Origin of the sequence: Pseudomonas sp. DWP3-1-3b3 (assembly GCF_049896305.1) — a bacterium.
Lineage (GTDB): Bacteria > Pseudomonadota > Gammaproteobacteria > Pseudomonadales > Pseudomonadaceae > Aquipseudomonas > Aquipseudomonas azotoformans_A.
The window spans coordinates 287,749-345,419 of sequence record NZ_JAFCUA010000005.1 but is presented as its reverse complement, the minus strand read 5'-3'; the positions used below and the strand labels follow the sequence as shown (position 1 = coordinate 345,419).

At 58.3% G+C, this 57,671-nt stretch carries 46 protein-coding genes and 3 pseudogenes (2 of these 49 only partly in view); 22 read left to right on the top strand and 27 right to left on the bottom strand.

Annotation, left to right across the window (positions count from 1 at the left end; all coding sequences use genetic code 11):
* The 4 genes from ACP7BX_RS17770 to ACP7BX_RS17755 all read right to left on the bottom strand — a co-directional run.
* Positions 1-740 carry the 5' portion of a hypothetical protein gene (locus ACP7BX_RS17770; RefSeq protein WP_426129122.1) on the bottom strand. Its footprint begins 283 nt before the window's first position, so the window shows 740 of its 1,023 coding nt (coding positions 1-740); the start codon lies at positions 738-740; the stop codon falls past the left edge of the window.
* Between the two features lie 98 nt (positions 741-838).
* Positions 839-2,239, bottom strand: coding sequence for a DUF1254 domain-containing protein (locus ACP7BX_RS17765; protein WP_426128872.1), 1,401 nt, complete (start codon positions 2,237-2,239; stop codon positions 839-841).
* A 63-nt stretch (positions 2,240-2,302) separates the two neighbouring features.
* Positions 2,303-3,085, bottom strand: a complete 783-nt coding sequence (locus tag ACP7BX_RS17760; protein ID WP_426128874.1) for a hypothetical protein — start codon at positions 3,083-3,085, stop codon at positions 2,303-2,305.
* A 190-nt stretch (positions 3,086-3,275) separates the two neighbouring features.
* A complete protein-coding gene (locus tag ACP7BX_RS17755) occupies positions 3,276-3,641 on the bottom strand; it encodes a response regulator (protein ID WP_426128876.1) in 366 nt (121 codons plus the stop codon).
* Between the two features lie 239 nt (positions 3,642-3,880).
* Between ACP7BX_RS17755 and ACP7BX_RS17750 the strand changes: the two genes are divergently transcribed.
* From ACP7BX_RS17750 to ACP7BX_RS17730, 5 genes are all read left to right on the top strand, one after another.
* Entirely contained in the window at positions 3,881-7,378 is a 3,498-nt protein-coding gene (locus ACP7BX_RS17750; protein WP_426128878.1) for a response regulator, read from the top strand.
* Entirely contained in the window at positions 7,379-8,209 is an 831-nt protein-coding gene (locus ACP7BX_RS17745; protein WP_012724198.1) for a CheR family methyltransferase, read from the top strand. It begins immediately after the preceding gene.
* Positions 8,206-8,811: a chemotaxis protein CheB gene (locus tag ACP7BX_RS17740; RefSeq protein ID WP_426128880.1), complete on the top strand. Its 606-nt coding sequence runs from the start codon at positions 8,206-8,208 to the stop codon at positions 8,809-8,811. The genes ACP7BX_RS17745 and ACP7BX_RS17740 overlap by 4 nt, the downstream gene beginning before the upstream one ends.
* The gene (locus tag ACP7BX_RS17735; RefSeq protein ID WP_426128882.1) at positions 8,805-9,998 is read left to right on the top strand and encodes a hybrid sensor histidine kinase/response regulator; all 1,194 of its coding nucleotides are present in this window, start codon (positions 8,805-8,807) and stop codon (positions 9,996-9,998) included. Before ACP7BX_RS17740 ends, ACP7BX_RS17735 begins: the two co-directional genes overlap by 7 nt.
* Before the next feature lie 78 nt (positions 9,999-10,076).
* Positions 10,077-10,454, top strand: coding sequence for a response regulator (locus ACP7BX_RS17730; protein WP_003217591.1), 378 nt, complete (start codon positions 10,077-10,079; stop codon positions 10,452-10,454).
* Positions 10,455-10,490: 36 nt separating this feature from the next.
* Here the strand turns inward: ACP7BX_RS17730 and ACP7BX_RS17725 are convergent, their stop codons facing one another.
* The 5 genes from ACP7BX_RS17725 to ACP7BX_RS17705 form a co-directional block, all read right to left on the bottom strand.
* Positions 10,491-15,173 carry a hypothetical protein gene (locus tag ACP7BX_RS17725; protein ID WP_426128884.1) on the bottom strand — a complete coding sequence of 1,561 codons (4,683 nt, stop codon included), beginning with the start codon at positions 15,171-15,173 and terminating at the stop codon, positions 10,491-10,493.
* Positions 15,174-15,276: 103 nt separating this feature from the next.
* Positions 15,277-16,947, bottom strand: coding sequence for an ATP-binding protein (locus ACP7BX_RS17720; RefSeq protein ID WP_426128886.1), 1,671 nt, complete (start codon positions 16,945-16,947; stop codon positions 15,277-15,279).
* Positions 16,947-18,446, bottom strand: a complete 1,500-nt coding sequence (locus tag ACP7BX_RS17715; protein ID WP_314526637.1) for an ATPase domain-containing protein — start codon at positions 18,444-18,446, stop codon at positions 16,947-16,949. The genes ACP7BX_RS17720 and ACP7BX_RS17715 overlap by 1 nt, the downstream gene beginning before the upstream one ends.
* Positions 18,447-18,590: 144 nt before the next feature.
* Complete coding sequence (locus tag ACP7BX_RS17710) at positions 18,591-19,649, bottom strand: tetratricopeptide repeat protein (RefSeq protein ID WP_426128888.1); 1,059 nt, start codon at positions 19,647-19,649, stop codon at positions 18,591-18,593.
* A gap of 70 nt (positions 19,650-19,719) precedes the next feature.
* On the bottom strand, positions 19,720-20,613 hold the full coding sequence (locus tag ACP7BX_RS17705; RefSeq protein ID WP_426128890.1) for a bestrophin family protein: 894 nt from the start codon (positions 20,611-20,613) through the stop codon (positions 19,720-19,722).
* 200 nt (positions 20,614-20,813) lie between these two features.
* Between ACP7BX_RS17705 and ACP7BX_RS17700 the strand changes: the two genes are divergently transcribed.
* From ACP7BX_RS17700 to ACP7BX_RS17685, 4 genes are read left to right on the top strand one after another with little or no spacing between them, the layout of a single operon-like run.
* A complete protein-coding gene (locus ACP7BX_RS17700; protein WP_426128892.1) occupies positions 20,814-21,581 on the top strand; it encodes an SDR family NAD(P)-dependent oxidoreductase in 768 nt (255 codons plus the stop codon).
* A gap of 12 nt (positions 21,582-21,593) precedes the next feature.
* Positions 21,594-22,778 (top strand): acetyl-CoA C-acyltransferase, encoded by a 1,185-nt coding sequence (locus tag ACP7BX_RS17695; protein WP_426128894.1) that lies wholly within the window; start codon positions 21,594-21,596, stop codon positions 22,776-22,778.
* Positions 22,779-22,787: 9 nt separating this feature from the next.
* Positions 22,788-23,915 carry an acyl-CoA dehydrogenase gene (locus ACP7BX_RS17690; RefSeq protein ID WP_426128896.1) on the top strand — a complete coding sequence of 376 codons (1,128 nt, stop codon included), beginning with the start codon at positions 22,788-22,790 and terminating at the stop codon, positions 23,913-23,915.
* Between the two features lie 11 nt (positions 23,916-23,926).
* The gene (locus ACP7BX_RS17685) at positions 23,927-24,700 is read left to right on the top strand and encodes an enoyl-CoA hydratase (protein WP_269130618.1); all 774 of its coding nucleotides are present in this window, start codon (positions 23,927-23,929) and stop codon (positions 24,698-24,700) included.
* Positions 24,701-24,867: 167 nt separating this feature from the next.
* Here the strand turns inward: ACP7BX_RS17685 and ACP7BX_RS17680 are convergent, their stop codons facing one another.
* The 11 genes from ACP7BX_RS17680 to arnC form a co-directional block, all read right to left on the bottom strand.
* The gene (locus ACP7BX_RS17680; protein WP_028616177.1) at positions 24,868-26,019 is read right to left on the bottom strand and encodes an acyl-CoA dehydrogenase family protein; all 1,152 of its coding nucleotides are present in this window, start codon (positions 26,017-26,019) and stop codon (positions 24,868-24,870) included.
* A gap of 3 nt (positions 26,020-26,022) precedes the next feature.
* The gene (locus tag ACP7BX_RS17675) at positions 26,023-27,126 is read right to left on the bottom strand and encodes an enoyl-CoA hydratase/isomerase family protein (RefSeq protein ID WP_426128898.1); all 1,104 of its coding nucleotides are present in this window, start codon (positions 27,124-27,126) and stop codon (positions 26,023-26,025) included.
* 141 nt (positions 27,127-27,267) lie between these two features.
* Positions 27,268-27,978, bottom strand: a complete 711-nt coding sequence (locus ACP7BX_RS17670) for an HPP family protein (protein WP_426128900.1) — start codon at positions 27,976-27,978, stop codon at positions 27,268-27,270.
* A gap of 172 nt (positions 27,979-28,150) precedes the next feature.
* Positions 28,151-29,773 (bottom strand): ArnT family glycosyltransferase, encoded by a 1,623-nt coding sequence (locus ACP7BX_RS17665; protein ID WP_426128902.1) that lies wholly within the window; start codon positions 29,771-29,773, stop codon positions 28,151-28,153.
* Positions 29,774-29,776: 3 nt separating this feature from the next.
* Entirely contained in the window at positions 29,777-31,156 is a 1,380-nt protein-coding gene (locus ACP7BX_RS17660) for a UDP-glucose dehydrogenase family protein (RefSeq protein WP_016974732.1), read from the bottom strand.
* Entirely contained in the window at positions 31,153-31,554 is a 402-nt protein-coding gene (gene arnF, locus ACP7BX_RS17655; protein ID WP_033902883.1) for a 4-amino-4-deoxy-L-arabinose-phosphoundecaprenol flippase subunit ArnF, read from the bottom strand. The genes ACP7BX_RS17660 and arnF overlap by 4 nt, the downstream gene beginning before the upstream one ends.
* Positions 31,551-31,898 carry a 4-amino-4-deoxy-L-arabinose-phosphoundecaprenol flippase subunit ArnE gene (arnE, locus tag ACP7BX_RS17650; RefSeq protein WP_314526668.1) on the bottom strand — a complete coding sequence of 116 codons (348 nt, stop codon included), beginning with the start codon at positions 31,896-31,898 and terminating at the stop codon, positions 31,551-31,553. Before arnE ends, arnF begins: the two co-directional genes overlap by 4 nt.
* Positions 31,895-33,550, bottom strand: a complete 1,656-nt coding sequence (gene arnT, locus ACP7BX_RS17645) for a lipid IV(A) 4-amino-4-deoxy-L-arabinosyltransferase (RefSeq protein WP_426128905.1) — start codon at positions 33,548-33,550, stop codon at positions 31,895-31,897. The genes arnE and arnT overlap by 4 nt, the downstream gene beginning before the upstream one ends.
* Entirely contained in the window at positions 33,547-34,431 is an 885-nt protein-coding gene (gene arnD / locus ACP7BX_RS17640) for a 4-deoxy-4-formamido-L-arabinose-phosphoundecaprenol deformylase (RefSeq protein WP_426128907.1), read from the bottom strand. The genes arnT and arnD overlap by 4 nt, the downstream gene beginning before the upstream one ends.
* On the bottom strand, positions 34,431-36,422 hold the full coding sequence (arnA, locus tag ACP7BX_RS17635; protein ID WP_426128909.1) for a bifunctional UDP-4-amino-4-deoxy-L-arabinose formyltransferase/UDP-glucuronic acid oxidase ArnA: 1,992 nt from the start codon (positions 36,420-36,422) through the stop codon (positions 34,431-34,433). The genes arnD and arnA overlap by 1 nt, the downstream gene beginning before the upstream one ends.
* 2 nt (positions 36,423-36,424) lie before the next feature.
* Positions 36,425-37,450, bottom strand: coding sequence for an undecaprenyl-phosphate 4-deoxy-4-formamido-L-arabinose transferase (gene arnC / locus ACP7BX_RS17630; RefSeq protein ID WP_061436935.1), 1,026 nt, complete (start codon positions 37,448-37,450; stop codon positions 36,425-36,427).
* Positions 37,451-37,851: 401 nt separating this feature from the next.
* Between arnC and ACP7BX_RS17625 the strand changes: the two genes are divergently transcribed.
* From ACP7BX_RS17625 to ACP7BX_RS17615, 3 genes are all read left to right on the top strand, one after another.
* Positions 37,852-38,664: a M949_RS01915 family surface polysaccharide biosynthesis protein gene (locus tag ACP7BX_RS17625; protein WP_426128911.1), complete on the top strand. Its 813-nt coding sequence runs from the start codon at positions 37,852-37,854 to the stop codon at positions 38,662-38,664.
* Between the two features lie 108 nt (positions 38,665-38,772).
* Positions 38,773-39,687, top strand: a complete 915-nt coding sequence (locus ACP7BX_RS17620) for a site-specific integrase (RefSeq protein ID WP_314526679.1) — start codon at positions 38,773-38,775, stop codon at positions 39,685-39,687.
* Positions 39,688-39,727: 40 nt separating this feature from the next.
* A complete protein-coding gene (locus ACP7BX_RS17615) occupies positions 39,728-40,342 on the top strand; it encodes a hypothetical protein (protein WP_426128913.1) in 615 nt (204 codons plus the stop codon).
* 53 nt (positions 40,343-40,395) lie between these two features.
* Here ACP7BX_RS17615 and ACP7BX_RS17610 read toward each other — a convergent pair whose 3' ends face one another.
* Positions 40,396-41,604: a multidrug effflux MFS transporter gene (locus tag ACP7BX_RS17610; RefSeq protein WP_426128915.1), complete on the bottom strand. Its 1,209-nt coding sequence runs from the start codon at positions 41,602-41,604 to the stop codon at positions 40,396-40,398.
* A gap of 157 nt (positions 41,605-41,761) precedes the next feature.
* On the opposite strand from ACP7BX_RS17610, the pseudogene ACP7BX_RS17605 reads away from it, so the two are divergent.
* A pseudogene (locus ACP7BX_RS17605) lies at positions 41,762-42,517 on the top strand (MCP four helix bundle domain-containing protein); the annotation flags it as partial.
* Positions 42,512-43,375 (top strand): methyl-accepting chemotaxis protein, encoded by an 864-nt coding sequence (locus ACP7BX_RS17600; RefSeq protein ID WP_426161316.1) that lies wholly within the window; start codon positions 42,512-42,514, stop codon positions 43,373-43,375. The pseudogene ACP7BX_RS17605 and the gene ACP7BX_RS17600, both read left to right, overlap by 6 nt.
* 60 nt (positions 43,376-43,435) lie before the next feature.
* Here ACP7BX_RS17600 and ACP7BX_RS17595 read toward each other — a convergent pair whose 3' ends face one another.
* On the bottom strand, positions 43,436-43,795 hold the full coding sequence (locus ACP7BX_RS17595; protein ID WP_033902872.1) for a winged helix-turn-helix transcriptional regulator: 360 nt from the start codon (positions 43,793-43,795) through the stop codon (positions 43,436-43,438).
* 104 nt (positions 43,796-43,899) lie between these two features.
* On the opposite strand from ACP7BX_RS17595, the gene ACP7BX_RS17590 reads away from it, so the two are divergent.
* The 4 genes from ACP7BX_RS17590 (at position 43,900) to ACP7BX_RS17575 (ending at position 49,096) form a co-directional block, all read left to right on the top strand.
* Positions 43,900-44,649, top strand: coding sequence for an SDR family NAD(P)-dependent oxidoreductase (locus ACP7BX_RS17590; protein WP_122727041.1), 750 nt, complete (start codon positions 43,900-43,902; stop codon positions 44,647-44,649).
* Positions 44,650-45,167: 518 nt separating this feature from the next.
* Positions 45,168-46,373 carry a hypothetical protein gene (locus tag ACP7BX_RS17585; protein WP_426128917.1) on the top strand — a complete coding sequence of 402 codons (1,206 nt, stop codon included), beginning with the start codon at positions 45,168-45,170 and terminating at the stop codon, positions 46,371-46,373.
* Positions 46,374-46,696: 323 nt separating this feature from the next.
* Positions 46,697-47,116 carry a hypothetical protein gene (locus ACP7BX_RS17580; protein ID WP_426128919.1) on the top strand — a complete coding sequence of 140 codons (420 nt, stop codon included), beginning with the start codon at positions 46,697-46,699 and terminating at the stop codon, positions 47,114-47,116.
* A gap of 1,527 nt (positions 47,117-48,643) precedes the next feature.
* Positions 48,644-49,096, top strand: coding sequence for a Fis family transcriptional regulator (locus ACP7BX_RS17575; RefSeq protein ID WP_426128921.1), 453 nt, complete (start codon positions 48,644-48,646; stop codon positions 49,094-49,096).
* Positions 49,097-49,312: 216 nt separating this feature from the next.
* Here the strand turns inward: ACP7BX_RS17575 and yddG are convergent, their stop codons facing one another.
* The gene (yddG, locus tag ACP7BX_RS17570; RefSeq protein WP_426128923.1) at positions 49,313-50,209 is read right to left on the bottom strand and encodes an aromatic amino acid DMT transporter YddG; all 897 of its coding nucleotides are present in this window, start codon (positions 50,207-50,209) and stop codon (positions 49,313-49,315) included.
* A gap of 87 nt (positions 50,210-50,296) precedes the next feature.
* On the opposite strand from yddG, the gene ACP7BX_RS17565 reads away from it, so the two are divergent.
* Positions 50,297-51,763, top strand: coding sequence for an MFS transporter (locus ACP7BX_RS17565; RefSeq protein WP_426128925.1), 1,467 nt, complete (start codon positions 50,297-50,299; stop codon positions 51,761-51,763).
* 81 nt (positions 51,764-51,844) lie between these two features.
* On the opposite strand, the pseudogene ACP7BX_RS17560 reads toward ACP7BX_RS17565, so the two are convergent.
* Together ACP7BX_RS17560 and ACP7BX_RS17555 are read right to left on the bottom strand one after the other, a co-directional pair.
* Positions 51,845-53,307 (bottom strand): annotated as a pseudogene (locus tag ACP7BX_RS17560) (aldehyde dehydrogenase).
* Position 53,308: 1 nt separating this feature from the next.
* Positions 53,309-53,719, bottom strand: a pseudogene (locus ACP7BX_RS17555) (dihydrodipicolinate synthase family protein); the annotation flags it as partial.
* 15 nt (positions 53,720-53,734) lie between these two features.
* Here ACP7BX_RS17555 and ACP7BX_RS17550 point away from each other — a divergent pair.
* Positions 53,735-54,172, top strand: a complete 438-nt coding sequence (locus ACP7BX_RS17550) for a LysR family transcriptional regulator (RefSeq protein WP_426128926.1) — start codon at positions 53,735-53,737, stop codon at positions 54,170-54,172.
* A 5-nt stretch (positions 54,173-54,177) separates the two neighbouring features.
* A complete protein-coding gene (locus tag ACP7BX_RS17545; RefSeq protein ID WP_426128928.1) occupies positions 54,178-54,513 on the top strand; it encodes a LysR substrate-binding domain-containing protein in 336 nt (111 codons plus the stop codon).
* Positions 54,514-55,072: 559 nt separating this feature from the next.
* Here the strand turns inward: ACP7BX_RS17545 and ACP7BX_RS17540 are convergent.
* Positions 55,073-56,548, bottom strand: a complete 1,476-nt coding sequence (locus ACP7BX_RS17540; protein ID WP_426128930.1) for an aldehyde dehydrogenase family protein — start codon at positions 56,546-56,548, stop codon at positions 55,073-55,075.
* Positions 56,549-56,634: 86 nt separating this feature from the next.
* On the opposite strand from ACP7BX_RS17540, the gene ACP7BX_RS17535 reads away from it, so the two are divergent.
* Positions 56,635-57,555 (top strand): AraC family transcriptional regulator, encoded by a 921-nt coding sequence (locus tag ACP7BX_RS17535; RefSeq protein WP_426128932.1) that lies wholly within the window; start codon positions 56,635-56,637, stop codon positions 57,553-57,555.
* Here the strand turns inward: ACP7BX_RS17535 and ACP7BX_RS17530 are convergent.
* A protein-coding gene (locus tag ACP7BX_RS17530; RefSeq protein ID WP_426129126.1) for an SDR family NAD(P)-dependent oxidoreductase crosses the window boundary here: on the bottom strand, positions 57,552-57,671 show its 3' end. It continues 630 nt past the right edge of the window; only the last 120 of its 750 coding nucleotides appear in the window; its start codon lies beyond the right edge, outside the window; the stop codon is at positions 57,552-57,554. The two genes, ACP7BX_RS17535 and ACP7BX_RS17530, sit on opposite strands and share 4 nt — an antisense overlap.

The following is a 57,671-nucleotide window of genomic DNA, read 5'->3' as shown; positions in this document are numbered from 1 at the left end:
CTCACGTCCTTGCGCTGGGCGTCGCCGCCCACCGACCACCAGTGCTGGGGAAAGAGGCCGAGCGTCCAGTCTTCGCCCAAGTACGCCGCGACAAACGCCGGGCCGAGGGCGTATCTGCCGGTGCCCAGTACGTCTTTTTCGGCGGTTGGGAACATCGCCGTCGGGCCAAACCCCCAGACCATCTTGCCGCCGTTGGCAAAGCGCACCGGTTGCTTGGGCGAGAACACGCCCACATAGGCCAGGTCGCCAAAGCCTGAGGTGCGGTCGAATGGATCGTTGACCACCGACGGGAAGTCGCGGTCTGTCAGCACGCCGTAGGGACTCATGCCGATCAGGTTGCCCGCCTTGGCGTTGACCGGCGCACTCACATAACTCACCGGCAGGCGGTTGATCAGGTTCCAGTCCTCGCCCAGGGCAATCGGGAAGGTCGGCATGAAGCTGTATTTGCCCAGGTAACGCGTGCCGTTACTGTGCGGGCCTTTGAGGGCGCTGTAGTCGAACTGGTTGAACAACAGCACCAAGTTGCCCACCGGGTTGTCCATCAGCTTGGCGATTTGTTCGGTCGAAGGGGCGCAACCGGCCTTGACCACTTGCTTGAGGTCAATGTCGAAGTCCTGTTGCAGGCGATGGCAGGTTTCGGGATCGGTTTTGGTCGCGTTCGACGTGCTGCCTAGCTCCGGCAACCCGGCGGCTGATACGCCGCAGCTGGCAAGAATGCCCACGGCGCAAAACCCATGCATACGTGCACGTGAAATCATGGCGTCATCCATCCTTGTATCGGCCTGATATCAGGGGGTTACGTGCCCGGCCTAACCCTGTTGCGGCCGGGCACGTGGTGTTACTTGAGCGGGGTCAAGGGTGGCAGTTTCCATTGACCATTACCGACCTCAGGCTTGGGCAGGTAAATGCGCAATACCGCGTAGAACGGGCCCGGTGGGGCCGGCAACCAGTTGCTCTGTTCGGCTTTCGGTGGCTCGTGGTGCTGCAGCGCCAAGGTCAGGCCGCCGTCGGCATCACGCTTGAGGTTAGGCAGCATCCGCGAGTTGATCAGGTAGCGTTTCTTGTGATTGGGCACCAGCAGCTTGGTTTTGGCGTCGTACATGGTCAGCGACCAGAACGCGTCGGCCGGCGGCAGTTGGTCCTTGGCAAAGTGCACGGTGTAGCTGTGGCGTGCGCCATTGGCCGGCTTGCCTTCGCTGTCGACGAAGTAGCTGAGGTACGCGGCCTCATCGGTGGAGTTGCCGAAAATACCCATGTCGGCACCGGCGTAGCGGTACAAGTAGTTGTTTTTCAGGCGATCCCGGCTGCCGAACAGGTCACCGCTGCTGACTTGGTGGGTGTCGACCTTATCCTTCTTGAACGCCGCAAACTCAGCGCGCGCATCGGAGATGCCGTCTTCCAGGGCTTTGCGTTGTTCGGCGGTCAAGTCCTTGAGCTTGAACGGCGCACCGGGGGCGATACCGATCTTGGCGAAACGCGCCAGCAGGTCTTTTTCGCTGTCCTGGGGCGCGGCGAAGGCCAGCATGAAGTTCAGGTAGCGGAACAGCTGCGGGCCTTCGGTCATGGTTGCCATCGGTTTGGGCCATTCGATCTTTGGCGCCTTGGCCGGCGCGGCCTGCTTCACATAACTGCTCAGCGCCTGGACTTTGTAGCCGCTCTGGATCTGCTTGACCTTGCCCAAGTCTTTGTCGTCGAACAACTGCGTGCGGTACAGGGCGTAGGCGATATTGCTTTCACTGTAGACCACGCGATCCACGTCCACGGGCTGCTGACCCTTCCAGTCCGGGCCGGCGATCATGTAGTGGCCGCCGTTGTTGCCGGTACTGCGGGTGCCCAGGTAAGCGAAGTTCTGCGTGTACAGGTCGATCAATTGCACCGAGTAGTAGCGGTTATCCTCGATCTTGGGCAGGGTCAGCACCAGGGGTTCGCGGCGTAGGTCCATCCAGACGAAAGAGTAGGGCGTGTCGGAGTTGGGGGTGACGAACGCCGTGTCCTTGGGGGTGAACACTTGCGCGGTGTTGCCGATCTGGTTGAACGGCGCCTTGAAGTTGGCACCGCCCTTGTCAACGGCCTGGGTGTAGAGCGTCTTGTACATCTCCACCACCGGAAAGCCATACAGATAGGCTTCCTTGGCAATCGCCCGGGCCTCGCTCGGAGTGGCCGTGAAGTCGGCCCAGGCGCCGGTACTCATGAGTATCGAGAGGCTCGCCAACAGCAGGCGCGTCGGTTTTCCAATCATGTTGTTGCGTCCTTCCAGAGATCTTTTTTGAGGGCGTGGGATGAAACCGCCGAGTTAACCGGTTTATTTGCCGAACGTCACGTTAATCCCTGCGAACAAGGTGAACTGGGGCAAGCCGTCACCTTTGCGCGCTACCGTCCACTGTGGCTCGACAAAGGCATTGACGATGTTGCTCCCGGCTTTCCAGGCCTTGCCCGCGCCAAACCCGATGGGAATGTAGTGGGTGTCGTTCTTCAAATCGAAAGTCCAGGTGCCCGTGGAACGCAGGTACCAGCCTTTCGGCAGGTTATGAATGATAAACGGCTGGAAAGTTGCACTCTCGACGTGCGGGCGGTCGCGATCGCCGGCAAATGAGCTTTGGTATTGCACCAGCGCGCCCAATAGTCCCCTGGGCGAAGCGTCGATGGCGATTGCCGCCAGGCCGGCCTGCCATTTGCCGGTGCCCAGTTCGTCATGTTCGGCGGTGGGGGCGGTGATTTGCGGACCAATGCCCAATTGCACGCCGTCGGTCTTGAGCAGGAAGATATCGAACAGGTTCAGGTCGCCAATGCCCGTGCTGTAGCCGCCGTGGGGATCGGGGCGGGTGCTGAGGGGAAGTGTGGCGCGTAGTAACTGCGGCACGCCGATGAAATCCGACGGCGCAATCGGCAGGGTGCCGCGCAACAACAGGTCGTTGGTGTGGGCGTTGCTGTCGTACAGGCGTGGCGTGTAGTAGTCCTGCAGGTTGGCGCCTGGCGCGAGGTTCAGGGGGTTGTTGCTCTTGTTGGCCGTCTCGGCGTTATCCGCCAAGGCCGGCAGTGCGAAAACAGCCAGCATCAATGCCGACGCGTACGGTGACCCGAACATGTGCGCTCCCCCATACCTGGGTGACTATCCCTTCTGATTAATACCTGTAGGGCATGTCGGTTGAAGCTAGCAGCTAAATTCAGACGCGCTAGCCATCCAAACGAATTAGTTGCGGGGGGCGAGACGTTTCAGACGTGTGTAAAAGGCCGCAAATGGCCGTCCTGGCTGGGCGGCCACGCACGAAGAGGGGTTAGGCTGTGGGCAGCATCGATTTGACTTTGTCGCGTAATTGATCGATCGAGAACGGTTTGGCGATCACCTGCATGCCGGCAGGTACGTCGATATTCTCGGCATAACCGCTGGCGAATAGGATGGGCAGTGCAGGGCGCAACTCGCGCACTTTGGTCGCCAGTTGCTTGCCGTCCATGTCCGGCAGGCCGACGTCGGTCATCATCAGGTCGATCACCTGCGCGACGTTTTGCACCACTGCCAGCGCTTCTTCAGCATCGGCAGCCTCCAGGACACTGAATTCCAACTCCTCCAGGACATCGACGATCAGCATGCGCACGATGGCATCGTCTTCGACGACAAGGATGGTGGAGGTGACTGCGGACATAATATGGAATTCCCAAAAAAGGCGAGGTTTACACGCGGCCGTTCTGACAGGCCTCTTCCTTGAGTAAGCGCGCACTCATGACAAGTTCCCGCGGGCCGTAAAAACAATGCGATAGAAAAGACCAGGGAGAATAGCCTGTTCTTTTGTAGGAATCAGTACAAAACCGTTCCAGAAAAATGGTCTTGGATGCCACTTTGGGGCAAACTCCCGGTTTTTCCACACTTGGCCAAGGCATGCCCATGACCCCTGCGTCGTCCGTCGATGAAAAGAGCTTTCGTAACCTCCTGAGCCGAAACGTCGCACTGCCCTTGGGTGTAGGCGTACTCAGTGCGGTGTTTTTCGTCTGCCTGATCACCTACCTGTTGACGGTGATCCAGTGGGTCGAACACACCGACAGGGTGATCAATAACCTCAATGAGTCGTCCAAGCTGACGGTGGACCTTGAGACCGGCATGCGCGGTTTCCTGATCACCGGCGACGAGCATTTCCTCGACCCTTATGAGGTGGCGAAGCCGCGCATCATTGCCGATTTGCGTAATTTGCAGGAGCTGGTGTCGGATAACCCGCAGCAAGTGGATCGTCTAAAGCGCCTGGAAGCCCTGCAAGTCGAGTGGAACAAATACGCCCAGTCGATGATTGATATGCAGCGTGAGAGCGGTGACTACCGCAGCGCAGTCAAGGCGGGTCGTGGCAAGCGCCTGACGGACGAGATCCGCAAGGAATACGACGACGCGGTGGCGATGGAACAGCAGTTCCGCATCACCCGCAATGAAGAAGTCACCCGCACTACCGTGGTCAGCGTCACCCTGTACCTGGCATTTGTGCTCGGTCTGAGTGGTTTTCTGGCGTACATCGGTCGTAAGAATTTAATTTCATTATCAGAGAGTTACAGCGCAAACCTCGCGTCGCAACAGAAGATTGCACGGCGCTTGGAGCAACAGGCCTGGTTGCGTAACGGCCAGACTGAACTGGCTGAACAAGTGCTCGGCCAGCTCACCCTGAACATGCTCGGCCGCAACATCCTGCAATTCTTTGCCCAGTACATGGGCTCAGCCGTCGCCGCGCTGTACGTGCGTGAAGAGCACGGCGGGCTCAAACGTGTCGCCACTTATGGTTTCTCCCGCGAGCAGGAGCAGAAGGAACAGTCGATCTACAGCGACGAGGGCATCGTTGGGCAAGCAGCCCAGCTGGATCGCCTGATTCGCCTGGACGATGTGCCGGTGGACTACTTCAAGGTCAGCTCCGGCCTGGGCGAAGGTTCGACCCGCAGCGTGCTGGTGATGCCGACCAGTGACGATGACCGCGTCAACGGTGTGATCGAACTGGGCTTCCTGCGTCCTCTGGAAGAACGTGACGTCGAGCTGCTGGAGCTGATCGCCGGGAATATCGGCACCTCCATCGAAGCTGCCCGCTATCGCCAGCGCCTGCAGGAAGTGCTGGCCGAGACTCAGCAGCTCAACGAAGAGCTGCAAGTGCAGCAAGAAGAACTCAAGACCGCCAACGAAGAACTCGAAGAACAGTCGCGCATCCTCAAGGAATCCCAGGCCCACCTGGAAACCCAACAGGCCGAGCTGGAGCAGACCAACGAGCAGTTGGCCGAACAGACCGAAACCCTGGCCCAGCAACGCGACGCCATGGACCGCAAGAACGCTGAACTCAGCCAGGCGCAGCTCGAACTGGAAGACCGTGCCGACGAGTTGCAACGTTCCAGCAAGTACAAGTCCGAATTCCTCGCCAACATGTCCCACGAGCTGCGCACACCGCTGAACAGCTCGCTGATCCTGGCCAAATTGCTGGCGGAGAACCCCCAGGAAAACCTCAGCGCCGAACAGGTCAAGTTTGCCGAGTCGATCTATTCTGCCGGCAATGACCTGCTCAACCTGATCAACGACATCCTGGATATCTCCAAGGTCGAGGCCGGCAAGCTGGAAATGCGTCCGGAAAACTCCAGCGTGGCACGCCTGGTCGATGGCCTGCGCGGCATGTTCGAGCCGCTGGCGGCGGATCGCAAGCTGGGCTTCCAGGTGGAAGTGCAGGAAGGTGCGCCGGGCATGCTGTTCACCGATCGCCAGCGCCTGGAGCAGATCCTCAAGAACCTGCTGTCCAACGCCGTCAAGTTCACCGAACAGGGCGAAGTCAGCCTGTCGGTGTCCCGTGCACCGGGGGAGGGCATTGCCTTTACCGTGCGCGATTCCGGCATCGGTATTGCGCCGGACCAGCAGGAAAGCATCTTCGAAGCCTTCCGCCAGGCGGATGGCACCACCAACCGTCGCTACGGCGGCACGGGCCTCGGCCTGTCGATTTCCCGTGACCTGGCGACCCTGCTGGGAGGCTATATCAGCGTGACCAGCGAGCCAGGCAAAGGCAGTATTTTCACGCTGGTCCTGCCGGAACAGTATGTGGAGCGCGAAGAGGACGCTGCCCCCATCGAACAACCGCGCCAAGTCGTGGTGGCGCCTGCGCCGACGCCGGTGAAGGTGTCGCCATTGCCAGTGGCCGACACCCAGCAGATCCCGCGCTTTGCCGACGACCGCGACAAGGCACCCTTCACCACGCGCTGCATCCTGGTAGTGGAAGACGAGCCCAACTTCGCCCGCATCCTCTTCGACCTGGCCCACGAGCTGGGCTACAACTGCCTGGTGGCCCACGGCGCGGACGAAGGCTACAGCCTGGCCGAAGAATACGTCCCCGACGCGATCCTGCTGGACATGCGCCTGCCGGACCATTCCGGGCTGACGGTGCTGCAACGCCTGAAAGAGCACGCCAACACCCGGCATATCCCGGTGCACGTGATTTCCGTGGAAGATCGCGTCGAAGCTGCCATGCACATGGGCGCCATTGGTTATGCCGTCAAACCGACCACCCGCGAAGAACTCAAGGACGTGTTTGCGCGCTTGGAAGCCAAGCTGACCCAGAAGGTCAAGCGCGTGCTGCTGGTGGAAGACGATGACCTGCAGCGCGACAGCATTGCCCGCTTGATCGGCGACGATGACATCGAGATCACCGACGTCGGCTACGCCCAGGCCGCCTTGGACCTGCTGCGCACGAATATCTACGACTGCATGATCATCGACCTCAAGCTGCCGGACATGCTCGGCAACGAGCTGCTCAAGCGCATGGCGACTGAAGATATCTGCTCGTTCCCGCCGGTGATCGTCTACACCGGGCGCAACCTGACCCGCGATGAAGAGGCCGAGCTGCGCAAGTATTCGCGCTCGATCATCATCAAGGGCGCCCGCTCGCCAGAGCGCCTGCTGGATGAAGTCACACTCTTTCTGCACAAAGTCGAATCCCAGCTGTCCCATGACCGCCAGAAGATGCTCAAGACTGCGCGCAGCCGCGACAAGGTCTTCGAGGGGCGTAAAATTCTGCTGGTGGACGACGATGTACGCAACATCTTCGCCCTGACCAGCGCCCTGGAGCACAAAGGCGCCGTGGTGGTGATCGGGCGTAACGGCCGTGAAGCCATCGACAAACTCAATGAAGTCGAGGATATCGACCTGGTGCTGATGGACGTGATGATGCCGGAAATGGACGGTTACGAGGCGACCGCCTTGATCCGCCAGGATCCGCGCTGGAAGAAGCTGCCGATCATTGCGGTGACGGCCAAGGCCATGAAGGACGATCAGGAGCGCTGCCTGGCAGCGGGGTCCAATGATTACCTGGCCAAGCCGATCGATCTGGACCGTCTGTTCTCACTGATTCGCGTCTGGTTGCCAAAGATGGAACGCATTTAAGTGGAGCGAAGTTTTTTGGAAAAAAGCAGCGATATTGAGCTGCGCCTGTTGATCGAGGCGATTTACCTCAAGTACAGCTACGACTTCCGGGATTACTCCGGGGCGTCGGTGAAGCGGCGCGTGGCCCATGCCTTGCGCCAGTTTGATTGCGCGACCATCTCCGCCTTGCAGGAGCGCGTGCTGCATGACCCGGCGGCGTTCATGCAGCTGTTGCAGTTCCTGACGATTCCAGTGAGCGAGATGTTCCGCGACCCGTCGCACTTCCTGGCGATCCGCCAGGAAGTGGTGCCGTTGCTCAAGACTTATCCGTCGATCAAAATCTGGATCGCCGGCTGCAGCACGGGCGAGGAGGTGTACTCCATGGCGATCCTGCTGCGCGAGGAAGGGTTGCTGGAGCGTACGATCATCTACGCCACCGACATCAACCCGGCGTCCCTGGACAAAGCCAAGCAGGGCATCTTCTCCCTGGAGAACGTACGCGCCTACACCGCCAACTATCAGCAGGCCGGTGGGCAGCGTTCATTTGCCGACTACTACACCGCGGCATACGATTACGCGATCTTCGATAAGACGCTGCGCGAGAATGTCACCTTTGCCGATCACAGCTTGGCGACCGACAGTGTATTCTCAGAGACTCAATTAATTTCGTGCCGTAACGTACTGATTTATTTCAATAAAAAATTGCAGGATCGCGCATTTGGACTGTTCCATGAGTCGCTGTGTCATCGCGGCTTTCTGGTGCTGGGCAGCAAGGAGACCCTGGATTTCTCCGCGTACGGCAAACAGTTCGAACCCTTGGTCAAACAAGAACGGATCTACCGCAAACTATGAATCAAGCGGCTGCCAGCCCGGCTACGGTCCGGGGCATAGAAGCGATCGTCATCGGCGCCTCCGCCGGTGGCGTGGAGGCGTTGCTGACGATATTTGCCGAGCTGCCTGCCGATTTCGGCTTGCCGATCATCACCGTACTGCACTTGCCGGATGAGCGTCGCAGTCAATTGGCCGAAGTCTTCGACCGCCGCGTGGCCATGCCCGTGGTGGAAGCCCGTGACAAGGAAGTGATCAAGCCGGGCACCCTGTATTTTGCCGGCCCTGGCTATCACCTGTCGGTGGAACATGACCGCAGCCTGTCCTTGAGCCAGGAAGACCGTGTGCACCATTCGCGGCCAGCCATTGATTTCCTCTTCGAATCCGCCGCCGATGCCTATGGCGCGGGCCTGCTGGCCATTCTGTTGACCGGCGCCAACCATGACGGCGCCCGCGGCCTGGCCCACGTCAAGCAACACGGTGGAACCACTGTGGTGCAAGAGCCCACAGAAGCACGCGTTGCCGTCATGCCCCGGGCGGCCTTGGCGCTGCACACACCCGACCACATTCTGACGCTGAGCCACATTGGCTCATTGCTGGCTTCCCTGGAATATTCCCCATGTTAAGTACTGTCCAGGCCAAACTGCTGATCGTCGACGATCTGCCGGAAAACCTGCTGGCCCTTGAAGCGCTGATCAAGCGCGAGGACCGCCAGGTGTTCAAGGCGTTGAGCGCCGACGAGGCCTTGTCCCTGTTGCTGGAGCATGAGTTCGCCATGGCGATTCTCGATGTGCAAATGCCCGGTATGAATGGTTTCGAGCTGGCCGAATTGATGCGCGGTACCGAAAAGACCAAGAATATCCCGATTGTGTTCGTCAGCGCCGCCGGCCGCGAGCTCAATTACGCCTTCAAGGGCTATGAAAGCGGCGCCGTGGATTTCCTGCACAAGCCGTTGGATATCCATGCGGTGAAAAGCAAGGTCAACGTGTTCGTCGACCTGTTCCGCCAAAGCAAAGCCATGAAACAACAAGTCGAAGCCCTGGAGCGCAGCCGGCGCGAGCAGGAACTGCTGCTGACGCGCCTGCAGGCCACCCAGGCCGAGTTGGAGCAGGCGGTGCGCATGCGGGACGACTTCATGTCGATTGTTGCTCACGAAGTGCGTACGCCCCTCAACGGCCTGATCCTGGAAACCCAGCTGCGCAAGATGCACTTGGCCCGTGACAACGCTGCCGCGTTCACCCTGGACAAGATGCACGCCATGGTCGACCGCGATGAGCGCCAGATCCAGAGCCTGATCCGCCTGATCGAAGACATGCTTGATGTCTCGCGCATCCGCACCGGCAAACTGTCGATACGTCCGGCGCGCTTCGACCTGACGCAGTTGGTGAGCAACCTGGTGGAAAACTTTGCGCCTCAAGTGGCTGCAGCGGATTCGTCCATGACACTGGCCGCCGACGGCCCGGTGGAAGGCAACTGGGACGAGTTCCGTATCGAGCAAGTGGTGACCAACCTGCTGACCAACGCGCTGCGCTACGGGGCCAAGAGCCCGGTGGCGGTGCGCGTGTACAGCGAGCATGGCGAGGCGCGGGTGGAAGTGCGCGACCATGGGATCGGCATCAGCGAAGAGAACCAGAAGCGTATTTTCCAGCAATTCGAGCGCGTCTCCGCCAGCCAAGTGGCTGCAGGCCTGGGCCTCGGGCTGTTCATTTCCGAGCAGATCGTTGCGGCCCATGGTGGCACTATCGAAGTCGAGAGCCAGATAGGCGAGGGCGCCTTGTTCCGGGTATGCCTGCCGTTGCAGGCCTCGGCATGAATTCAATCGTCACCTCGACGCAACCTCTGCGTGACCCCATGGTCGTAATTGCAGCAATTGACCGGACTAAGGCTTCCCATGAGTGAAGATGCACAAGATGTCGTTCTGATCGTCGAGGACGACGAATCCATTATGTTTGTGCTGGGTGAATACCTGGCCGGCCTGGGCTATCGGGTGTTGAAGGCGATTGATGGGGAGCAGGCCTTCGAAATCCTCGCGACCAAGCCGCACCTGGACCTGATGGTCACCGATTACCGCCTGCCCGGCGGGATTTCCGGGGTGCAGATCGCCGAGCCGGCGATCAAATTGCGCCCTGAGCTGAAAGTGATCTTCATCAGCGGTTACCCGCAGGAAATCCTCGACTGCAACAGCCCGATCACGCGCAATGCACCGATCCTGGCCAAGCCGTTTGATCTGGATACGCTGCAAGAGCATATCCAGCGGTTGTTGGCTTGAAAGAGGCGGCGTCCTCCCGTTGCGACGCCGCTGTTTTCAAAGGGTTGATGGCTTTAGTTTGTTGACATTGGCATTGAGCACGCTGGCCGGGGTAAAGGCGAACTGCCAACCTGCATTTCCATTAAATCCGTCGATGAAGTTTTGCAAGCCTTTGTGTTTGCCATTGCCAAGGTTGTAAACCGTCATTGCGCCACTGAGTTGGGGCGGGTTGCCATTCCTCACCATTGCCGCATCCAGGTCCAGGTTGTTCGTATTGAACAGCATCAACTCATTGCTACTGGTTTTCTGGATGTAGACGGTATGACCGAACTGACCATTGGGTGTGGAGTGCTTGAAATTGAGAAACCCAGACTCGGTAATCTCGGCCGGGTTGAATTGATCTTTCAAGTTGCCTGGTTTGACCTCCATGAGCTCAAGGTAGCGGGTTGAATAATTGATGCCGTCACTGCCGTTCGTTGCGTCTGTAACGGCGTCGAATACTTTGGGAGAGAGTGTCTTTTCAGCCTGCCCGACACGCAGGGACGCTTGATAACAGTTCAACGCATGATTGTCCGGGTCTGCATGCAGTTTCTCCCAGTTCATCTTCAATTGTTGGTGACTGAGAGGATGCGGCGCGGCGGACGGAATAATTTGCGCCTCGTACAGTTTTTTGAACTCCGGACCGAACACGCTGTTTTTCTGCAGCCACTCATCGTCATGGTCAAATACCTTGAACTTCAGTGTGTTTGAATCGTTGGCGTGGGTTTTATACTGCACATTCATTTTTTTATCGTGAAATAGCTTTTTGAGGCCTCCTTCCATGTCCGCCGCGCTCGAAAACGTTGCGACACCGTGGTTGGGGTCATAAAAGTAAAAGCTTTTGACATCGCCATCGATTTTGACGCCGGCGGCCATTGCGTGGCCCGGAGAGTCAATCATCACCGACTTTGAAACCGCGGAATCGGCCAATCCCTTTACCATCTCTTGATAGGTCTCCAAGCGAGGGACTTTGCCGGCGTGGAAGGCCGTTTCGCCACCTACCTGGACCTGAAGCTTGCGCAGCGATTCCATGAACCGTCGGGAAGTGGGGTCTGTGGGAAAAGCCGCTGCGGTGTACATGTTCTTGATCAGCAGATGATCCTTGCCCTCGGCCATAGCGCTCGCGAATGTGCGCGCCAGTGCCGCGCATTGTCCTTCGGACAGTTGGGATGTCTGGCTGAAGTAAACCACTTGCGGCATGGGTGTCACGCTGCCGAAGCGCGGTTCTATATTGTCGATGAAACGGGCCACACCACGATGACCGAACGCGTAGGCGAGATCGTCGTATCTGCGCATCAAGACACCTGCCTGAAGGGCGGTCAGGTTTTGGTTACCGCCCAACTTGATCAGGTCCGCAATTTTTGAGGACTTTGATAGCCCTGGTACACTTGCCAGGGCTCCAGAGCTGTAGCCATTTTCAAATGCTTCCCTCTCGTCTCCTTCGCGATGCTTACGAACAGCCTTTTTCCAAGTGTTTACAACATTGTCATCGAGCTTGCTGACATCCCTCGTCGTCTCCCAGCCTCCCAAACGGTTGGTTTCCAGTCGTGCACTGGGCACGAAGTCATCCAGCGACTTGCCAAACGCCTGCCCGCTGGCGGTATCGAAAGCGTGCCATTTACCGCCGCTGAGCACGGCGGGCCCTTCAACAACGGCACCTTGCAGCTTGAATGTGCCGATGGCACTGGCGTCGAAGCGTTTGCTGGCCTTGAGCAGGTCATAGCTGTCGATACTGCCGCGTAGCCAACGGTAGGAATAGACGGAGCCGTTTGCTCCAGCCTTGGCTGATCGAACCGCCAGATTACCCAAACCGTCCAGAGGATTGAGCGTACTGATCGCAGCGCGCCCGACAATTTTTGTTCCTCGGGCGATTTTGCTGGCGACAGAGGCACCCAGCTGGAGGGCCTTGGCGCCTTTGGCTGCGGCGCCCAATCCAAGCATGAAGCCGAAGGCGTCCATGGTCAGATCGATAATGCCTTCACCGTAGTTACCCTCGCTGAAGTTTTTGATCGCGGACCTCAGCGGAATCAAATTCAGCATGAACTCAGTGGCGGTCTTGTAAAAGGGCACTTCAGTATCGAATGTGGTCAGCCCTTGGGCGGCTTTCTTGAGGCCATCGATATTCACCTCTTTCACCATCGCAGCAGCAATGTAGGAGGTGCGGTCACTGCTGAAGCTATTGGGTATGCCCGATGCACCTTTGGTCTCATCGGCTATGCCGCGGTCATAGGTGCCTGAGGGCACAACCTCCCGGTACGTCACAAATCCCTCTTGCTGCGAGACATCAAAGTCTCCCAAGTCATCGCGGTGGAGGATTTTGTTCTGCTTGATATCTATTTCGTAGATATTGACCTTACCCTCGCGTTCGGTCCTCACCAGCAGGCTATGGCCCTCAGACACGGTCGTCCTGCTTTTCACGACGTTGCGGCTGAAGGCCTCATGCTCGGTGATGACTTGTTTGGCCAATGTGATCTTGCCAAACTCGAAATTGCGCCGGTGTTCCAGGCTCTGTGTCGATACCAGCTGTTTGACTTGGGTCGCCACGCTCTTGTTGATGCCGTCGGCGTAAAGGGGGAAGGCGACCCTGAAGTCGTTTTTCAAATGCGGAAGATCGATCAGAACGGGCAGTATTGTGTCGAGATCGACATCGGTTGACGTCGAGATCCACTGGTTTGCGCTGTCGGACGTGTCCCGCGTAATCCCATCATAAAAACCCGGCGTCCCCTTTGCGCCGTCGCGCATATACAGATCAAGCAACGAGTAGGGGCCGGGGAAATCCAGGTGCTGACGTTTCAACTCGATGCATTTTTTCTCAAAGAGCCCGGGCGCCATATCAGGAAAGGCCTTGGCCAGTTCCTGCAATCCTTTTTGCTTCACATCGGGCATTACCCTCGAATGGGCGGCAGACGCCGCACTCAATTCGCTGATGTGTTGATCAAATGCCTGGCGCACCGTCAGCATGGCCTCATCGGACGCAGGAAACTCCATCCCGTTGACGACCGCCCAATCCTTCAGCGCCTGTTGTTGCGCCTGGTACTCGACCTGGCGCTGCTCAAGGCTGATCGGCGCGATGTCGGCGGCGAGCATTACTTGCGCATACGTCATAGCCGCCGTAGCCCCCGGCGCGCTTGCCTCGATGCGTGAAACTGCGGTAGCGAAACTGACCCAGCTATGGGTACCGAACTTCACCGCATCGGGGATCCCCTTGACCAGCAACTCCGGGGCCTGAGAGGACAACAGCAGGTGTGCCAAAAGCTGAGCTTTTTCGTAGGAAGAGGATCTGCCGGTGTCAAGCAAGTGATCAGTCAGTGTCAGCACAATCTCTGAGGCCGTGTACGCACCATTTCTGGCATCTGTAAGCAAAAAACCCGCGATATTGCGCTTATCGCCTTGCTGGGCGTGCTGTGGATCGGCGCTCATGGCCGCCAGCAACCAATCATTCGCACTGCCGCTGACGGATCTGTTGTTAAACCGGGCTTGAATCGCTTGACCCAGCGCACGGCCTTTTGGCGAGTTGATCAGGCGATCGAGCAACTGACGCGGATTGCCTAGCGCCTCAGGCGTGATGACTGCCTTATCCAGCAGGTATTCAAGCACGTTGGCGAATGGCGAAATGTCGATATCGCCAAAGGACCCCTGACGCAGGTCTGCCATGAGTTCCAGTCGTGTGAGGTTGTCTGCGGGCAGCGGCCAGTCGAGCGCACCCGCGTAGTTGTCATGCTCGGGACGTACGGGGGGGGGCGTTATCAATGCCTTTACAATATTTTCCAACCCGGCGTGATCGGTTGGAATATCCCAGCCATTACTTGCAAACAACTGTCTGAGACTGGGTGTAGTGCCCGCATATTCAGAATCACTGTCGGGATGGACCGATGCATGGTAGTCCGTCAGATAGGTCGAGATCTCAGCCGTGCCCGACTCCAGTCCCGCGAGCAATGTCTTCAATGTTTCAGCGACGTTGAAGCGGGTGTGCACGTTACCCAGCAAGGCTTTTTGCTGTGCCAAGGTGTCTTCGTCGCGCTGGGCGCGCAGCTCTGCGAACGCTGGATCGTTGATCACAGGAAAGCCTTTCCCGGCCGCAAAGTCCGCGACACGCTCCTGGGGTGTTGGGAGAGGCGAAACATTGCGTTCTCTGTAGAAATGGCCGATGAGTGCCATCGGTGCAATGTTGCTGGTCTTGGCCTGAGGCGGTTTGAACGTCGCAAAATATGAGCCGGCAGCAATAACGCGTGCGGCCATCATGAGGTGGCGGCTCGCGGCCGCCCACTGCGCATCGTCCTGTCCTACAGTATGTATGACTTGCCTCGGGTCCAGCAGGCGTTTGAGCTGGAACATGACTTGTCCGGTGCCTGGGTTGATTTCCACTGAGTCCGGGTCAATGCCGCGATCATTCATCCATTGCGTGATATCGGGCGCCTGGAACGCACGTCTCAACTGCGCCCACCATTGACCGAACGTCGAGTGGGCTGGAATGGGCGACACCTGACCGTCCAGAGCATGATCATCCAAGGACTTGGCCAGCGTTATTCCGTAGTGTTTTGACAGCTCCAGATCGCCTTGGCTGCGGGTGTTTCCTTGAGGCGGCGGAGACTCTATGGGTTGGCTACTGGCAGCAAGGGGCGCTTGCGTGAAGGGGCGCTGCTGAAATTGGGTCAATGGCAGGTGGAGGGGCGCTGTATGGATTGGGCCGGCAACGGTCATAGGTTCGCTCGTCGGGATGTATGAATACCAGAGTGTTTGTATTCATAACCACAACAACGATTCCAATCCTAATGTGTGTAGCTGTTGCCAGACATATCACGTTTTATTGCTGGATCATTTCCCGAACTTTCGCGGTCAACAAATCGAACGTGAACGGCTTGGTGATCAGTTGCATGCCTGGATCGAGAAACCCACCCCGCACCGCCGCATGCTCGGCATAACCGGTGATGAACAATACCTTGAGCTCTGGCCGGATCTGCCGACCGATTTCCGCCAGTTGGCGGCCGTTCATGCCGGGCAGGCCAACATCGCTGATCAGCAGGTCGATGCGCTGGGCCGACTCGATAATCGGCACCGCTGTATCAGCATCACCCGCTTCCACAAACCCATAGCCCAACTCTTTAAGCACTGCGCTGACGAGTACACGCACAGCAGGGTCGTCTTCGACGATCAGGACCGTTTCTCCGGCATTGGCGAAGGGTAGCAGCGCTGCATCGGTCGCCACATCGGCCACGACTTCCCCAATGAACCGAGGCAGAAACAGGCTGACTGTCGTGCCTTTGCCGACTTCACTGTGAATGGTGACGTGACCATGGGACTGGCGGGCGAACCCGTAGATCATCGACAACCCCAGGCCCGTGCCCTGGCCAATCGGCTTGGTGGTGAAGAACGGATCGAACACGCGCCCCATCACACTTTCCGGAATGCCGCAGCCGGTGTCACTGACGCTCAGTTCAACGTAGTCACCGGGTTTCAAGGTGCCATAGGCGGCCGTGAAGACGCTGTCGAGGTGGCGGTTGGTGGTTTCCACGGTGAGGCTGCCGCCGTTGGGCATTGCGTCGCGGGCATTGATTACCAGGTTGAGCAGGGCGCTTTCCAATTGGTTGGGATCGGCCTCGGCGGTCCACAGCTGGCCGGTGAGGCGCATGTCCAGGGCGATGCTCTCGTTGATGCTGCGTTGCAGCAATTCGCCCATCGAGGTCACCAGTTGGTTGATCTCCACGGGTTTGGAATCAAGGGACTGGCGACGCGAAAATGCCAGCAAACGGTGAGTCAGGCCCGCAGCACGGTTGGCCGAGGTCACGCCCAGGTCGATCAGGCTGTCGAGGTCGTCCAGTTTGCCTCGGGACACGCGCCTGCGCAGCAGCTCCAGGCTGCCGATGATGCCGGTGAGCATGTTGTTGAAGTCATGGGCGATACCGCCGGTCAACTGGCCGACCGCTTCCATCTTCTGGGATTGGCGCAGGGCGTCTTCGTTGTGGCGCAGTTGGGCAGTGCGTTCCTCGACCTGTTGTTCCAGGGTTTCCAGGGTGCGTTGCAGGCGCAGTTCGCTTTCACTCAAGTCGATCAGGCGGTCGCGGGCTTCGTATTGCCGACGACGCCCGCGCAGGGCGGTGCTGACCAGGCTGATCAGCGTCACCGGGTGGAACGGACGCTCCAGGAACGTCACGTTGCCCAGCAAGCCGCTGAACTGGGATGAGCCGTTCTGTTCGCTGCCGCCGTGGTGGGTCATCAGAACGATAGGCAAGTCTGACCAGGCGGGTTGTTGGTGCAAATGCTCCAGCAACGGGTCCAGGTCAGCGCCGCGCAGCGCTTCGGCGGCGATGATCAGCAAGCCGCTGCCGTGTTCCAACGCCTCACACAGCATGCCCAGGTCACTGGCAATGATGCCGCTGTACCCGGCTTCATTGAGCATCATCAGTGCAAGCGAGCTGTCACGTCCCAACGGCGCGAGGATGATCGCGCGCTCGGAGACAGGTGTAACGGCCGTCACTAGCCCATGTCCTTGAGCAGGGGCGAGCCCGCGCCCATGTAGGTGGGAATGCCGCGCAGGACCCCCTGGAAGTTGTTCAACGGCTCGCCGACGGTCATGCCACGGCTGCCGATGCGGTACTCACGAATCGTCGACTCGTGGGAGCCGGTACGTTTCTTGATAATCGAAATGGCGCGGCGCACCTCACCGATGGCCTCGAAGTAACGCAGCAGAATCACCGTGTCGGCCAAGTAAGTGATGTCGACCGGCGCCTGCATGTCTCCGACCAGGCCATGCTGGGCGACAGTCATGAAGGTGGCGGCGCCCCTGCGGTTGAGGTACAGCAGCAGTTCGTGCATGTGCAGGATCAGTGCGTTTTCTTCCGGCATTGCAGCCTGATAGCCGTTGATACTGTCGATGACCACGGTCTTGATACCCCCGTCATCGACGCAACGCCGGACGCGGTGGGAGAACTCGCCGGGCGACAGTTCAGCGGCATCCACTTGCTCGATCAGCAGGTTGCCGGTGGCTTGCAAGGCCGCCAGGTCGATGCCCATGTTCTTCATGCGCTCGAACAGCAGGCCCAGCTCTTCATCGAAAATAAACAGCGCGGCCTTTTCGCCACGGGCCACGGCGGCGGCGGCGAAAATCATCGAGATCAGCGACTTGCCCGTGCCGGCCGGGCCGAGAATCAGGCTGCTGGAGCCGGTCTCGATACCACCGCCCAACAACGAATCCAGCTCGCGGATGCCGCTGGTGAGGGTCTCGCGGTTGTAACCGCCACGGTGTTCGGCCGCGACCAGGCGCGGGAACACATGCACGCCACCTTGCATGATGGTGAAATCATGGAAGCCGCCACGGTATTTTTGGCCGCGGTACTTCACCACCCGTACCCGGCGACGTTCGGCGCCGTAGTTGGGGGTCAGTTCTTCCAGACGAATCACCCCGTGGGCGACGCTGTGCACGGTCTTGTCCAAGGATTCGGTGGTCAGGTCATCCAGCAGCAACACGGTGGCGTCATAACGCACAAAGTAATGTTTGATCGCCAGGATCTGCCGGCGATAACGCAAAGAGCTCTGCGCCAGCAGGCGGATTTCGGAGAGGCTGTCGACGACCACACGGGTCGGCTTGACCCGCTCAACCACCTCGAAGATCTGCCGCGTGGCTTCGCCAAGCTCCAGGTCGGAGGAATACAGCAGACTTTGCTGATGCTCAGCGTTGAGCAGGCTCTCCGGTGGGGTCAGTTCGAAAATATGGATATTGTCATCCAGATCCCAGCCGTGGGACTTGGCGCCTTGGCGCAGTTCACGTTCGGTCTCGGACAGGGTGATGTACAACGAAGTCTCGCCGTTTTTCGCACCCGCCTGCAGAAAATGCAGGGCGACGGTGGTTTTACCGGTGCCTGGTTCACCTTCCAGCAGGAACAGGTGGCTGCGCGATAGCCCCCCGGAAAGAATGTCATCCAGACCTTCGATGCCGGTGGCGGCCTTTTCACTGAACAGCTCATTGGATGTAGACAAGGAGTGCCCTCAGGTCACGTTCAAATAGAGGGGCGCGCCGCTAGTGGCGCGCCATATTTACTTGACCGTAGTGGCCTTTGGCGGTTCAACGTTTCGTAAAATTTGTACAACGGTGGCTTGGGTTTACAAGTTTTCAGCCTGAACCTAAAGACCTTGTTGCAACGCCGGATCATCCGGATTCTGTTGCTCAAGCTGCGCCAGCAGGACCTGGACGTTCTGCAACTGACCGCTTTCCTTCCAGTAATTGATCAGCAGCACGCGGGCCTTGCGATTGGCGGGGTGGCGCTGAATGATTTCCTCCAGCTGGCGCTGGGCGGCTTCCAGCTCTTGCTGGGCATGCAGCGTGGTGGCGAGGTCGTAGCGGTAATCCTGATTGTTCGGTTCCAGCTCTACCGCCTTGGACAGGCCGAGCAGCGCGTACGGCCGCTCGCCGTGGTGCAACAGCCACATGCCCAAGGCATGTTGCAGGTAGGCTGACTCAGGGTGCGCGGCCAATTGGCGCGCCAGCAGCTGACGGGACTCTTCCGTCTTGCCCTGTTTATCCAGCAATTCAATCTGCGCCACCACCGCTTGCAGATTGTCCGGTTGCAGGCGCATGGCTTGTTCCAGGGCATTTTGCGCTTCTGGCAACAGGGCGCTGTGGATGTACAGGCGCGCCAGTTGAATCCAGCCTTCGGCCGATTCGGGCTGGGCCTTGAGTTTCTTCACGAACTCATCGAGAACCTGCTGCAAGGGCCCGAAGTACAGGCCCAAGGTATCGGGCGACAGGCCAAGCAGGGCATTGGCGGCGGCAAACCGCACGTCCTGCTCGGGATCGTCCAGTACCGGCCCGAGCAACAGCGTGCGTTGGCCGGTGGGCACCAGGCCGACAATGCTGTGGATGGCGGCTTCGCGCACCAGGGGCGACTCGCTGGCCAGATCTTTGTCTGCCAGCTTTAGCGCTTGAGGACTGGGGTAGTTGGCTAATTCAGCATGCAACGCGGCGCGACGTTCGGGCGACAGGTCCGGCCGGCCCAGTTGCTGGTACAGCACGCGGGCTGCGCCGGGTTCGCCGTTACGCGCCTGTTTCAGGGCCTTGGAGTAACCATGGGCGATGGCGGGCGCTACAGCCACCGGGGTGGAGCGAGAGAAATACCAGGTGATCAGCACAATCAACAGCAGGGCGCACAGGCCGACGATGGAGTAACGGCGTGACTTTGACATGCAGGCGTCCGAAAGCGTGGGCAGCAAAGCCGTCAGCTTCGGTCAGACCACGGCAGGTGTCAAACCCGCATCAGGTCAGCACGTATTCCACCGGCTCCAGGGGCGGCGGCAGGTCGGTTTCGCCGAGGGCTGCCAACACTTCGCGCTCCAGGGTTCGCAGTAGGGCATTGCAGGGCAGGTCGTTTTCGTCAAAGCCGAACGGGTCTTCCAGGTCATCACCGATTTCATCGAGGCCGAAAAACGTGTAGCTGACAATGGCGGTAAACACCGGCGTCAGCCAGCCCAGCGGCTCGGCCATGGCAAACGGCAGCAGGATGCAGAACAGGTAAATGGTGCGATGCAGCAACAAGGTATAGGGGAAGGGCAGCGGCGTGCTCTTGATCCGCTCGCAAGACGCCTGCACCTGGCTGAGGCTGACCAGGCGCGCCTCCAGTTGGGTGTAGCGCCATTCGCTGATCACGCCTTGCTCGGCCAATACGGAAAATCGAGCACCGACCTGTTGCAGCACGTTATCGGGCAAGTTGGGGTGGCTGGCCTGGACCTGACTCCACGCCTTGATGGCCAGGGCTTCATCTTCATGACGCAGCCGGGCGACCAGACCATGGGCAAAGCCACACAGGCTGCGCAGCAAGCCCGCACGCTCGGCGGGATCGCGCAGCACCTGGGTTTCGCGAATCAACGAGCGCACGTCGATGATCATCTGCCCCAGTTGCTTGCGGCCCTCCCACCAGCGGTCATAGCAGGCGTTGTTGCGAAAACTCATGAAGATCGACAACGACAGGCCGAGCAAGGTGAACGGCGTGGCATTGACCTTGGAAAAGTACGCCGGGTGCAGGGTTTCCACCAGTACGATCACCGAGGCCAAGAGGGTGACCAGCAAACTGCGCAGGGCGATGCGCTTGGCAATCGAGCCCTTGAGGGAAAACAGGATGCCCAGGAGGTTGGGTTTGGGTCGGACTATCATTCAGGGGCGGGCTTCTTGGGTGGCGCAGCCCATCAGAGTAGAAGCCTGCAGTGTGCCCGTCCAATCGCTTGGGCTGACCGGCTGATCGGCGCGGTCGATGACTGGCCAAACCAGTCAGGCAGGTTGAGGGCTTTGACCATTGCCGCAGTGGCGCTCTGGGGCGACTATTTCGACGATTCGGACTGTTGAAGAGAATAACAATGCAGATTGAAAACAAGATCTTCCTGGTCAGCGGCGGCGCCTCTGGCCTGGGTGCGGCCACCGCTGAAATGCTTGTAGCGGCAGGCGCCAAGGTGATGCTGGTAGACCTCAACGCCGAGGCCGTGGCCGCCAAGGCCCAGCAGCTGGGCGAGAATGCCCGCAGCGCCGTGGCGGACATCAGCCAGGAAGCGGCCGCCGAAGCCGCCGTGCAGGCCACCGTTGCTGCGTTTGGCGGACTGCATGGGCTCGTGAACTGCGCCGGCGTAGTCCGTGGCGAGAAAATCCTCGGCAAGACCGGCCCCCACGGCCTGGCCAGCTTTGCCCAGGTGATCAACGTCAACCTGATCGGCAGCTTCAACCTGCTGCGCCTGGCGGCCGCCGCCATTGCCGAAACCGAGGCGAATGCCGACGGCGAGCGCGGTGTGATCATCAATACCGCCTCCGTCGCCGCGTTTGACGGTCAGATCGGCCAGGCCGCGTATTCCGCGTCCAAGGGCGCCATCGCCAGCCTCACCCTCCCGGCCGCACGCGAACTGGCGCGGTTTGGCATTCGCGTCATGACCATCGCTCCGGGCATTTTCGAGACGCCGATGATGGCTGGCATGACCCCGGAAGTCCGTGATTCCCTGGCGGCCGGCGTGCCATTCCCGCCACGCCTGGGCAAACCCGCCGAATACGCCGCGCTGGTGCGGCACATCATTGAAAACAGCATGCTCAATGGCGAGGTGATCCGTCTTGACGGCGCCTTGCGCATGGCCGCCAAGTAAGGAGTATTTTCCATGACCGATCCCATTGTTATCGTCAGCGCCGTGCGCACGCCCATGGGTGGCTTCCAGGGTGACCTCAAGGGCCTGACCGCGCCGCAGTTGGGTTCCGCCGCGATCCGTGCCGCCGTCGACAGGGCCGGTATCGCCACCGATGCCGTGGATGAAGTGCTGTTCGGCTGCGTCCTGCCCGCAGGCCTCGGCCAGGCACCGGCACGCCAGGCGGCGTTGGGCGCCGGGCTGGACAAGGCCACGCGCTGCACCACCCTCAACAAAATGTGCGGTTCAGGCATGGAAGCCGCGATCCTGGCCCATGATTCGCTGCTGGCTGGCAGCGTCGACGTGGTGATTGCCGGTGGCATGGAAAGCATGTCCAACGCGCCGTACCTGCTGGACCGCGCCCGTAGCGGCTACCGCATGGGCCACGGCAAGGTGCTGGACCACATGTTCCTCGACGGCTTGGAAGATGCCTACGACAAAGGCCGCCTGATGGGCACCTTTGCCGAGGATTGTGCCCTGCACAACGGTTTTACCCGCGAGGCCCAGGACGCGTTCGCCATTGCGTCCCTGACCCGCGCGCAGGAAGCGATCTCCCATGGCAATTTTGCCGCCGAGATTGTCCCGGTACAGGTCACCGTGGGCAAAGAACAGAAAACCATCCTGCATGACGAACAACCGCCCAAGGCCAAGCTGGACAAGATCGGCAGCCTGAAACCCGCGTTCCGCGAAGGCGGCACGGTGACGGCGGCCAACTCCAGTTCGATTTCCGATGGCGCGGCGGCCTTGCTGCTGATGCGTCAGTCCGAGGCTGAGAAGCGTGGTCTCAAGCCCTTGGCCGTGATTCATGGGCATGCGGCGTTTGCCGATGAACCGGGGTTGTTCCCGGTGGCGCCGGTGGGCGCTATCCGCAAGCTGATGACCAAGACCGGCTGGAACCTGGATGAAGTGGATCTGTTCGAGATCAACGAAGCCTTCGCCGTGGTCAGCCTGGTGACCATGAGCAAGCTGGAAATCCCCCACGCCAAGGTCAATATCCACGGTGGCGCCTGTGCCCTGGGCCATCCGATCGGTGCGTCCGGTGCGCGGATCCTGGTGACGCTGCTGTCGGCCCTGCGCCAGAACGGCCTCAAGCGTGGCGTCGCCGCCATCTGTATCGGCGGTGGTGAAGCCACGGCCATGGCTGTTGAATGCCTGTATTAAGGATTGATCATGTTGCCCAATGACGAACAACTGCAAATCAGCGACGCGGCCCGGCAATTTGCCCAGCAGCGCCTGAAACCCTTTGCCGCCGAATGGGACCGCGAGCATCGCTTTCCCAAGGAAGCCATCGGTGAAATGGCCGAGCTGGGCTTCTTCGGCATGCTGGTGCCGGAACAGTGGGGCGGTTGCGACACCGGCTACCTGGCCTACGCCATGGCCCTGGAAGAAATCGCCGCCGGTGATGGCGCCTGCTCCACCATCATGAGTGTGCACAACTCGGTAGGCTGCGTGCCGATCCTCACGTTCGGCAACGACCAGCAGAAAGAACAGTTCCTCAAACCCCTGGCCAGCGGCGCCATGCTCGGCGCCTTCGCGCTGACCGAACCCCAGGCCGGTTCCGACGCCAGCAGCCTGAAAACCCGCGCGCGCCTGGACGGTGATCATTACGTACTCAATGGCTGCAAGCAGTTCATCACCTCCGGGCAGAACGCCGGGGTGGTGATTGTATTTGCGGTGACCGACCCTGCGGCGGGCAAGCGCGGGATCAGCGCATTCATCGTACCGACCGATTCGCCGGGCTACAGCGTGGCGCGGGTCGAAGACAAGCTCGGCCAGCATGCGTCGGATACGTGCCAGATTCTGTTTGAAGACGTGAAGGTGCCGGTCGCCAACCGTCTCGGGGAGGAGGGCGAAGGCTACAAGATTGCCTTGGCCAACCTCGAAGGCGGCCGCGTGGGCATCGCCTCGCAAGCGGTGGGCATGGCCCGCGCCGCCTTTGAAGCGGCCCGCGACTATGCCCGCGAGCGTGAAAGTTTCGGCAAGCCGATCATTGAACATCAGGCCGTGGCCTTCCGCCTGGCGGACATGGCCACGCAAATCGCGGTCGCCCGGCAGATGGTGCATTACGCGGCTGCGCTGCGTGACAGCGGCAAGCCGGCTCTGGTAGAAGCCTCGATGGCCAAGCTGTTCGCCTCGGAAATGGCCGAGAAAGTCTGTTCGGCCGCCTTGCAAACCCTGGGCGGTTACGGTTACCTGAGCGACTTCCCCCTGGAGCGGATCTACCGCGACGTGCGGGTCTGCCAGATTTACGAAGGCACCAGCGATATCCAGCGCATGGTCATCTCACGCAATCTCTAAGGAGCCGATACATGAGTTACGAAACCATTTTGCTCGACGTCCAAGGCCGCGTCGGGCTGATTACCCTCAATCGCCCACAAGCCTTGAACGCCCTGAATGCGCAACTGGTCAGCGAATTGAACCAGGCGCTGGATGGCCTGGAAGCCAACCCGGAAATCGGCTGCATTGTGCTGACGGGTTCCAAGAAAGCCTTCGCCGCCGGTGCCGACATCAAGGAAATGGCCGAGCTGACCTACCCGCAGATCTACCTTGATGACCTGTTCAGCGACAGTGACCGCGTGGCCAACCGCCGCAAGCCGATCATCGCCGCCGTGAATGGCTTCGCCCTCGGTGGCGGCTGTGAGCTGGCGCTGATGTGCGACTTCATCCTGGCCGGCGACAGCGCCAAGTTCGGCCAGCCGGAAATCAACCTCGGCGTATTGCCGGGCATGGGCGGCACCCAGCGCCTGACCCGCGCCGTGGGCAAGGCCAAGGCCATGGAAATGTGCCTGACCGGGCGTTTTATCGACGCCGTAGAAGCGGAGCGCTGCGGGATTGTCGCGCGGATCGTGCCCGCCGATGAACTGCTGGAAGAGGCCCTGAAAGTGGCGACCCTGATCGCCGGCAAGTCGGTGCCGATCAGCATGATGGTCAAGGAAAGCGTGAACCGCGCGTTTGAAGTGAGCCTGTCGGAAGGCGTGCGTTTTGAGCGCCGGGTGTTCCATGCAGCCTTTGCGACGCAGGATCAGAAGGAAGGCATGGCGGCGTTTGTGGCCAAGCGTGCGCCGGAGTTCAAGGACAAGTAACGCGGTTGTGTGAACACTAGAGCTTAAATGTGGGAGCGGCGGTTCGACGCTTCGACTTGCTCGCGAAGGCGGTGTTTCAGTCGACATCTTCATCACTGATCCACTGCCTTCGCGAGCAAGTCGAAGCGTCGAACCGCCGCTCCCACATTGGTTTTGCGCTATGTCAATTAAAGCTGGTAGTGCTTGAGTTCGCGAGCAATCACCATCCGCTGAATCTCACTGGTCCCCTCGTAAATCTGCGTGATCCGCGCATCCCGGTAGTATCGTTCCACCGGGTAGTCTTCCAAATACCCATACCCGCCGTGAATCTGCATCGCTGACGAGCAGACTTTCTCCGCCATTTCCGAGGCAAACAGCTTCGCCTGGGAGGCTTCCGAAAGGCACGGCTTGCCGGCACTGCGCAATCTTGCGGCGTGCAGGATCAGCAAGCGTGCGGCATTCAGTTGGGTCTGCATATCAGCCAGCAGGTTGGCCACGCTCTGGTGCTCGATGATCGCCTTGTTGAACTGCACGCGATCTCGTGCATACGCCAATGCCGCTTCAAACGCAGCGCGGGCGATGCCCAGCGCCTGGGCGGCAATGCCGATGCGTCCACCTTCCAGGTTGGAGAGGGCAATCGCCAGGCCTTTTCCGCGCTCACCCAATAGGTTGGCTTCGGGTACCGTGCATTGGTTGAGGGTGACGGCGCAGGTGTCGGACGCGCGGATGCCCATCTTGTGTTCGGTGCGGTCCACCACGAAGCCCGGTGTTGCGGTGGGCACCAGGAACGCCGAGATGCCTTTTTTGCCCAGTTCCGGGTCAGTCACGGCAAACACGATCGCCAGTTTGGCGCGCTTGCCGTTGCTGACGAATTGCTTGGCGCCGGTGATCACCCACTGGCCATCGCGCAGTTCGGCGCGAGTGCGCAGGTTGTGGGCTTCGGAACCCGCTTGGGGTTCGGTGAGGCAGAAGCAGCCAATCGCCTGGCCGCTGGCGAGGTCCGCCAACCATGTCTGCTTTTGCGCTTCTGTGCCGTAGTTGAGGATCGGCCCGCAACCCACTGAATTATGGATACTCATCAGCGCGCCCGTGGCGCCGTCGCCGGCAGAAATCTCCTCCACGGCGAGGGCGTAGGCGACGTAATCGACATAGGTGCCACCCCATTCTTCCGGCACCACCATGCCCAGCAGGCCGAGTTCGCCCATCTTGGCGACCAGGGCATCGTCGATCCAGCCCGCTTTTTCCCAGGCTTGTGCGTAGGGCGCGATTTCGCCACGGGCAAAGTCGCGCGCCATGTCGCGAATCATCACTTGTTCTTCAGTGTATTCAATATCTTGCATGGCTTAGTTCGCAACCTTCTCGAAGTGATGAAAGAAGCTTTCTACATGGCTGAGGGCCAGTCCATGCAGGGTGGGTGGGTTCCAGCGCGGGGCTTTGTCCTTGTCGATGATCAGGGCGCGCACGCCTTCGATCAGATCGCCACGTTCGAACCATTGGCGGTCCAGGTGCAATTCCAGGGCAAAACATTGCTCAAGGGGCAGGCGCCGGCCGCGACGCAGCATCTCCAGGGTCACAGCCATGGCCAGGGGAGAGCGTGTCTGCATCAGGTTGGCGGTGTTCAGTGCCCATTCATGGCTGTCACCGACGGTGACTTGCTGCAGCTGCTCGACGATGCTCGGCACATCCGGCAGCGCGAAGAAATGGTCGATGGCCGTGCGCAAGGCGGCCAGCGGTGCGTCGGGGAGTTGCTGCACGGCCAGCTTGGCGAGCACGCCTTGCAGGTCCTTGAGCGGCGAGTCGTGCCACTGAAGGCGGTCAAGCTTCTGGTCCAGATCGGCCAGCTTGTTGCTTTCCAGATACCAATCCGCCAAACCGCAGTAGAGCGCGTCGGCTGCGCGGATCTGCACCCCGGTGACGCCCAGGTAAATCCCCAGCTCACCCGGAATGCGCGGCAGGAAGTAACTGCCGCCCACATCAGGGAAGTAACCGATGGCCACTTCCGGCATCGCCAGGCGGCTGCGCTCGGTGACCACGCGCAAGTCAGCGCCTTGCACCAGGCCCATGCCGCCGCCCAGGACAAATCCATCCATGAGTGTCAGTACCGGTTTGCGGTAATGGTGGATGGCCAGGTCCAGTGCGTATTCCTCGACGAAAAAGTCCTGATGCAGCGTATCGCCGTTCTTGAAGCTGTCGTACAGCGAACGGATATCGCCTCCGGCACAGAAGGCCTTTTCGCCGGCGCCGCGCAGGACCACGGCGTACACCTGCGGGTCATCGGCCCAGGCCTGAAGTTGGGACGTCAGGCTGCGCACCATGTTCAGGGTAACGGCGTTCAAGCCAGCGGGGCGATTGAGGGTGAGGTGGCCGATATGGTTACGGACCTCGGCGAGGACTTCGTCCTGAAGTGTTTCTGCGTGGCTTGCCTCGGATGAAACCTGAGCAGTCATCGATAACTCCCTGCTTTTATTGTTCTTTATCAAGATGTTCGCGGACGAACCTTCTCGTGATCCTACCAGTGCAAATTTGCCCAGTACAACCGTGAATCCTGCAGGTCGTTTTTGCATTTATGCAGCGAGGGGACGATGGGCTCAAGGCACCCGGCTGGCCAGGACTTCACCAATGCTGCGGCGTCGCGCGTGGGTTTCTGCGGCGTGGATCAATTGTTCCAGCTCCGTGGGCTCCACATCGTAGAACTGCTCCATGTCGGCCAGCGCCAGCTTCAAATCGGCGGCAGTAATGGCGGGGTCTTGAGCGGCAGCAGGGTTATTCAAGGGAAGCGTTGGTGCTTCAGCGGCGCCTTTGGGATACCGCGTGCGAGTGGCGTTGTTGTAAGCCAGCGCACAGGCCAGCAGCGCGCCAGCACCGAGCAAGACCGCGCCCAACTCATACCAACCGAGGGCGGCGGAGGCGGGGTCGGCCAACACCAGCGTCATGGCCAAGCCGCCGGCCGGCGGATGCAGGCAGCGCAGCCAGCACATCAGCACCACGGTCATGCCCGCCGCCAGGCAGGCACCTCCCAATGAAGGGCCCAGGACGCGAGCCACCAGCAGCGCCACGACACCCGCACACAGGTAGCTGCCGATAATTGACCAGGGTTGCGCCAGGGCGCCGGACGAAACAGCGAACAACAACACCGCCGAAGCCCCGAGCGGGCCGAGCAGGTGCAGCGCCACCTCCATGCCAAACACTTGTGAGCACAGCCAGACACTGAACAGCGTGCCCAGGGCCATGCCGATGGCGGCACGGCTCCATTCGGTGGGGCGGGTGTTGATAGCAGCGGGGAACCAGCGAGCGAGCATTGAAAGGGGATCCATAAACAGCGGGCAAAAAAAAGGCTTGTCTGGTTGCCCGGAAAAGCCCTTTGAAAGTTCCAACATTTGGGGGAAGGAACGCATGCAGTGTGCCGCCCCGGGGAACAGGGCGCCAATGCATATTAATGAAGGTTGAGTGCAAAAAAAATGAAGTTGAGCCTCAGGGTTGTGGGCTTTTTTCCAAATGCAGCAGCACATAAGGGTTACGATCAAATTCGCCGGCCAAGGTCGGCGTGATGGAACGCAAGCGTGGGTCCGTCAAGCCTTCATAGTCTGCCTCGCTCATCACCAGCCACGCGGGCCCCTGGAGGGGCTTGAGGTCGGCCGCCTGCTGAGTGAACAACGGCACCTGGTCGCAATCGAGGTTGACCATGTACTTGATGGCCTTGGCGTCTTTGCCCAGGCCGTGCAACACCACCGGTGCCTTTTGCTGCATCACCTGTTCATGCACTTGCAAAGTAAAGGTGCGGGTGTCGTAGACACTGCGCTCCAGCGGTTCGACCACCATAATGTAGGTGGCCCATACGGCCAGTACCGCCGCAAACGCCGGTCCGACCGTACGCAGTTGTGTCTTGAGCAGCGCCAGCAGTGCCACGACTTGCAGCCCACCCAGCACACCGAATACCCAGCCCAAATGGCTCAACTGTTCCGGATAGCGCGGCCGTGCGAACAGCAACCCGGCGATCAACAGTGTCGGCAACAACGTCCAGATACCCAGCATCAATCCGCGCAACCCGGCAAACAATCGCCCGTGTGCAACCTGGAACGGATACGCCGCAATCATCGCCGCCATGGGCAGCATCGGCAGCACATAGCGCGCCTTCTTCGCCTGGGGAATCGACAAGCCCAGCATCACCAGCAACCCGGCGGCCGCGCAGTACCACACCAACTGCAACGCTGGCCCAGGCGCCCGCCGTCCGCTGATCAGCATGGCCAACAGCACCAGCACAGCCATCGGATACGCCAAGGCATAGTTGCCCAGGGAGCTGGTGAAGTAATACAGCACACCGCTGGAACCTTCGCTGCCGTCCATGCGCCCGAGGAACTGCATGCGGATCACGTCCTGCATGAACGGCTCGCCGCCACTCAGCTTGGCCATCAGCAACAGCAAACCGACACAGGCCACCAGCAACGCCAGCGCAAGCAAGCCGAAGCTGAACAGTTGCCGCCATTGGCGGTTGATCAGGTAATAGCTGCACAACACGCCCGTGGGAATGACCAGGCCAATCGGCCCGCGCACGGCAAAGCCGATAATCAGCAGCAGGTACAGCCAATGCAGGCGTTTACCGGCGCCAAAGTGATCGTGGGCATACCCCAGGTAGAACACCGCCAAGGCGATGGCGGCCAACATCTGGTCGAGGGACACCGCGCGGGTTTCGCTGATGAAGGTGCTGCTCAGCAACAGGATCGCAATGCTCAGCAGGCCCCAGCGCTGGGAGTAGGGCGCCGTCAGGCGATACACCAGCATGACGATCACCGCCGAGGCCATCGCCGTGGGCAACCAGGCCGTGAGGCTGGTGACTTGGCCGAACGGCAAGGACAACAACCACGTCAGCAGCGTCGACGTGGCCAGGTAATCCGCATAAGGCTGGCCGTAGGTGGTCGGGAAGAATCCCGGCCCATGGCGCAGCATCTCCTGGGCGAACAGCACGAAGCGAGAATCGAAGCCGATAATCGCCTGGTGCCAACTGCCGGCGATGAACAGCAACAACGCCAGCAATCCCAAACCGAGGGATTGGCGGCGGATCGTTGGGGTTAACAGGGGCGGTCGATCTTTGTTCACGTCTCAGGCTTCCACGACCTGCGGCAACCACTGCTGCTGCGGAATCGGCAACTGGCAGGAGTCGCCACGGCCGATCGGGTAGTACTGGAAGCCTTTGCGCGCCAGGCGCTCGCCGTCGTAGAGGTTGCGGCCGTCGAAGATCACCGGGGTTTTCAGGCGCTGGTGGATCAGGTCGAAGTCAGGCGCCTTGAACTGCTGCCATTCGGTGCAGACGATCAGCGCATCGGCGCCACCCAGGGTGGATTCCGGGGTGCCCATCAGCATCAGCCGTGGATCATCGCCGTAGATGCGCTGGGTTTCCTGCATGGCTTCGGGGTCGAACGCGCGCACGTTGGCGCCGGCAGCCCACAAGGCTTCCATCAGTACGCGGCTCGGCGCATCGCGCATGTCGTCGGTGTTCGGCTTGAACGCCAGGCCCCACAGGGCAAAGGTCTTGCCGCGCAGGTCGCCCTTGAAGAACGCGTTGATGCGTTCGAACAGCTTGCTCTTTTGGCGCTGGTTGATGGCTTCCACCGCTTCCAATAGGTCGCTGGAGCAGTTGGCTTGTTTGGCGCTATGGATCAGGGCACGCATGTCTTTGGGGAAGCACGAACCGCCATAACCGCAGCCGGGATAGATGAAGTGGTAGCCGATACGCGAGTCGGCGCCGATGCCCAGGCGTACGGCTTCGATGTCCGCGCCCAGGTGTTCGGCCAGCTCGGCGATCTGGTTGATGAAGCTGATCTTGGTCGCCAGCATGCAGTTGGCGGCGTATTTGGTCAGCTCGGCGCTGCGCAGGTCCATGAAGATGATGCGGTCATGGTTGCGGTTGAACGGGGCGTACAGGTCGCGCATCACCTCGCGCACTTCTTCGCGCTCGCAGCCGATGATGATGCGGTCGGGGCGGCGGCAGTCGGCCACGGCCGAGCCTTCCTTGAGGAATTCCGGGTTGGAGACGATATCGAATTCCAGGTGACGACCCGCCAAGTGCAGGGCTTTTTCGATATGCGCGCGCAGGGTGTCGCCGGTACCGACAGGCACAGTGGATTTTTCCACCAGGATCACCGGCTCCTTGCGATGACGAGCGACCGCATCGCCCACCGACAGCACGTACTTCAGGTCCGCCGAGCCGTCTTCGTCCGACGGCGTGCCCACGGCGATAAACAGCACTTCGCCGTGTTCGACCGCGAGCTTCTCATCATAAGTAAAGTGCAGTCGCCCGCTTTCCAGGTTTTCCTTGACCATCGCTGCCAGCCCCGGCTCGAAGATCGTCACATGGCCTTTCTGCAAAGACTCGACCTTGTTTTTGTCAACGTCCATGCAGATGACATCGTGACCGACTTCGGCCAATACGGTGGCCTGCACCAGACCGACGTAACCACTACCAAATACACTGATTTTCATGGGGCATTCCTGGGACTTGTAGCGCTAGCACGACGAGAGTTGATAACCAGCACACCGAGGATGACCAAGGCCACCCCCAGGGTTTTTGAAACGGAAAAATGTTCGTTGAACACCGGCAGGCTGGCCGCCAGCAGGTACACCAGCGCATAGCTGATGCTCAACAGTGAGTAGGCGCGGCCAAGCGGCAGGTGCTTGAGCGCACCGAGCCAGCAGAGCATCGACAGTGCGTAGGCGAGGATCGCCAGGCTCACCACGCCAAGAGCGCCGAGATCGATCTGCGCACTGAGCCATTCGTTGGGCAGCGGCAAGCGCGTCATGCTCCAGCGCATGCCCAACTGGGCAGCACTGACCAGGCCGACACTGCCCAGGGCCAGGGCAAAACCTTGGACCCGGCTCATACGTGGCGCCCCAACAAGATGACACCACCGATCACCAGCGCCACGCCCAGCCAATGACGGCTGTCGATGGGCTCATGGAAAACAAACCGCGCCACCAGGGTGACCAGCACGAAGTTCAGGCTGAGCATGGGGTAGGCAATGCCCACTTCCAGGCGCTGCAACACTAGCAGCCACACCAGCAGGCCGAGGCCCAGGCACATCAGCGCCGACCACAGCCACGGCGAACGCAGCTTCAGCGCCCAGCCCTGGGGCACATCGCGCCAGCTTTCCACGGCGAATTTCTGCGACACCTGGCCCATGCAGGTCAGCAGGCACGCGGCCAATAACAGCAGCAGGGTGATCACGGCGTCACCTGCGGGAAGATCAGGATCACGATATTGCCTTGCTCATAGCGCTTGCCGTCATTGGGCAGCAGCGCCACTTCAGCGATTTCATCGTCACCTTTGACGCGCATCACCACGCCGACCGGGCCTTGCTTGCGCGCCTCGCTCATCCACTGCTGGACTTGAGTGGTGTCAATCTTGTGATGCGTGGCGTCCGGGTAGGCCAGGCCGTATTTGACTTCGCCGACGGTGTTGTAGAGCGTCACGTCCGGCCGCGCCAGGCGCCACGACAGGGCCGACGCTGCGCCGAGGTCATTGCTCAGCAGGGCCGTGGCTGGCTGCAGTTCCTGCAGGTGGTCGATGATGAATTGGTCAGGCGTCTTGTTGTAGACCACCGAATGCGGCAAGGCGGCTGGCAACAAGGCCACCATCAGCCAACTGCCGAATACCGGCGCGGCCCACAGGCGCAGAGGTCGCGCAGCCTGCAGCAGGTTGACCAGGATCCAGGCGAACAGGAATGTGAACACCAGTACCAGGCTGAGGGTTTCCTGGCCGTGCTCGTAGACCGGCTTCTTCAGTTGCACCCAGGTCAGCGCCAGCAATGCAACTACGCCGACAATCAGGTTCAGCCAACCATTGATGCGCAATGCACGGCTACGGCCCTGGGCCAGTTTGTCGGCCAGGGTGTTGCCCATCAACAACGCCAACGGCAGCAGGCATGGCACGATGTACGAGGGCAGCTTGCCCTTGGCCAGGCTGAAGAACGCCAGGGGCATCAGCAGCCACAGCAACACAAAACCGATCTTTGCGCTGCGCTTGTCCTGCCAGGCCTGTTTGAGCGTGGACGGCAACAACGCCACCCACGGCAGGCAGAACGCAACCAGCAGCGGCAGGTAATACCAGAACGGCTCGGCGTGCTGCGCATCGTCGCCGGCAAAGCGCTGGATATGCTCGTGCCAGAAGAAGAAGTTCCAGTAGTCGGGCTCTTGCAGGTGCACGGCCAGCGCCCACGGCAGACTGACCACAATCGCTGCAACCACAGCGACCAGGCCATAACCCAGCAGCTCACGGAAACGCTTTTGCCAGATCGCATAGGGCAGGGCGATCAACACGGGGAGCAGCCACGCCAGGAAACCCTTGGTCATAAAGCCCATGCCGCAGGCAAACCCCAACAGCGCCCAGGCACCGAGTCGCCCATTGCGGGTGGTGCTGTCAAAGCAAAACCACAAGGCCACGCCGGTCAGATTCACCCAGAATGTGAACTGCGGATCGAGGTTGGCATAACCGCCCAGGGCCGCCACGCTGACAAAACTCATGTACAGCACGGTGCTGATCAGGCTTTTTTGCGGGTCATTCCATAGCCGGCGTGACACCAGGTACACCAGCACAATGCTCAAGCCAGTGCTCAAGGCCGACGCAAAGCGCACACCGAACAGGTTCTGCCCGAAGATCGCCTGGCCCAGCGCGATCATCCAGTAGCCCGCCGCCGGTTTCTCGAAGTAACGAATGCCCATGAAGTGCGGCGACGCCCACTTACCGGTCAGCAGCATTTCCTGGCTGATCTGCGCGTAGCGCGTTTCGTCCGGAATCCACAGGCCATGGGTGACCAGCGGCAACAGGTAAAACACGCCAAACGCCAACAGGAGCAGGGGCAGGGCCCAACGGCGGATCATGCCTTTTGCACTCCGAGCCAACCCTCGCGGCCGGGCAAGGCGCCGCGCACCAGCTGTTGCTGGGGCAGGGTGGTCAGGTCCGCCGGCAGCAAGTCGCCCAGCGGTTTGAAGTCGATGCCGCGCTGCCCTGCCTGGGCGAGCAACTGACGAAAATCATTGGCCATCAGAATCCCTTCTACTTCTGCGTGGATCGTATAGACGTTGAGCTTCGACGCGGCAAAGCGGTCGAGGATGAACGTGTTGAAGTCTTTGGCAGCCACCACCGGCCCGACGACTTCGTCGAAGGTCGGCAGGTCCACCGGAATTTGTGGGGTGCCCGCGCTGCTATCGGCCAAGGTTGGACGAAACAGGCTGGTGCCCCGGCAATCACTGTTGTAGCGGAAATTGAAGCCTTGCTTGGCTTGCACCACGCGCTCGTCGGCACGCCAACCGGCGGCGGCCGAACAGTCGATGCGCTCGCCGAGAATGTCATTCAAGGTGTCGACGCCACGGCGGATCTGTTCGATCAGCTGTGCCTCGCTCCAGCGCCCGGTGTTGGCCTGCCACCCGTGGTGGTCCCACGCATGCAGGCCCACCTCATGCCCGGCGGCCTTGGCCTGGCGCATCAAATGCCCCAGGTCCCGGCCGATCGGCTTGCCTGGCCAGGCGGTGCCAGCCAGCAAGATATCCAGGCCATACAGGCCGACGGCATTGGAACGCAGCATCTTCCACAGGAACTGCGGGCGGATGAGACGCCACAAGTGGCGCCCCATGTTGTCCGGCCCGACACTGAAGAAGAACGTCGCTTTAACCCCCGCTTCATCCAGGGACTCGAGCAACCGTGGCACACCTTCACGGGTGCCACGGTAGGTATCGACGTCGATTCGCAAGCCTGCCTGCATTACTTTTTATCCGCGATTTCAAGCATGGCTTCACGCAGGAAGAAGTCCAGCGTGTTGCCGATGGTTTCGCTCATCTCCACGGTCGGCTCCCAGTTCAGCAGGCGCTTGGCGTTTTCGATGCTTGGCTTGCGGTGGGCCACATCCTGGTAACCGGTGCCGTAGAACGCCTTGCTCTCGACATCGCGGAAACCGGCAAACGGCGGGAAGTTGCCACGCAGCGGGTGCGCTTCGAACTGACGCAGCAGCTCTTCACCCAGTTGACGGATGCTGGCTTCGTTCTCCGGGTTACCGATGTTGATGATCTGGCCATTGCACGCGTCGTTGTCGTTATCAATGATGCGCGCCAGGGCTTCGATACCGTCGGCGATGTCGGTGAAGCAACGCTTCTGCTCGCCACCGTCGAACAGACGTATCGGCGTGCCTTCCACCAGGTTCAGGATCAACTGGGTGATCGCACGGGAGCTGCCGATACGCGCCGAATCCAGGCGATCGAGACGCGGGCCCATCCAGTTGAAGGGACGGAACAGCGTGAAGTTCAGGCCTTTGGCGCCGTAGGCCCAGATCACACGGTCCAGCAGTTGCTTGGAGACCGAGTAGATCCAGCGTTGCTTGTTGACCGGACCGACCACCAGGTTGGAGGTGTCTTCGTCGAAGTACTGGTCCTGGCACATGCCATAGACTTCGGAGGTCGACGGGAAGATCACGCGCTTGTTGTACTTGACGCAGTAGCGCACCAGCTTGAGGTTTTCTTCGAAGTCCAACTCGAACACGCGCAGCGGGTTGCGGGTGTACTCGATCGGGGTGGCGATGGCCACCAGCGGCAGGACCACGTCGCACTTCTTGATGTGGTACTCGATCCACTCGGTGTGGATGCTGATGTCGCCTTCCACGTAATGGAAGTTCGGGTGGCTGCGCAGGCGCTCGATGGCGTCGGAGCCGATGTCCAGGCCGTAGACTTCGTAACGGTCGTCACGCAGCAGGCGCTCGGACAGGTGGTTACCGATAAAGCCGTTCACGCCGAGGATCAGCACGCGGGTACGGCGCGGTTTGCGGCCGGACTCGGCGCCACGCAGCACGGAACCGTCGACCAGGCCCAATTCGTTGGCCAGGGAAGGACCGGCCAGGTACAGGCCGTTGTCGTTGCGCTGGCCGAACTTGACCACCAGGGAGTCTTCACCGCAGGCGATGCGCAGCGGGTTGACGCTGATCACGCGGCCTGGCGCCAAGCCTTCATTGCCCTTGACCACGTCAGCTTGCCAAACGATCAGTTTGTGCTCGCCCACGGCGCAGAAGGCGCCTGGGTAAGGTTGAGTCACGGCGCGCACCAGGTTGAACAGTTCTTCAGCCGGCTTTTTCCACTCCAGCTTGCCATCGGCAGCGGTGCGGCGGCCGAAGTAGGTGGCCTGGCTTTCGTCCTGGACGGTTTCAGCCAATTTGCCTTGGGCCAGTTGCGGCAGGGCATCGCGCAGCAGGTTGCTGGCGGCCTCGCGCAGTTTGGCGTGCAGGGTCAGGCCGGTATCCGAGCGGTCGATCACGACTTTCTGTTGGGCCAGGATCGCGCCGGCATCGGCACGCTTGACCATGCGGTGCAGGGTCACGCCGGTTTCAGTTTCGCCGTTGACCAGCACCCAGTTGGCTGGGGCGCGGCCACGGTATTTGGGCAGCAGCGAGCCGTGCAGGTTGAACGCGCCTTTGCGGGCGGTGGCCAGCAGGGGTTCGCTCAGCAGGTTGCGGTAGTAGAACGAGAAAATGTAGTCCGGGTTCAACTTTGCGATGCGCTCGATCCACAGCGGGTGGTTGGCGTCTTCCGGAGCGTGCACCGGAATGCCGTTGCGTGCGCACAGTTGGGCAACGGAACCGTAGAAGTTGTTTTCCTTCGGGTCGTCGGCATGGGTGAACACAGCAGCAATTTCGTAACCGGTGTTGAGCAGCGCTTCAATGCCTGCACAACCAATGTCGTGGTACGCGAATACAACAGCTTTTGAACTCATGTTTAGACCTGATCAGCAGAAGTAGAGGTATGGGAAGACACCAGGCCGTCAACGACGACCACGGGAGCCGGTGCTGCTGGTTGGTTGCGCAGCACTTTTTCGATAAAGAAGCGTGGGCGGGCGCGCACATCGCTGTACATGCGGCCCAGGTATTCACCCAAGAGGCCCATGCCGATGAACTGGCCGCCGGTGAACACGAACAGCACCGCGAACAGCACGAACAAGCCGTCGCCGGCCCAATCAGCACCAAAGGCCAGGCGCATGACGATCAACGCCAGGGCAAACAGCATGCCTAAGGCCGCCAGGCTGAAGCCGACGATGGAGAGCAGGCGCAGCGGGGTGGTGGTCATGCACGTCAGCAGGTCGAACATCAGGCTGATCAGGCGCATGGCGCTGTATTTGGATTCACCGTGCTCACGCTCGGCGTGGTGCACCAGGATTTCGGTGGTGTGGCGGGCAAAGCCGTTGGCCAGGATCGGAATGAAGGTGCTGCGCTCGCGGCAGGCCAGCATCGCGTCGACGATGGTGCGGCGGTAGGCGCGCAGCATGCAGCCGTAGTCGGTCATGGCAACGCCAGTAGAGCGCTGCACGGCCAGGTTGATCAGGCGCGAAGGCCAGCGGCGGAAAGCCGAGTCCTGGCGATTATTGCGCACGGTGGCCACTACGTCGTAGCCGAGGGCGGCTTGTTCCACCAGGCGCGGGATTTCTTCGGGCGGGTTTTGCAGGTCGGCGTCGAGGGTGATCACCACTTCGCCCCGGCACTGCTCGAAACCGGCCATGATCGCCGCATGCTGACCATAGTTGCGGTTGAGGATCACTGCGACCACGTTGCTGCCGTCTTCAGCGGCGGCGTCTTCCAGCAGTTGGGCCGAATTGTCGCGACTACCGTCATCCACCAGGATGATTTCGTATTCGTAGGCCAGTTGCTTGCAGGCTGCAGTGGTGCGACGCAGCAATTCAGGCAGGCTCTCTTGTTCGTTGTAGACCGGGATAACGATCGACACGCAATGAATAGGGTAGGGTTTCAAAGATTCATGACCTCGGGGTTAGAGCAACTTGGAGCATGGAAACAGCAGCAATCATTAGGCGAAAGTCCAGGCCGCAGGCTAAAAAGCGGTAGCAAAGGTGAAGCGTAATCAAGAGGTTAGACGATATAGCGCGGTTTGCTATGAAGTGCTGTGTTTAAGATTAAGCGTAAAAATGTGGAACAGATATGAAAGGCAGATGAAAAACTCGTTTATTTGACAGGTAGACAGCTAGGGTTCAGCTAGGCAACTAACGCTTAGTTGGCAGGCGAAATAGGAACGGTTCGGCGTGCGTTTGGTTCAACTTGAACGTGCGACCTCGGCCACCCCATTTAGTGAAGAATCTTCTCTGCAATACGCCCCAAGTGCCGGTAAAGTAAGCCGTCTCTTGCCAGGGTGATCGGATGAATAGCGTGCAGCGTTTACGGGGCCAGTTGCGGCCAGTGTTGATGGGTTTGTTGTTGAGCGTGGCGTGTGTCACCACCGTACAAGCCGACGACGGGGTCGCGCTCACGAGCATCGACCAGGTGCCGGACGGTGTCGAGGTGCGTGGCAAGCAGATCGCCGCCTACACCTGGGACGACAAGCAAGGCAAGAACCTGCTGGTGCTCGCCGAGCAGGTCAGCGAGCGTGACGACGACGGCACTCAGTCGGCGTTGGTGTACGCGGCCCAGTACCTGATCGATGGCAACCGCCCCAAGCGCGTTTGGATGCTCTACGACGATGTGCAGCATTGCGAGTTCGACGCCTCGCTGCGCTTTGACCGGGCTGCAACCAAGGTCACTGACCTGACTGGCGATGGCACCACCCAGGCCACCGTGGGCTATTCGCGCACCTGCACCAGTGATGTCAGCCCTAACGAATTCAAGCTGATCATGCATGTCGGCAAGTCGCAGAAGTACCGTCTGCGCGGTGTCGACCGGGTCGGCGCGGCCTGGTGGGACGAAGAGGCCGGCGCCTTGCGTGGCATGCCATTACCCAAGGATTGCAGCGTGGCCGGGCAGCAAGCGTTGGTCAGCCAGTACAAGGAGCAGGGCACCGAGTTGCCATTGCCCGGTTGCTACGGCGACGAAAAGGATTTTGCCAAGGCCCCCGACGCCTACCTGACGTTTATGCGCCAGCACTGGTTCGCGCTGATGCAGAAGCAGGACAGCGACTGGAGCCAGACCCAGGTCCAGCCGCAGGACCCTACCGAAGATGACGACACCGCCCCGTGATTTTGTGCGAGGGCCGGTCCTGGGTTAGACTCGGCCTTCGCCAATTCACTAAATACCTCGATTAATCAAAGGCTTGTTCGAGGTATTTAAGCCAAAGGCTGACATAACTTGACTGAGTCTATCCGCAACCCGCTGACCCTTTACCTCACCCGCCTGGCGCCCTCCAGCCAACTGACCATGCGCTACGTGCTGCAAGACGCGGCCGACCGCCTGGGCTTCGAGGACATCAACCTCGACGACATCGACTGGCACCTGCTGCAACCCGAACACGTGATTGCCCTGGTCGCCGCCTTGCGTGAGGACGGCTATGCGCCGAACACCTCATCGTTGTACGTCAACGCGGTACGCGGTGTGATGAATGAAGCCTGGCGCCTGAACCTGATCAGCCAGGAACACCTGCTGCGCATGCGCACCGTCAAGGCTGCACCGGGCACGCGCCTGAGCCAGGGCCGCAACCTGCGGCGCAGTCTGATCCGCGAAATGATGGAAGTCTGCGCCGCCGACCCACGGCCTCAAGGTCTGCGGGACGCAGCGGTGATCGGCATTCTCTACGGCTCCGGCATGCGCAAGTCGGAGTCGGTCAACCTCGACCTGGCACAGATCAACTTCGAAGAGCGCAGCCTGCGGGTGATCGGCAAGGGCAACAAGGAGTTGATCAAATATGCGCCGGACTGGGCGTTTACCAAGTTGCAGGCGTGGCTGGCGTTTCGCCGCGAGCAGCTCAAGGAAGGCGAGCAGGACGACAGTTTCCTGTTCAATCGCATCCGCCGTGGCAGCCACATTACCCGCGAGCGCATCACCAAGCATGCGATCTACTACATCGCCCGCCAGCGTGGCGAGCAAGTGGGGGTAAAGATCATGCCCCACGACTTCCGCCGCTCGTTCATCACGCGGGTGATTGAAGAACATGACTTGTCGATTGCGCAAAAACTGGCGCATCACACCAATATCCAGACCACCGCCAGTTATGACGTGCGTGACGACAATGAGCGGCGCCGGGCGGTGGATCGGTTTGATCTCTAATTTTTTCGGACGATGGCGTCATTTAATTAAGGAGGATGGAATGCATACAACGCTTGAAAGGGTATCGGTGCTTACACTTGGGGCGCTGCTGCTATGGGTGGTGGTGGCTGTATTGATTTGCGCCTGGATTCGAAGCGGTAGACTGATCGGAAATTGGACGGCCGCACGTCAGAATATGGTTCTGGGATTGCTGCTAGTGCTGGCGTCTGTTTCGACGTCGACCTACTCATGGAATCAAGTCGATCAATTCAAGACTTACCAGAGCGCAGAAACTGAGGCCCTGCAAGACGAAGTCGATAGAAGGAACGCCGACACCTATAAAAAGAACTGCGACCGACGCCCTGACAAGACCCAGCCGTGCCCACCCGCGCAGCCAGGAGTCAAGCTCTCTGTGTATAGCGAACCACTGCACCACTCACTGGATAAAGTGGTTGAAATCATTGGTTTAGTCCTCGGACTTTTGGGTGGTGCATTGGGCGTTAACCTGATTACCGATGGGCTACTCAAGAAAGATCCGCCGAAGTACAGCTTGGTCAGGCGTAACGAAAGCCGAGTAACGCGAACATTCGGCTTAAAAGGCTGGAAACATGAAGAGCTCACTGTCGAATACCATCTCCCGTCATCGGCCGAGTCGGCTAAACCGCCCACGTCATAGCGCGCTCCGCCCCCTCTGATACGCGGCCCCACACGGGCCGCCATGGGCAATGATCAGGAGGAGGGCGGGGCGCTGGCCAAGTGAGCCGGCAGGCGGCGCAAGGTCCACAGGGTGGTGAGCATCGCGGCAATAGCGCACAGCGCAATACCCATCAGCATCGGCGCTGGTGTGTGATCGGCAAACACACCGACCAGCGTCATGGACACGGCTGCCGTGATCATCTGGATTGCCCCGAGCAAGGCCGACGCAGAACCGGCCACCGCGCCGTGGTCCTCCAGCGACAACACGCCGGCAGCCGGCAACAGCAGGCCGAGAAAACCAAAGCCGATAAACAGCAACGTCATCATCACGGCCAGGCTATCGATCCATAGTGTGGTGAATGCTAGCACGCTCATGACCGCGGCCACGGCCACCACCGACCAACGAATCAGCGGCGCCAGGCCAAAGCGTGCGCTGAGGCGCGCAGTGAGTTGGCTCATGGCGAAAAACGACGCAGCATTCACGGCAAACCCCAGGCTGAACTGTGTGGGTGTCAGGCCGTAATGTTCGATGTACACGAACGGCGCGCTGCCGATAAACACAAAGAACGTCGCCAAACCGAATCCGCACACTACCGACAAACCGATGAATACCGGGTCACGCAGCAAAGCGCCGTAGCTGCTGAAAGCGTTGCCCAGGGTCTTGCCCAAGCGCCGTTCGGCGGGATGGGTTTCTGGCAGTTGCACGATGGTCATCACTAGGCACGCCACTGCGAGCACCGCCAGTACGACAAACACTTCGCGCCAGCTCCACAACGAGATGACCAGGCTGCCAGCGAGCGGCGCAAGGATCGGCGAAACACTCATCACCAGCATCAGCAACGCCATGAGTTTCGCGGCTTCATGCCCGGTGTACAGGTCACGCACGATGGCGCGCGGAATCACCATCCCCGCGCACGCACCGAACGCCTGCAGGGCACGAAAGGCGATCAGTGATTCAATCGTCGGCGCCAGTGCGCAACCGACACTGGCCACGGCAAAAATCACCAGGCCGGCATAAATCGGCGGCTTGCGCCCGAACACATCACTGATCGGCCCGTAGAACAACTGGCACACGCCGACAATGACGAAGAACACCGTCAGGCTCATCTGCACCAACGCCGGCGAGGCGTGCAGGCTCGCGCCCAGGGTCGGCAGCGCCGGCAGATAGATATCGATGGCGAACGGGCCGACGGCAGTGATCAAGCCCAGCAGGAGGGCAAGGTGGGCGATACTTCGAGACATGAGCAGTTCCGGGCGGAGCAAGGGCCGGTCAGCTTAAGGGATACGCGCAGATCCGCAAACTTAGGCTTCAATAAGCAGTAGGGATGGCCGATAACATGAGCAGCGGGGCTTCTGCGGTTGGGTTCCCAACCGGCTGACCAGGCACGGGGATACCAGCATGACGATCAAACTACGCTTGATGCTGTTGATAGCGACCGGATTGCTCGCCGCCTTGATCATGAGCCTGGCCGGCTACCTGGGAAATACCCGGATGGGCACTGCCGTGCAAGACAGCGAAGTGAGCATGACGGTGCTGCGCAACCACATGGAAGCCGACATGATGCACGACGCCCTGCGCGCTGACGTGTTGTCGGCCATGCTGGTGGGCCTGGGCAAAAGCACCAGCAGCAAGGCCGAAGTCGACAGTTCTTTGAAAGAGCATGCCGAGCACTTCCGGCAGGTCTTGGCGGACAACCTCAAGTTGCCGCTGGACGCTACGCTCAAGGCAAGCCTGGAAAAAATCAAACCCAGCCTGGATAACTACATCGCCACCGGCGAGCGCATCGTCGCCCTGGCGCTGGACAATCCTGAAGCCGCGCGCGCGGAACTGGGCACGTTCAACAGCGCGTTCAGCCAGTTGGAAGATCAAATGGCGGGCCTGAGCGAGTTGATCGAAACCAATAACCAGCAGACCAGCATGGGCACCCGGCAGACCATCAGCAACGCCAACGTCACCCTGGGCGTGGTGTTGATCGCCAGTCTTTTACTGCTGCTGGCCCAGGGGCGCTGGGTGATCCTCAGCATCATGGGCCCCCTACAGGCGGCCAGCCGCATTGCCGCCAGCATTGCGCGAGGCAACTTGAGTGAGCCCATCGTCGAGCCCCAACGCAAGGACGAAGCCAGCGCCTTGATCCGCAGCCTCGCCACCATGCAAAAGGACCTGCGCGGCATGATCGACGTGGTGCGCAGCAACGCCCATGGCGTCAATGGCATGAGCGAGCAACTGAGCCGTGGCTGCCATGAAGTGGCCGGCAGCAGCCAGCAACAGAGCGCCGCCGCCAGCACCATGGCCGCTGCCGCGAGTGAAATGACCGCGAGCATCGAGGAAATCACCCGGCATGCCGGACGCGCACTGGACATGGCCAACCAGGCGCAAACCTTGGCCAAGGACGGCGGCCGGGTGATTCATCAGGTGGTCAGTGATATGGATGGCATTGCCCGTTCCGCGCAGCAATCGGCCCAGGTGATCCGCACGCTGGACAAGGAGTCCGAGGCCATTTTCAGCATTATCCAGGTGATCAAGGGGATCGCTGACCAGACCAACCTGCTGGCCCTGAATGCCGCGATCGAGGCCGCCCGTGCGGGCGAGCAGGGGCGCGGATTTGCCGTGGTTGCTGATGAAGTGCGCAGCCTTGCTGGACGCACCAGCGCGTCGACCCAGGAAATTGCCGCCATGGTCGGGCGTATCCAGCAGAACACCCGGGAAGCGGTGACCAGCATGGAGGAGGGCGTTGCTCAGGTGGACAAAGGCATGGCGGTCACCGCCGAGGTGGAGCGGGCGATTCGCGAGATTCTACAGGCGACGCTAAATACCACGGAAATGGTCAACGATATCTCCCGGACCATCGGCGAGCAGAGCCTGGCCAGCAATGAAATTGCACACCAGGTGGAGATGATTGCGGGGATGTCAGAGAACAATAGCCGAGTGATCGGGCAGACGGCGTCGACCACCGATGAACTGTCCAACCTGGCTGGGAAGTTGTCGCAGTCGGTTGATCGATTTCAGATGTAAGCCATTGATTTAACTCAACTAAATAGTCATTTAGTTGAGTTGGCTATCAGGGCAGGGGACTCAAGACTGGGAGAGGGTGGCAGTACGCCGCTCAGCGATACGCTCAACGGTTTGCATATGCTCCGTACCCCATTGGCACAGCCCGCCCAACGCCGTCGCCAAGGACCGCCCGAACGGTGTCAGCGAGTACTCGACCTTGGGCGGTATCTCCTGGAAATCCACACGGGAGATAATCTCGTCACGCTCCAATTCCTTGAGTTGCTGGATCAGCACCTTATCGGTCACGCCGCCAATCGCGCGTCTTAATTCCCCATATCGATGAACATTTTGCGCCAGGTTGAACAGCACCAGCGGCTTCCATTTACCGCCAATCACCGCCAGGGCGGCCTCGAGTCCGCAATTGAATGAGTTGTTGGCCATGATCGAGCTGACTCCACGTAGGGTACTTACTAAAAGGTGCATACTATTCAAATTAATAGCACGGATCTACAGTTGGGCCTCAACCTTATTCACTGGAGTTCACCATGAGCAGGCTCAACGGAAAAATCGCAGTCATTACCGGCGGCAACAGCGGCATCGGCCTGGCAACCGCCATTCGCTTCGCGGCTGAAGGCGCTCAAGTCGTCATTGTAGGCCGTCGACAAGAGGAACTGGACAAGGCGCTGCAACTGATCGGCCCTGAAGCCATCGCCATACAAGGCGACATTTCAAAACTGGACGACCTCGATCGCGTGTTCACCCAAGTCAAAGCCGCCAAAGGCCGGGTCGACGTGCTATTTGCCAATGCAGGTCTGGGGGATTTCCAGCCGATCGGCTCGATCACCGAGGAATCGTTTGACCGTACCTTCGGCATCAACGTCAAAGGCACGCTGTTCACCGTACAAAAAGCCTTGCCACTGATGAGCGCCGGCAGTTCGGTGATCCTCACAGGTTCGACCACAGGCACCATGGGCACACCGGCATTCAGCGTGTACAGCGCCACCAAAGCGGCGCTGCGTAATTTCGCCAGGAGCTGGGCGCTGGATTTGAAAGGCACAGGCATTCGCGTCAACGTACTTTCACCAGGACCGATCTCGACACCGGGCTTGGACCTGGCGCTTTCAGGTACAGGCCAGAAAGACGCAATCATCGACGACATGACCGCGCAGGTTCCGTTGAGCCGTATTGGCAAGCCGGAAGAAGTTGCAGCGGCAGCGTTGTTCCTGGCATCGGATGAGAGCAGCTTCATGACCGGCAGTGAAATGTTTGTCGATGGAGGCTTTGCTCAGGTTTGAGTGAGATAGGGGTTTTGCCTGTTGAAATCTGATAGGCACTGCCCCTGATTACGCAATCCTGTATTACGCATAATGTATATTATGTTAAACGACAGGCTATGTTGGAAATGTTCATGAGCCTCCTAAGCTGTGACGAGTCTGAAATTTTGAGAATCAAGGACATTAAAAAAAATCCAATACTTTCATAGGGCTGCGAATTTCAGTCTCTATTCGGTCTCCACTGTTGGAAACTATAAAAGATAATATCCGAATTTCTATATTGAAAAATGCCGACTTAAATAAAGATAAGGTTTTTTCGGTGTTTGAAAAATATTCTCTAATTCAATGATTTATAAACTGTTGATGACAACCAAAAATGATAGTTTCTGAAGACAGTAAAAATGATAGCAGCTTGGCTTTTCAGACGCGCCAGCTCTCTTGCTAAAATTAGATTAAACGACTAGCCTTTGACCAAATATGTTGGGGTGTGAACTGGAATGCGGTCGCCGAGCCCTATCTACTCAAGATTCGATGAGATTATGAAGGATGCCGAATCCTATTATCTTCGGCATCCTGATGTTCGGCTTTATCTATTGGATTTTGATGAGTCACTTGAAGCGCCTCGCTATGCTGAATTAGGTCGCGAATTTATCTCGGAATTTATAACTGCGAAAACTACAGTCGAATCGTCAGCTTTGTTTGGAGCCAGCAGAGTAATTGTTGAGCGCTTACTTCTATGGTGTTGGGAAGTACAGAAAATTTCCGTATGCGCAATGGGTTTCGACGAGTTTAAATCTTTTCTACGTTTTAATTCTTCACCCCCCTCTGCATGGGTTGGAACATCGCCTCGCCACCGATTTGTGTATGACAGCGATGATGAGGTGTATTCAATAAATAACAAGTGGCGCTCTTTTTGCGTTAAGCCAGATGGCTCGACGCTGCCCTCAAGATATAATTTAAAAGTTATACATTCAATATCTTCGCAGTTTTTTGAATTTTTGATTGGTCAAAAAATCAAGACTCATAATCCAACCAAGGGTCTAACCCCATTGTTTCTGGAAGAGCTATCACGAGACAGCGGCGCAATTAGTAGAGGTGTTCGAGCAACTCATCTAAACTTCGCTGTCTTATCAGCTGCAGATTTATGTGAGCGAGACCCAGATTTTGAGAGAGCGCTTTTTATCATAGCAATGACGAGGTACTTGCTAGTTCCAATAAGGAAGTTGGCAGTGACCAAAAAGCACGTACCTTCTATGGGGTGTTTTGTAAAAAAGGATTGTTGGTATTATGAAGGCAATGATCAAAATGCATCTCGCGGATTTAAATTACCGCTAGAGTTCATTCCATACCTTGAGCGTTACTGTATTAGCAGAGAGATATTGTTGTCGTCGCATAATTTGGATCGAGAGCCTCTGCTCATAACAAAGCACGGTCGTTCGGGTGTTTCGCAGAGACAAATTAGAAATATTGTGAAAGACGTTTTGGTACACGCAGAACTGATGATGGTCCGCTCCGGACATTCGAAGTCGGATGCAACGATCCTAAAAACTGCAACACTTTATTCGCTTAGGGATGCAAGTATCAGGAGTTGCTTGGCGGAACGAGGAATTTACGAGACCCAGCAGCGACTAGGGAGTGAACGTGTGTGGTCGGTCATTCAGCGCACTTTCAGTTTCGTTGAACCGTTCAGTGGGGACGCTGATAACTTTCAAGGCAATCAATTTGCTCATCACAGCGAGTTGTAAATTTTAGAGTTTTAAATTCCTGCAATCACTGTCGAAACACCTCTAATTTATTGTGGTAGTTTGAGCATGACTACCGCCCTCCTCTCAATACACGATTTCCGCCTTTGAGGATTGTCGGAAATTGCTGTGGTTGAGTAAGCATGCCGACTATTAAGGCACTGATACACTCCAGGTCGCCGCGAGGGGATCATTAGTTAATTTAGCCGGCCAGCTAAAATCTTAGCCTGAAGCAGCCTCCTTCGTTCCCTAGAGCACATGTGATGGACTTCGAGAAAAAGCTTGTGGACTACAATTTAGCTGGGTGCTATGAGAGGAATACACTAATGGACTCCACTTTGAGAATCGCTATACTCGCTGACGAAGGCAAGCGACGGATTATGTCGTCCGGGGATTGGCTAACAGCTGAAAAATTGAGTCAGTTGACGATCCAGACAGTTGATGAATTGAAAGCTAACCTTAATATCTTGCGGTGTGAAGGTCGAATTTTCGCCGTTGTTTACGAAGGCGTCGAGTACTTTCCCGCCTATGCTCTTGATGCTTGCGGCAACTACCGGCCATTCCTAGCACTTAAGGCAGTTATTGATATATTGGCGACACGCAAAGATGCTTGGGGGATGGCTTTCTGGTTCGGCTCCTCTAATTCCTACCTCGGTGGAAAGCAGCCGAAAGAGGTGATGCAAACTGACCTGCGAATTGTCTTGGATGCGGCGAGCGCTGAGATATGTGGCATTCACCATGGATGACTAGATCCATATCAGCAAACAAGAATGCGTGTAATACCGTATACGCATTTCGAAGTTGGTCATCCACGGCCAGCGGAGCAGGCTGTAGGGTGAGAACGCTCCCTGTTGATGCTCTCAGGCGGGCGGGAGCGCTCGAAGCTAGCGGGATAATTCTGTTTTGTCTTCTTCATCATGTGGGCTCCACTTGGCAACGAATAACTGACCGACAGGCCTCTGTGCATCGCCCGTCGGTGCGGGAAGACCTGTAAAGTTTGAATTGAACATGGGACTCGGCACCCTAGAGCGGAGTTATTGGTTGATAATTGCTTTAGTTGCCCTTTGGCAAGCCCGACCGGCAAGTCCTCCACAAGGTTCGCTTTGCATTACAAAAGGCGAGACAGAGTCCAGGAATCTGTTGGCAGAATTTGTTGATAGTTTTGCATATCTTCGACGAGACTCGATCTGAAGTTGAATCATCAAGAGCCACTTGGCGCTTTTAAGCTTACGTTTTCCTTTCATATTTTTCCCGAAGTATGAGATACGAGAGATTGGTCGAGACGGCGGTAAGTCGCTCCGCAAAGACGGTGCCGATTACACAATATCAAATGCTTCCTTCAGAACGGTAACTGCTTTCAGCGAGCAACGATAATGGACGGCCAGGTCTGTTGGGAAATGAGCCCTACCACCTCGGCTCTGCCGGGCGGGCATACTTCGCAAGTGAACACCAGTTAATACTGAATTGCCCCCTCCCCCCGAATTAATCAGTTGTCGACATCCGGAATAGCTTTCACCGATTAATTGAGCATGGATTGCGACTCTTATGGATGAATGTAGCGGGACGATGGTTGATCCAGACCGTATCTTGCTTGAAGAGCCGCATATAGCTGATGACCCTTCAGCCCAAAATCGCAGTTAGATATCTGCGGGTCGAGTGAGCTGAGTTGCTCCTCTGAGAACCATCGTTCAGATGTCTTCTTTCTTCGGAGGTCCAACTCGCCGAGTTTGTAGGACCCTTCAGAGGTCTGATAAACGACTGCGGTTTGATCGATTTCGACCCCCTGGAAGAAAACGATACTCAATAGTTTTTCCAAGTTCCAGCCGCGCCTTCCCGTCATGGCGGGTGGGCAAAGCATCTGCACTTGCTCAATGGCTACATCCTCAGCAACCTGAAGGTAGTACCGAAGTTCGTAAGCGCATTCAATGATTGCAGCGCGGTCCTGTGCGCCTGTATGGAGATAAGTTAGCGTCGCAAGAAAGCAAGGGCCGTCGATTTCGCAATGAGTCGACGCGCGCACCGTTCGGTTGGCTGGATCTAGAACGTATATCACTAGGTACACCATAGGAAAGGAGCCAGGTTCGCTAGGAAGCCGGCGCGGCCGTTAAGAAACCAATCGCCAAGAGGAATTGACACTACGCATACCTCACAAAGGCCGCCAGCAGCCCCGTGATAGGACAGGCTCCATGCATTACCAATACATTTTATACCCCCACGATATGGCGAGTCAAAGCATGGCCTGATCATTTCCTTTCAGTTCGTGTGGATGAGAGATGGATTATCTTCAAACTTTGGGGCAAATCCTCAGGGAGATTCGCGTTGCCCAGGGGCTAAGCCGTGAAGATTGCTCTGACGTATTGAATCGAGACCATCTCGCCAAGATCGAACAGGGCCGCCTGGCGCTTACGGTAGTCAAATTTAGGTCATTGAGCGAGTTCTTGGGCATTTCTCAAAGCTTGGTCCTGTTCGCGGTGGAAGCACGTCTCTCAGGCCAGAATTTAGACGAGTACCTGGCACATAGCGATCTTCAACTCAAGCATCATATCGCTACAGGGAAACTAAGCAGTGCCGTGTATCAGGATGCCTTGCGAGGGGTTCGAGGCAAGCGCGCTGCTGACACCCGTGAGGCAATTCTAAAATTACAGGCAGACGCCGTCCCTAAATACATGATTGTCCGCAAACTGGGGGTGAGCCGGTCAACCGTGGATCGGTACTGGAAAAAATAAGTTGTTCACCCTTTGAATTTGGCTTTTTTGACCGCCTGATCGGCGTTGACTTTATTTTTTGCCAATCTTAACGAATGGTTTTTCAGGCCAAAGTCTAATCGCGACTTCGATAGTTTAATTTACCTAGACTGCGGATGACTCTCAAAAGGCGTCTAGAGAATCGGGGGCGATTCAAGTTCCCACAGTAACGCCGCTACTCACGCTTATAGGTGTCGGCTAAAGAGTAGCGTTCACTCGAGTCGCCTGCCAGCAAAGCAGCGAACCTATGGTCACCATAATGGCACCCTGCCAGAACTGTGCCTGCAAACTGACACCCAGCCACAAGGCAGCGAACGCCGAGGACAATATCGGGGCAGAGTACGACGCAGTGGCCAGCAGTGTCAGACTTCCGCGCAGTATGCCGATATTCCACAACGCGTAGCCGCCCGCCATAGCGATTCCAGCAGCCAATAGTTCCAGAGTGTTTGCCCAAGAGAATGCCGGGATCTGCTCGTTGCTTGCCAACCACTTCAGCCACAGCACGCCGGAGGTCAACACAAAAAACAGCACCACTAGATTCTGTCCGCCCGCATAGCGGCGCGTGACGTTGCAATACAAGGAAAATGTAATCGCACAGGCCAACGCAAGGATATAACTCAGCGGATTGGACTGCACATTCCTAACGATCCCTGTAAGTGATAAACCCTCCCCGCTGACCACCCACAAGATGCCGAATAGTGCGAGCGCAGAGCCTGGAATGATGAACCAGCGAGTCTTTTGACCATTCATGAAAATCGCCAGCACCACGGTCAGGCATGGCCAAAGATAATTCACCACACCCAGTTCAATGGCTTGATGCCGGTCACTGGCAAAACCCAGGGCCAGGGACAGACACACCTCATAAGCGACAAACAATGCACTGCCGAGCACGAGATAGAGTTTTGGTGTCGAGCGAAGGCGTGGGCGTCCAAGAAAGACCAGCAACAACATGGCCCCCAACGAGTAAATCATCGCGCCGCCGCCCAGTGGACCAAACTGTTCGTTGACTCCCCTGATCAATCCGGCGGCGGTGCTCCATAAAACAATAGCCATCAAACCACACGCAGTGGCCGCCTGCTCACTTCTGATCTGCATCGTGCCCCTGCACCCAAACCGCAACTCGACCGCGCAGACTACCGAGCAAAACAGCGCACATAAAGTGACATTTTCACGGTGCAAACGATGCGCTGTGGTTATGTCTTGAAGACTGCCCCGCCTGCGTCCAAACGTCGCAGCAGGCTGCTATTGGAAAAAAAACTACAAGCCGTAGAATCCCGCGCTCTCTTGCATTGGCTTGGATATAGCAGGCGCAGAGGCGCACGTTGCGCTCGTCTTTTACCCGAGGTTTTTATGTCTCCGCGTTTGCTGGCCATGGCGCTGGCGCCCTTGCTTGGGCTGTTTATTGTTGCCCTGGGCAACGGCTTTCTCTCTTCCCTGACCACCCTTCGGCTCGACGCAGCAGGCGCGTCAGCCACGATGATCGGGATCGTTTCATCGGCCTACTTCATCGGCCTGACGCTGGGCGCCGTCTTCAATGACCGGCTCATTCTGCGCATCGGCCATATCCGCGCCTACGGCAGCTTTGCCTCATTGATCGCGGTGACCATCCTGCTGCAAGGGTTGTTCTACGACACCTGGGGCTGGTTCGCACTGCGTTTGATCAACGGCTGGGCCACGGTTGGCGTGTTTCTGGTGATCGAAAGCTGGCTGTTGTTGGCCGGTGACGCAAAGATTCGCGGGCGCTTGCTTGCGCTGTACATGATCGTTTTGTATGGCGCGGGCGTGCTGGGCCAGGCGGCGCTGGGGAAAATCACCGGCTTGAGCGACAGCGCACCGTTCATGGTCGCCGGCATGCTCGCTTCCCTGTCGGTGCTGCCGATTGTGATCCTGCCACGGGTGTCGCCGATTCTGGACCAGGTCGAACCCCTCAAGCCACGGCAGCTGCTGGGCGTGACGCCGACCGGGCTGGTCGGATGTTTCGGCTCCGGTGTCACCATCGCGGCGATTTACACGCTGCTGCCGCTGTACCTGCAACGAGCCGGTCTGAATGTCGGCGAAGTCGGCAGCATGATGGCCTGGACAATCCTCGGCGCCATGCTTCTGCAATACCCGGTTGGGCGCTGGTCCGATCACAAGGATCGCTTGCAGGTGCTGACCATTTTGGCAATCGCATGCACCGCCTTGTCGCTGCTGATCGTACTGCTGCCATTGTCTTCGATGATGCTTGCCGCGCTGCTGTTCCTGCTTGGCGGCGCAGTGTTCGCGCTTTACCCGGTTGCCGTCAGCCACGCCGCCGACCGCGCCCCTGCCGAAGCGCTGGTGCCGATGATCCAGGGGCTGCTGCTGATCAACTCGCTGGGCTCGGCAATCAGCCCGATGATGATCTCGCCGGTGATGAATTCGTTCGGTGCAAACGGACTGTTCTGGGTATTTGCGATGGTCAACCTGTGCATGGTTACTTTCTTCCTGTGGCGACGTGGCAAACGCCCTGTGCCGGCCAACCCTGCGCCGTTTGCGGCAGCGGCAACCTTCTCGCCAACCGGTGCCGAACTGCGGGTGACCGAAGACTTGCGCCAGGCAGCACAGGAGCATCCTCCCATGGTGGATGCACTGAGCGGCGAGCCTGCACCGCAAAGTGAAATGCACTAGGCACTTTAGATGTGCGCCTGATAACGTCGCCCCAACCCTTGGGACTGGGACGACACAGGCGCTACCGCAATCGGCAACAACTCAGCTCGCATCGATCCAAATGGTTTTCAGCTCAGTGTACTGATCATGCGCCCAGATGGATTTGTCCCGCCCTCAAAAACCCGATTCCTTGTAACCGCCGAAAGGGTTGGACGCGTCCCCCTCGCCGAGCAGTTCACTGTGACGATACCGGCGCGAATGCCGCGTGAAAGTTTCAAGGCATTACGCAGGTTGCCGGTATACGCCGACGCTGCCAAACCGTAGGCCGTATCGTTGGCCAATTCGATGGCTTCATCGAGGGGCTCGAAGGTGGTGACACTCAGCACAGGGCCGAAGATTTCCTCTTGGAACAGGCGACTGCTACGCCCTACTCCGTCCAGGATGGTCGGTTCTACGAAGATATTGTCAGCGGTGTTGCCGCCCGCCACGACAGTCAGTTTTTCGTCCTTGGCATGCTCGATGTAGGACCGCACCTTCTCAAAATGCGCTTTGCTGATCATCGAACCCAAGCGATTGTCCGGGTCCAGTGGATCGCCCATTTTCCAGTCTTTGAGGTGCACCTGGATGCGTTCAAGCAACGCGTCCTTGATGTCGGTCTGAACGAGCAGGCGCGAAGACGCCGAGCAGTTTTCGCCCATGTTCCAAAAAGCGCCGTTCACGACGTGTTGCGCTACCTGGTCGATATCCTCGGCGTCATTCATCACCACCGCAGGGTTTTTGCCGCCGCACTCCAGCACGATGCGCTTAAGGTTCGACTCGCTGGAGTACTTGAGGAAAATCCGCCCCGTGTCGGTCGAGCCGGTGAAGCTGACCATAGCTACATCGCCATGCCGTCCCAACGGCTCGCCAGCCTCCTTGCCACCACCAGGCACCACGTTGAACACGCCGGCGGGAACGCCAGCTTGGTAGGCCAACTCAGCAACCCGCAGCGCGCTCAGGGTGGTTTCCTTTGCCGGCTTGACCACGATCGAACAACCTGCGGCCTACGACGGGCCGATTTTCCAGGCGAGCATCAACAGCGGGAAATTCCACGGCAGCACCAGACCGACCACGCCGATAGGCTCGCGTACCACCATGGTCACGTCGTAGATCTTGTCGATCAGTTCGGCGTGCCAACGCAGGGTGTGGATCGTCTCTGGTACATCAACGTTCTGGCACTCGCGGATGGGTTTGCCGCTGTCCAGGCTTTCAAGTACCGCCAGTTCATGCGAGTTGTCTTCCAACAACTGGGCAAAACGCAGCAGCACGCTTTTACGCGCCGCAGGTGAAAGACCCTGCCAGCGTGCATCGTCAAATGCCGCCTTGGCAGCGGCCACCGCCGCGTCTACGTCCTGGGCATCACAGGCAGAAATTTCGGCCAGCACATCACCGGTAGCCGGGTTGGTCGTGGTGAACGTGCGACCCGACTTCGCGCTGCAAAACTGGCCGTCAATGAACGCCTGAGTGCGAAACTCAAGCTTGCCGACCAGTTCGCGGTAGGCTTCTTTACTCAGCAAATCGGCCATTTCAAGCACCTCCCACAATGTGCGCAACGTTTTGTTTAAGCGTTTGGATCACCGCCTTCAGCGCCTGCTTCTCGGATTCCTCCAACGCCTGCAATGGCGCGCGGACACCACCGGCACGCAAGCCAATCAGCTCACTGCCATGCTTGATCGATTGCACAAACTTGCCGCCTTCGAGGAAGTCCATCAACGGCAACAGGGCCGACATGATGCGGCGGCCTTTGTCGAAGTCCTTTTCAATCACGCAGGCCTCATACAGCGCAACGTGTTCGCGAGGAATGAAGTTGGAGCCAGCGCATACACAACTGCGAGCGCCCCAGGCGAAGAACTCCAGGGCCTGGTCATCCCAACCGCAAGAAACCTGGATCGAAGGATGAGCGCAGGCCAGGCGATGCAGCCGATTCATTTTTCCTGAATAAAAGAGGCGATAGTGAAAAATAGACAAGAAGCATTGCGTATTTTCTGCTGTGCCGCAGAGGAGATGAACTTTAGACACACTGCTGCCAGGCTCGGCATTTCCCCGCAAAAAGTCACAAGAGCCATCAAAGAGTTAGAATTATATCTCGGGGAGCAGTTATTTTACCGCAGCACAAGAAGCGTACAAATTTCGGATTTTGGCCTCTTTTTTTTTGAACAGTCCAAAATAGCCATGGAACAGCTGAACAGGCTATTTCAGGAAAAATGGAATAAAACGGAAGATTTAAACGGCGTTGTACGCATCACGGCGCCACACACTTATGGCAGCGAAATAATTATTTCGATATTGGCGGAGTTTGCACAGCTATATCCCGCGATCACCATCGAATTCCATCTATCAAATATACACAGCGACTTGGTCAATGAAAAATCGATATCGGTATACGCATAGACTTTTTGCATGACCAAAGATGCATCGTTCGCCAGCCCACAACCATGCCTTTCCATCTGGTTGCCTCACCAAAGCTACTTGAACAAATGCCGCCGCCTGACAACATTGATGTACTTGCCCGCCTGCCGATCGTGGCGCTGCTTAATCGTAAAACCGGACGCTATTGGCCCTGGACGTTTAGTCAAAAACGCTATTTTTATCCAAAACCCGCCGCTTTTGTCACCGACACTCCCGATATAGAACGTAAAGCAGTGCTTGCCGGTTTAGGCTTCGGCCAACTGGCAGGGTATTTGGTTGAACAGCACATCGCATCAGGTGATGCTGATATCCGTTCTGCATGATAATGCCCTGCCCCCGTGGCCGGTAAATATCTATCATACACATCAAACTCCCTATCCAATGCGCATGCGTTTTGTTTTTGACTTTCTTTTCAAAAAATTAAGCCAAGGCTAGAGACGCCAACATCACCAAACTCTGTTACAGAATCACTCTCCCGGCCAGTGCCTTCTCAATTCCATAAGCATTCATAACCCTTAAAGCTCCGCGCGTGGGCTCATATAGAGTTTAGCTATCGGCCACTTGCGAGCGTATGATGATCAACACGTAAACTAAGTAGATCGCTGATCACGCTGAATGCTTCCAGGGTGCAAGCTCCGATTGGATACCGAAGTCTCGTAAACGCATGTTCTAACTTACCAATATCGAGTGAAGAATGTGCGTTAAGTCTAGTTTTGAGATCGTTTGCCCTGATGTTACTCCTACGAAGTTAGTGCACTACAGTTCAAATGATGGCACGTGTACGCCGCCCCTTCTGCCGCCGAGGCTCGACTTGGGAATCTTCCAAAAACTAAAAAAATCGTCTGTTCCGTTCAAGAGCAGACGATTGTCTTTTGTGCTCGTTTAGCGCGGTGCAAACCATGTTGTGGGCACTTCAGACTGGACGGTAACGGTCTTGATCTGGGAATAGGCATTGAGGGTTTCGCGACAAAACTCGCGACCAATCCCGCTGTTCTTGTAGCCGCCAAATGCAGTGCCATCAGTGATGTTTGAGTAACGATTGATCCATACAGACCCGGCCTCCAGGCGCCCAGCGGTTTCCATGGCGTGCTTGAGGTTGCTGGTATAGATACCAGACGCCAGACCGTACTCGTTATCATTGGCCTCGGCGATCATCGTCTCATAATCATCCCAGATGATCAGAGACAGAACCGGGCCAAAGATTTCTTCCTGGCAAATGCGCATTTTATTATGCGCAAGCAATAAGGTCGGCTGGATAAAGTAACCATGCTCACAACCAGGCACCTGAGCCCTGTCGCCCCCGGCCAACAGTTCGGCCCCCTCCTGAATGCCTAGATTAATGTAGTCCAGTACTCGCTTACCCTGACGCTCACTGATCAAACAACTGACGCGAGAGTTTTCTTCCAATGGCGAGCCCACGACAACCCGGTTGAAGGATGCGATCAATTTCTGCTTGAACACTTCGGCAATGTCCGCGTGCACAAACAGTCGAGTACCGGCCAGACAGGATTGCCCATTGTTATGAATCGCAGCGAACGTCGCGTTATCGACCACTGCGTCAATATCGTCGATATCAGGGAACACGATATTGGCGCTCTTGCCGCCTAACTCAAGGGTCGACGGTATGAGACGCCTGGCGGCAACACCCGCTACCATCCGGCCTACCTCGGTGCTTCCGGTGAACGACAACTTGGCAACCAGAGGATGTTCACTCAGTGCCGCGCCCGCGACTTCTCCCAGCCCCGTCACCATGTTCACAACTCCGGAGGGGAAAATCTTGTTGATCAACTTACCCAGTTCAAGCGTCGACAGGGAGGCATTCTCATCCGGCTTCAACACGATCGTGTTACCCGCCACTAATGCCGGTGCAAGCTTGAACGCAGCCATGATCGCCGGCGCATTCCAGGGAATGATCTGCCCGCATACCCCCAGCGGCTCACGCTTGGCGATAGCATAACCGCCGTCGATTGCACGACCAGTGTCTTCATGGGCCATGATAACAGAGGCGAAATAACGGTAGTGCCGGACGGCTGTCAGGTAGTCCTTTCGCACTTCGCTGATGCAACGCCCCACATCAAGGGCATCGATCATCGCCAGCCGTTCGCTGTGCGCTTCGATTTCGTCCGCCAGCAGATTAACTAGGCGTGCGCGCACTTGCTGACCTAGCGCTCGCCATGCTGGAAACGCCGCATGCGCCGCGTTGACCGCTCGGTCGACATCCGTGGCATCGCAATATCGGATATAGGCCAGGTGCATGCCTGTGGCAGGGTCGGCCGCTGCAAATGAGCGGGTTTTATCGTTAGTTTCATACACGCCGTTAATCAGCGGGCCATAAGACTTATCAAAATTAACTTGCATGGGATACCTCATATTCAAAGATGAAATTCAGATAATCTCTGTTGTAAACTCACAATTACTTTATTTCCCGTCCAGTCAGGTATTACATGGATCCACTGTCCGACGTTCTTTCATTGTTGAGAATCCGCAATTACCACTCAGCCACACTCTCCTTGGGCGGCGATTGGGCATTCACTTTTCCCAAGCGCGAAGGCATCAAGTTCACCGCGGTAGTCAAGGGCAGTTGCTGGTTACGAGTGGATGGCGAACATCAGCCGCAACGTCTGCACCAGGGCGATTGTTTTCTCATGACCCGCGGCATGCCTTTTTCGCTTTACAGCGAAATTTCCCAACCGGTGATGAACTCCGACGGTCACTTTCAAACCCTCGCCGCGGACGAACTGGCTCTGCATTATGGTGGCGACGACATACAGCTAGTCGGCGGTCGCTTTGACTTCAGCGGTGTCCCCACCCAGTTGTTGCTGAGTAGCCTGCCCTCATTGGTTCACGTTCAAGCCAATGACCCACAGGCATCGCTTCTGCGCTGGGCGCTGGAGCGGTTCACTTCGGAGCTGCACCAGAAGCGTCCCGGCCGGTCGCTGATGAATGAGCACTTGGCGCACCTGATGCTGGTCGAAGTCCTGCGCACCCATCTGGCGACCCTAGACAGCACTGGCATCGGTTGGTTTTACGGCTTGGCAGACCGGAACCTCTGCATAGCCCTCAGCGCTGTACACGCCGCCCCAGCCCATCGCTGGAGCGTCCAGGAGATGGCTCAGCTTTCCTCCATGTCACGCTCTGCCTTCGCGTTGCGCTTCAAGCAAGTGGTTGGCGCGGCACCGATGGAGTACCTGACTTACTGGCGCATGTTGCTGGCCAGCGACCGACTGAGAAACACCGATGATTCGGTTTCCACCATCGCTTTTTCATTAGGCTATGAGTCAGAGAGCGCATTCAGTACTGCTTTCAAACGCGTCATGTCGCAGTCGCCTCGCCACTACCTACGCACTCACGCCAGTCAGAACTAGTGCAAACCGCCGCTGATTAGGAGCATCTCGCCGGTGATCCATCCGGCATCCGACGAAGCCAGGAAGGCAACTGCAGGAGCAATGTCATCGGGCTTGCCTATTCGGCCCAACGGGGT

Excerpts from the sequence above, each read along its gene's own strand:
- ACP7BX_RS17580 (WP_426128919.1), top strand. The coding sequence starts at position 46,697 with ATGGACTCCACTTTGAGAATCGCTATACTCGCTGACGAAGGCAAGCGA.
- ACP7BX_RS17725 (WP_426128884.1), bottom strand. The coding sequence starts at position 15,173 with ATGACCGTTGCCGGCCCAATCCATACAGCGCCCCTCCACCTGCCATTG.
- ACP7BX_RS17590 (WP_122727041.1), top strand. The coding sequence starts at position 43,900 with ATGAGCAGGCTCAACGGAAAAATCGCAGTCATTACCGGCGGCAACAGC.
- ACP7BX_RS17595 (WP_033902872.1), bottom strand. The coding sequence starts at position 43,795 with ATGGCCAACAACTCATTCAATTGCGGACTCGAGGCCGCCCTGGCGGTG.
- arnF (WP_033902883.1), bottom strand. The coding sequence starts at position 31,554 with ATGAGCCGGGTCCAAGGTTTTGCCCTGGCCCTGGGCAGTGTCGGCCTG.
- ACP7BX_RS17730 (WP_003217591.1), top strand. The coding sequence starts at position 10,077 with ATGAGTGAAGATGCACAAGATGTCGTTCTGATCGTCGAGGACGACGAA.
- ACP7BX_RS17670 (WP_426128900.1), bottom strand. The coding sequence starts at position 27,978 with ATGCTCGCTCGCTGGTTCCCCGCTGCTATCAACACCCGCCCCACCGAA.
- ACP7BX_RS17735 (WP_426128882.1), top strand. The coding sequence starts at position 8,805 with ATGTTAAGTACTGTCCAGGCCAAACTGCTGATCGTCGACGATCTGCCG.
- ACP7BX_RS17740 (WP_426128880.1), top strand. The coding sequence starts at position 8,206 with ATGAATCAAGCGGCTGCCAGCCCGGCTACGGTCCGGGGCATAGAAGCG.
- ACP7BX_RS17685 (WP_269130618.1), top strand. The coding sequence starts at position 23,927 with ATGAGTTACGAAACCATTTTGCTCGACGTCCAAGGCCGCGTCGGGCTG.
- ACP7BX_RS17615 (WP_426128913.1), top strand. The coding sequence starts at position 39,728 with ATGCATACAACGCTTGAAAGGGTATCGGTGCTTACACTTGGGGCGCTG.
- ACP7BX_RS17765 (WP_426128872.1), bottom strand. The coding sequence starts at position 2,239 with ATGATTGGAAAACCGACGCGCCTGCTGTTGGCGAGCCTCTCGATACTC.
- ACP7BX_RS17710 (WP_426128888.1), bottom strand. The coding sequence starts at position 19,649 with ATGTCAAAGTCACGCCGTTACTCCATCGTCGGCCTGTGCGCCCTGCTG.
- arnA (WP_426128909.1), bottom strand. The coding sequence starts at position 36,422 with ATGAGTTCAAAAGCTGTTGTATTCGCGTACCACGACATTGGTTGTGCA.
- ACP7BX_RS17540 (WP_426128930.1), bottom strand. The coding sequence starts at position 56,548 with ATGCAAGTTAATTTTGATAAGTCTTATGGCCCGCTGATTAACGGCGTG.
- ACP7BX_RS17660 (WP_016974732.1), bottom strand. The coding sequence starts at position 31,156 with ATGAAAATCAGTGTATTTGGTAGTGGTTACGTCGGTCTGGTGCAGGCC.
- ACP7BX_RS17690 (WP_426128896.1), top strand. The coding sequence starts at position 22,788 with ATGTTGCCCAATGACGAACAACTGCAAATCAGCGACGCGGCCCGGCAA.
- ACP7BX_RS17575 (WP_426128921.1), top strand. The coding sequence starts at position 48,644 with ATGGATTATCTTCAAACTTTGGGGCAAATCCTCAGGGAGATTCGCGTT.
- ACP7BX_RS17755 (WP_426128876.1), bottom strand. The coding sequence starts at position 3,641 with ATGTCCGCAGTCACCTCCACCATCCTTGTCGTCGAAGACGATGCCATC.
- ACP7BX_RS17610 (WP_426128915.1), bottom strand. The coding sequence starts at position 41,604 with ATGTCTCGAAGTATCGCCCACCTTGCCCTCCTGCTGGGCTTGATCACT.
- ACP7BX_RS17535 (WP_426128932.1), top strand. The coding sequence starts at position 56,635 with ATGGATCCACTGTCCGACGTTCTTTCATTGTTGAGAATCCGCAATTAC.
- ACP7BX_RS17695 (WP_426128894.1), top strand. The coding sequence starts at position 21,594 with ATGACCGATCCCATTGTTATCGTCAGCGCCGTGCGCACGCCCATGGGT.
- ACP7BX_RS17625 (WP_426128911.1), top strand. The coding sequence starts at position 37,852 with ATGAATAGCGTGCAGCGTTTACGGGGCCAGTTGCGGCCAGTGTTGATG.
- ACP7BX_RS17565 (WP_426128925.1), top strand. The coding sequence starts at position 50,297 with ATGCGCTGTGGTTATGTCTTGAAGACTGCCCCGCCTGCGTCCAAACGT.
- yddG (WP_426128923.1), bottom strand. The coding sequence starts at position 50,209 with ATGCAGATCAGAAGTGAGCAGGCGGCCACTGCGTGTGGTTTGATGGCT.
- arnD (WP_426128907.1), bottom strand. The coding sequence starts at position 34,431 with ATGCAGGCAGGCTTGCGAATCGACGTCGATACCTACCGTGGCACCCGT.
- ACP7BX_RS17760 (WP_426128874.1), bottom strand. The coding sequence starts at position 3,085 with ATGTTCGGGTCACCGTACGCGTCGGCATTGATGCTGGCTGTTTTCGCA.
- ACP7BX_RS17585 (WP_426128917.1), top strand. The coding sequence starts at position 45,168 with ATGAAGGATGCCGAATCCTATTATCTTCGGCATCCTGATGTTCGGCTT.
- ACP7BX_RS17680 (WP_028616177.1), bottom strand. The coding sequence starts at position 26,019 with ATGCAAGATATTGAATACACTGAAGAACAAGTGATGATTCGCGACATG.
- arnT (WP_426128905.1), bottom strand. The coding sequence starts at position 33,550 with ATGATCCGCCGTTGGGCCCTGCCCCTGCTCCTGTTGGCGTTTGGCGTG.
- ACP7BX_RS17750 (WP_426128878.1), top strand. The coding sequence starts at position 3,881 with ATGACCCCTGCGTCGTCCGTCGATGAAAAGAGCTTTCGTAACCTCCTG.
- ACP7BX_RS17705 (WP_426128890.1), bottom strand. The coding sequence starts at position 20,613 with ATGATAGTCCGACCCAAACCCAACCTCCTGGGCATCCTGTTTTCCCTC.
- ACP7BX_RS17675 (WP_426128898.1), bottom strand. The coding sequence starts at position 27,126 with ATGACTGCTCAGGTTTCATCCGAGGCAAGCCACGCAGAAACACTTCAG.
- ACP7BX_RS17700 (WP_426128892.1), top strand. The coding sequence starts at position 20,814 with ATGCAGATTGAAAACAAGATCTTCCTGGTCAGCGGCGGCGCCTCTGGC.
- ACP7BX_RS17600 (WP_426161316.1), top strand. The coding sequence starts at position 42,512 with ATGCAAAAGGACCTGCGCGGCATGATCGACGTGGTGCGCAGCAACGCC.